Origin of the sequence: Tenacibaculum holothuriorum (genome assembly GCF_002120225.1) — a bacterium.
Lineage (GTDB): Bacteria > Bacteroidota > Bacteroidia > Flavobacteriales > Flavobacteriaceae > Polaribacter > Polaribacter holothuriorum.
The window spans coordinates 57,672-115,342 of sequence record NZ_LAPZ01000014.1 but is presented as its reverse complement, the minus strand read 5'-3'; the positions used below and the strand labels follow the sequence as shown (position 1 = coordinate 115,342).

54 protein-coding genes (1 of these 54 only partly in view) are annotated in these 57,671 nt (G+C 31.4%); 34 read left to right on the top strand and 20 right to left on the bottom strand.

Translation table 11 applies throughout. From position 1 onward, the window contains the following. Window positions 1–45 precede the first annotated feature (45 nt). The 4 genes from WH52_RS13130 to WH52_RS13115 are packed head-to-tail and all read right to left on the bottom strand — an operon-like array spanning window position 46 to window position 3,059. Window positions 46–528, bottom strand: a complete 483-nt coding sequence (locus tag WH52_RS13130; protein ID WP_086031416.1) for a hypothetical protein — start codon at window positions 526–528, stop codon at window positions 46–48. Between the two features lie 13 nt (window positions 529–541). Continuing rightward, the gene (locus WH52_RS13125) at window positions 542–1,570 is read right to left on the bottom strand and encodes a glycosyltransferase family 9 protein (protein WP_233131568.1); all 1,029 of its coding nucleotides are present in this window, start codon (window positions 1,568–1,570) and stop codon (window positions 542–544) included. A 13-nt stretch (window positions 1,571–1,583) separates the two neighbouring features. Beyond that, window positions 1,584–2,192, bottom strand: a complete 609-nt coding sequence (locus WH52_RS13120; RefSeq protein WP_086031414.1) for a DUF4254 domain-containing protein — start codon at window positions 2,190–2,192, stop codon at window positions 1,584–1,586. 51 nt (window positions 2,193–2,243) lie between these two features. Further along, window positions 2,244–3,059 (bottom strand): hypothetical protein, encoded by an 816-nt coding sequence (locus WH52_RS13115; RefSeq protein ID WP_086031413.1) that lies wholly within the window; start codon window positions 3,057–3,059, stop codon window positions 2,244–2,246. Window positions 3,060–3,159: 100 nt separating this feature from the next. On the opposite strand from WH52_RS13115, the gene WH52_RS13110 reads away from it, so the two are divergent. From WH52_RS13110 to mscL, 3 genes are read left to right on the top strand one after another with little or no spacing between them, the layout of a single operon-like run. Then, window positions 3,160–3,774 (top strand): thymidine kinase, encoded by a 615-nt coding sequence (locus tag WH52_RS13110; RefSeq protein ID WP_086031412.1) that lies wholly within the window; start codon window positions 3,160–3,162, stop codon window positions 3,772–3,774. Beyond that, entirely contained in the window at window positions 3,767–4,867 is a 1,101-nt protein-coding gene (gene alr / locus WH52_RS13105) for an alanine racemase (RefSeq protein WP_086031411.1), read from the top strand. Before WH52_RS13110 ends, alr begins: the two co-directional genes overlap by 8 nt. 53 nt (window positions 4,868–4,920) lie before the next feature. After that, the gene (mscL, locus tag WH52_RS13100) at window positions 4,921–5,322 is read left to right on the top strand and encodes a large-conductance mechanosensitive channel protein MscL (protein WP_198938443.1); all 402 of its coding nucleotides are present in this window, start codon (window positions 4,921–4,923) and stop codon (window positions 5,320–5,322) included. 55 nt (window positions 5,323–5,377) lie between these two features. On the opposite strand, the gene WH52_RS13095 is transcribed toward mscL, so the two are convergent. Continuing rightward, window positions 5,378–6,382 carry a hypothetical protein gene (locus tag WH52_RS13095; RefSeq protein ID WP_086031409.1) on the bottom strand — a complete coding sequence of 335 codons (1,005 nt, stop codon included), beginning with the start codon at window positions 6,380–6,382 and terminating at the stop codon, window positions 5,378–5,380. Window positions 6,383–6,623: 241 nt separating this feature from the next. Beyond that, window positions 6,624–7,214 (bottom strand): carboxymuconolactone decarboxylase family protein, encoded by a 591-nt coding sequence (locus WH52_RS13090; protein ID WP_086031408.1) that lies wholly within the window; start codon window positions 7,212–7,214, stop codon window positions 6,624–6,626. A 118-nt stretch (window positions 7,215–7,332) separates the two neighbouring features. On the opposite strand from WH52_RS13090, the gene WH52_RS13085 reads away from it, so the two are divergent. Genes WH52_RS13085 through WH52_RS13075 form a run of 3 tightly spaced genes read left to right on the top strand, consistent with a single transcriptional unit; the run spans window position 7,333 to window position 9,849 of the window. Next, the gene (locus tag WH52_RS13085; protein ID WP_086031407.1) at window positions 7,333–7,758 is read left to right on the top strand and encodes an OsmC family protein; all 426 of its coding nucleotides are present in this window, start codon (window positions 7,333–7,335) and stop codon (window positions 7,756–7,758) included. A 3-nt stretch (window positions 7,759–7,761) separates the two neighbouring features. Beyond that, window positions 7,762–9,447 carry a single-stranded-DNA-specific exonuclease RecJ gene (recJ, locus tag WH52_RS13080; protein ID WP_086031406.1) on the top strand — a complete coding sequence of 562 codons (1,686 nt, stop codon included), beginning with the start codon at window positions 7,762–7,764 and terminating at the stop codon, window positions 9,445–9,447. Between the two features lie 57 nt (window positions 9,448–9,504). Then, window positions 9,505–9,849 (top strand): hypothetical protein, encoded by a 345-nt coding sequence (locus WH52_RS13075; RefSeq protein WP_086031405.1) that lies wholly within the window; start codon window positions 9,505–9,507, stop codon window positions 9,847–9,849. Window positions 9,850–9,882: 33 nt separating this feature from the next. Here WH52_RS13075 and WH52_RS13070 read toward each other — a convergent pair whose 3' ends face one another. Continuing rightward, window positions 9,883–10,926, bottom strand: coding sequence for an endonuclease/exonuclease/phosphatase family protein (locus tag WH52_RS13070; protein WP_086031404.1), 1,044 nt, complete (start codon window positions 10,924–10,926; stop codon window positions 9,883–9,885). Window positions 10,927–11,112: 186 nt separating this feature from the next. On the opposite strand from WH52_RS13070, the gene WH52_RS13065 reads away from it, so the two are divergent. The 4 genes from WH52_RS13065 (at window position 11,113) to WH52_RS13050 (ending at window position 18,634) form a co-directional block, all read left to right on the top strand. After that, on the top strand, window positions 11,113–13,866 hold the full coding sequence (locus tag WH52_RS13065) for a TonB-dependent receptor (protein ID WP_086031403.1): 2,754 nt from the start codon (window positions 11,113–11,115) through the stop codon (window positions 13,864–13,866). A 22-nt stretch (window positions 13,867–13,888) separates the two neighbouring features. Continuing rightward, window positions 13,889–15,328, top strand: coding sequence for a DUF5689 domain-containing protein (locus WH52_RS13060; protein ID WP_086031402.1), 1,440 nt, complete (start codon window positions 13,889–13,891; stop codon window positions 15,326–15,328). An 83-nt stretch (window positions 15,329–15,411) separates the two neighbouring features. Beyond that, window positions 15,412–16,296: a metallophosphoesterase gene (locus WH52_RS13055; RefSeq protein WP_086031401.1), complete on the top strand. Its 885-nt coding sequence runs from the start codon at window positions 15,412–15,414 to the stop codon at window positions 16,294–16,296. An 85-nt stretch (window positions 16,297–16,381) separates the two neighbouring features. After that, window positions 16,382–18,634, top strand: a complete 2,253-nt coding sequence (locus tag WH52_RS13050) for an inorganic phosphate transporter (protein WP_086031400.1) — start codon at window positions 16,382–16,384, stop codon at window positions 18,632–18,634. Window positions 18,635–18,712: 78 nt separating this feature from the next. Here WH52_RS13050 and WH52_RS13045 read toward each other — a convergent pair whose 3' ends face one another. After that, on the bottom strand, window positions 18,713–19,459 hold the full coding sequence (locus tag WH52_RS13045) for a uroporphyrinogen-III synthase (RefSeq protein ID WP_086031399.1): 747 nt from the start codon (window positions 19,457–19,459) through the stop codon (window positions 18,713–18,715). Window positions 19,460–19,470: 11 nt separating this feature from the next. Beyond that, entirely contained in the window at window positions 19,471–20,139 is a 669-nt protein-coding gene (locus WH52_RS13040) for a DUF4271 domain-containing protein (RefSeq protein ID WP_086031398.1), read from the bottom strand. 53 nt (window positions 20,140–20,192) lie between these two features. Here WH52_RS13040 and WH52_RS13035 point away from each other — a divergent pair, with 53 nt between their 5' ends. From WH52_RS13035 to WH52_RS13025, 3 genes are read left to right on the top strand one after another with little or no spacing between them, the layout of a single operon-like run. Next, window positions 20,193–20,915: a polyprenol monophosphomannose synthase gene (locus tag WH52_RS13035; protein ID WP_086031397.1), complete on the top strand. Its 723-nt coding sequence runs from the start codon at window positions 20,193–20,195 to the stop codon at window positions 20,913–20,915. After that, on the top strand, window positions 20,915–22,249 hold the full coding sequence (locus WH52_RS13030) for a dihydroorotase (protein ID WP_198938441.1): 1,335 nt from the start codon (window positions 20,915–20,917) through the stop codon (window positions 22,247–22,249). The genes WH52_RS13035 and WH52_RS13030 overlap by 1 nt, the downstream gene beginning before the upstream one ends. Continuing rightward, window positions 22,250–22,693 carry a DUF4296 domain-containing protein gene (locus WH52_RS13025; protein ID WP_086031395.1) on the top strand — a complete coding sequence of 148 codons (444 nt, stop codon included), beginning with the start codon at window positions 22,250–22,252 and terminating at the stop codon, window positions 22,691–22,693. Here WH52_RS13025 and WH52_RS13020 read toward each other — a convergent pair. Continuing rightward, on the bottom strand, window positions 22,686–23,690 hold the full coding sequence (locus WH52_RS13020) for an NAD-dependent epimerase/dehydratase family protein (RefSeq protein ID WP_086031394.1): 1,005 nt from the start codon (window positions 23,688–23,690) through the stop codon (window positions 22,686–22,688). The genes WH52_RS13025 and WH52_RS13020 overlap by 8 nt on opposite strands. Before the next feature lie 63 nt (window positions 23,691–23,753). Between WH52_RS13020 and tyrS the strand changes: the two genes are divergently transcribed. Next, window positions 23,754–25,046: a tyrosine--tRNA ligase gene (gene tyrS / locus WH52_RS13015; protein WP_086031393.1), complete on the top strand. Its 1,293-nt coding sequence runs from the start codon at window positions 23,754–23,756 to the stop codon at window positions 25,044–25,046. On the opposite strand, the gene WH52_RS14830 is transcribed toward tyrS, so the two are convergent. Beyond that, on the bottom strand, window positions 25,047–25,235 hold the full coding sequence (locus WH52_RS14830) for a hypothetical protein (protein ID WP_143592172.1): 189 nt from the start codon (window positions 25,233–25,235) through the stop codon (window positions 25,047–25,049). A gap of 124 nt (window positions 25,236–25,359) precedes the next feature. Between WH52_RS14830 and WH52_RS14825 the strand changes: the two genes are divergently transcribed. From WH52_RS14825 to WH52_RS12950, 13 genes are all read left to right on the top strand, one after another. Next, window positions 25,360–25,725: a hypothetical protein gene (locus WH52_RS14825; protein WP_143592171.1), complete on the top strand. Its 366-nt coding sequence runs from the start codon at window positions 25,360–25,362 to the stop codon at window positions 25,723–25,725. A gap of 91 nt (window positions 25,726–25,816) precedes the next feature. After that, window positions 25,817–26,860 carry a transporter family protein gene (locus tag WH52_RS13005; RefSeq protein ID WP_086031391.1) on the top strand — a complete coding sequence of 348 codons (1,044 nt, stop codon included), beginning with the start codon at window positions 25,817–25,819 and terminating at the stop codon, window positions 26,858–26,860. An 85-nt stretch (window positions 26,861–26,945) separates the two neighbouring features. Further along, window positions 26,946–27,488: a DUF2911 domain-containing protein gene (locus WH52_RS13000; RefSeq protein WP_086031426.1), complete on the top strand. Its 543-nt coding sequence runs from the start codon at window positions 26,946–26,948 to the stop codon at window positions 27,486–27,488. Window positions 27,489–27,573: 85 nt separating this feature from the next. Beyond that, window positions 27,574–28,509 (top strand): ketopantoate reductase family protein, encoded by a 936-nt coding sequence (locus tag WH52_RS12995; protein WP_086031390.1) that lies wholly within the window; start codon window positions 27,574–27,576, stop codon window positions 28,507–28,509. A gap of 142 nt (window positions 28,510–28,651) precedes the next feature. Continuing rightward, window positions 28,652–31,465 carry a leucine--tRNA ligase gene (gene leuS / locus WH52_RS12990; RefSeq protein WP_086031389.1) on the top strand — a complete coding sequence of 938 codons (2,814 nt, stop codon included), beginning with the start codon at window positions 28,652–28,654 and terminating at the stop codon, window positions 31,463–31,465. A gap of 103 nt (window positions 31,466–31,568) precedes the next feature. Further along, entirely contained in the window at window positions 31,569–32,525 is a 957-nt protein-coding gene (locus tag WH52_RS12985) for a hypothetical protein (protein WP_086031388.1), read from the top strand. Between the two features lie 52 nt (window positions 32,526–32,577). Then, a complete protein-coding gene (locus WH52_RS12980; RefSeq protein WP_233131567.1) occupies window positions 32,578–33,783 on the top strand; it encodes a GNAT family N-acetyltransferase in 1,206 nt (401 codons plus the stop codon). A 1-nt stretch (window position 33,784) separates the two neighbouring features. Beyond that, window positions 33,785–34,651: an acyl-CoA thioesterase gene (locus tag WH52_RS12975; RefSeq protein WP_086031387.1), complete on the top strand. Its 867-nt coding sequence runs from the start codon at window positions 33,785–33,787 to the stop codon at window positions 34,649–34,651. Window positions 34,652–34,773: 122 nt separating this feature from the next. Further along, window positions 34,774–35,454, top strand: coding sequence for a TIGR04282 family arsenosugar biosynthesis glycosyltransferase (locus WH52_RS12970; RefSeq protein ID WP_086031386.1), 681 nt, complete (start codon window positions 34,774–34,776; stop codon window positions 35,452–35,454). Window positions 35,455–35,534: 80 nt separating this feature from the next. Further along, window positions 35,535–38,648, top strand: coding sequence for a TonB-dependent receptor (locus WH52_RS12965; RefSeq protein WP_158091379.1), 3,114 nt, complete (start codon window positions 35,535–35,537; stop codon window positions 38,646–38,648). A gap of 68 nt (window positions 38,649–38,716) precedes the next feature. Next, window positions 38,717–39,589: a YDG/SRA domain-containing protein gene (locus tag WH52_RS12960; protein WP_086031384.1), complete on the top strand. Its 873-nt coding sequence runs from the start codon at window positions 38,717–38,719 to the stop codon at window positions 39,587–39,589. After that, the gene (locus WH52_RS12955) at window positions 39,586–40,470 is read left to right on the top strand and encodes a sterol desaturase family protein (RefSeq protein WP_086031383.1); all 885 of its coding nucleotides are present in this window, start codon (window positions 39,586–39,588) and stop codon (window positions 40,468–40,470) included. Before WH52_RS12960 ends, WH52_RS12955 begins: the two co-directional genes overlap by 4 nt. 41 nt (window positions 40,471–40,511) lie before the next feature. Further along, window positions 40,512–42,602 (top strand): S46 family peptidase, encoded by a 2,091-nt coding sequence (locus WH52_RS12950; protein ID WP_086031382.1) that lies wholly within the window; start codon window positions 40,512–40,514, stop codon window positions 42,600–42,602. A gap of 36 nt (window positions 42,603–42,638) precedes the next feature. Here the strand turns inward: WH52_RS12950 and WH52_RS12945 are convergent, their stop codons facing one another. Genes WH52_RS12945 through WH52_RS12930 form a run of 4 tightly spaced genes read right to left on the bottom strand, consistent with a single transcriptional unit; the run spans window position 42,639 to window position 46,504 of the window. Further along, the gene (locus WH52_RS12945; RefSeq protein ID WP_086031381.1) at window positions 42,639–43,898 is read right to left on the bottom strand and encodes a BamA/TamA family outer membrane protein; all 1,260 of its coding nucleotides are present in this window, start codon (window positions 43,896–43,898) and stop codon (window positions 42,639–42,641) included. Continuing rightward, window positions 43,895–44,629: a hypothetical protein gene (locus WH52_RS12940; RefSeq protein WP_143592169.1), complete on the bottom strand. Its 735-nt coding sequence runs from the start codon at window positions 44,627–44,629 to the stop codon at window positions 43,895–43,897. Before WH52_RS12940 ends, WH52_RS12945 begins: the two co-directional genes overlap by 4 nt. Further along, on the bottom strand, window positions 44,619–45,614 hold the full coding sequence (locus WH52_RS12935; protein ID WP_086031379.1) for a glycoside hydrolase family 113: 996 nt from the start codon (window positions 45,612–45,614) through the stop codon (window positions 44,619–44,621). The genes WH52_RS12940 and WH52_RS12935 overlap by 11 nt, the downstream gene beginning before the upstream one ends. Before the next feature lie 20 nt (window positions 45,615–45,634). Then, complete coding sequence (locus WH52_RS12930) at window positions 45,635–46,504, bottom strand: transporter (RefSeq protein ID WP_086031378.1); 870 nt, start codon at window positions 46,502–46,504, stop codon at window positions 45,635–45,637. Between the two features lie 142 nt (window positions 46,505–46,646). Here WH52_RS12930 and WH52_RS12925 point away from each other — a divergent pair, with 142 nt between their 5' ends. From WH52_RS12925 to WH52_RS12895, 7 genes are read left to right on the top strand one after another with little or no spacing between them, the layout of a single operon-like run. After that, complete coding sequence (locus WH52_RS12925; protein WP_086031377.1) at window positions 46,647–47,987, top strand: NAD(P)/FAD-dependent oxidoreductase; 1,341 nt, start codon at window positions 46,647–46,649, stop codon at window positions 47,985–47,987. A 7-nt stretch (window positions 47,988–47,994) separates the two neighbouring features. Then, window positions 47,995–49,617, top strand: a complete 1,623-nt coding sequence (locus WH52_RS12920) for a 4Fe-4S binding protein (RefSeq protein WP_086031376.1) — start codon at window positions 47,995–47,997, stop codon at window positions 49,615–49,617. Window positions 49,618–49,675: 58 nt separating this feature from the next. Then, on the top strand, window positions 49,676–50,149 hold the full coding sequence (locus WH52_RS12915; protein ID WP_086031375.1) for a toxin-antitoxin system YwqK family antitoxin: 474 nt from the start codon (window positions 49,676–49,678) through the stop codon (window positions 50,147–50,149). Beyond that, on the top strand, window positions 50,149–50,841 hold the full coding sequence (locus WH52_RS12910; RefSeq protein WP_086031374.1) for a glycosyltransferase family 2 protein: 693 nt from the start codon (window positions 50,149–50,151) through the stop codon (window positions 50,839–50,841). Before WH52_RS12915 ends, WH52_RS12910 begins: the two co-directional genes overlap by 1 nt. Beyond that, entirely contained in the window at window positions 50,841–52,331 is a 1,491-nt protein-coding gene (locus WH52_RS12905; RefSeq protein ID WP_086031373.1) for a cellulose synthase family protein, read from the top strand. The genes WH52_RS12910 and WH52_RS12905 overlap by 1 nt, the downstream gene beginning before the upstream one ends. Then, window positions 52,331–53,677: a mannosyltransferase gene (locus WH52_RS12900; protein WP_086031372.1), complete on the top strand. Its 1,347-nt coding sequence runs from the start codon at window positions 52,331–52,333 to the stop codon at window positions 53,675–53,677. Before WH52_RS12905 ends, WH52_RS12900 begins: the two co-directional genes overlap by 1 nt. Before the next feature lie 59 nt (window positions 53,678–53,736). After that, window positions 53,737–54,555: an HAD family hydrolase gene (locus tag WH52_RS12895; RefSeq protein WP_086031371.1), complete on the top strand. Its 819-nt coding sequence runs from the start codon at window positions 53,737–53,739 to the stop codon at window positions 54,553–54,555. Between the two features lie 212 nt (window positions 54,556–54,767). On the opposite strand, the gene WH52_RS12890 is transcribed toward WH52_RS12895, so the two are convergent. The 5 genes from WH52_RS12890 to gcvH all read right to left on the bottom strand — a co-directional run. Continuing rightward, window positions 54,768–55,355, bottom strand: coding sequence for an acyltransferase (locus tag WH52_RS12890; RefSeq protein WP_086031370.1), 588 nt, complete (start codon window positions 55,353–55,355; stop codon window positions 54,768–54,770). Window positions 55,356–55,401: 46 nt separating this feature from the next. After that, a complete protein-coding gene (locus WH52_RS12885; RefSeq protein WP_086031369.1) occupies window positions 55,402–56,151 on the bottom strand; it encodes an energy transducer TonB in 750 nt (249 codons plus the stop codon). A 104-nt stretch (window positions 56,152–56,255) separates the two neighbouring features. Further along, a complete protein-coding gene (locus WH52_RS12880; RefSeq protein WP_086031368.1) occupies window positions 56,256–56,978 on the bottom strand; it encodes an energy transducer TonB in 723 nt (240 codons plus the stop codon). A gap of 63 nt (window positions 56,979–57,041) precedes the next feature. Next, window positions 57,042–57,416 carry a VanZ family protein gene (locus WH52_RS12875; RefSeq protein ID WP_233131566.1) on the bottom strand — a complete coding sequence of 125 codons (375 nt, stop codon included), beginning with the start codon at window positions 57,414–57,416 and terminating at the stop codon, window positions 57,042–57,044. Then, window positions 57,382–57,671: the 3' portion of a glycine cleavage system protein GcvH gene (gene gcvH / locus WH52_RS12870; RefSeq protein WP_086031367.1), read on the bottom strand. It continues 91 nt past the right edge of the window; 290 of the gene's 381 nt are visible here — the last part of the coding sequence; the start codon falls outside the window, past its right edge — the gene reads right to left on this strand; the stop codon is at window positions 57,382–57,384. Before gcvH ends, WH52_RS12875 begins: the two co-directional genes overlap by 35 nt.

Sequence of the window (57,671 nt, the reverse complement as noted above, 5' to 3'; positions counted from 1 at the left end):
GAATACTAGTTAAAATTAAAATTTTATTTACAAGCCTCTTTAACATTAAAACTGTAAAGCTAAACCTAGTCCGTTTCCTTTTAACTTTAACTGAATTGATGGATTAAAACTAGACGCAGATGTTTGTAATCCGTTATTATATAACTCAACTGCTCTTTTAGATTTTTTGTTAAATCCGTTAGAAATTGGAATTGCTATCCCAACTAATCCTGCCCCAATAGCTGCTAATTCCCATTTAGCATCTCCACCACCAATAGCAGTTCCTATTGGCCAACCTATTAAAGCTCCACCAGCAACTCCTAAAACCGTTGCCCAAGTTTTATTAGACTTTGCAGATTGAATAATTTTATATGCTTCTTGATTATTCTTCATTAAGTCAGCAACTTGAGAAAACGATAAATGCTTGCCATCTTGCTTAAAAGTATAACCTCCAAAGACTTTATTTAATTCAATCTTTTTTGAATTATCTTGTGCAGATAAAGCTAAAGAACCAACAAATAACAATAGAAGTAAAATTGACTTTTTCATTTTTATAAATAGTTTAGGTTAATATTAATCGTACTCTTTTTACGAGATTTTTACTATCAATAGACGCTATGCAATCTAAGTAATTTTCTGGAGATTTATTACCATATACAGAAGTAGGCACTAACGGAAACCTTTCTAAGTCAGGCAATATCTGATTTTCTTTAGGTTGGTTATACGGCACAAAGCCCAAACACGGATGTGTTACACCCCAAACAGTAATTACCGGCACCCCGTACATTGCTGCTAGATGACCATTCCCAGAATCCATAGCTATCATCGTATCTAAGTTAGAAATTATTTCTAATTCTTTTACAAACGATATTTTACCAACCATAGAAATTACATTTTCATAATCAGCTGCTATTTCTTCCAAAATTGCTTTCTCTTTTCCCCCTCCACCAAACAACAAAACAGTAGTTTGCTCAACTACAGAAAGTTCTTTTAATAATTCTTTTGTTTTTTCTACTGAAAAAGATTTCCCTTTAAATGCTGCAAAAGGAGCAAAACCAACAAGTTTTTTGTCCTTAAACACTTCTCTAAACTCATTAGTAATTTCAGCCTTTTCTTTAAAACCAGTTCCTAACTCAATTTTAAAACCTAGCTTACGAAACACCTTTGCGTAACGCTCATGCATAGACGGAAGTTGATGTAGTTTCTTAACTTTTAATGTAGTTAACTGCTTTTTTTCGCTTCTTCCTTTATCAAGTTGAACACATCGCACTCCGCTTAATCGAAATAAACCTACAAGTACCTTAGATCGAAGCACATTGTGCAAATCAGCAACTGCATCAAACGATTGTTTAGACAATTCCTTATACAACTTCACAAGCCCAAAAAATCCTTTATGCCCCCCTTTTAAATCAGGAATTACAACACGAACATTGGGAATATCTTCAAAAAAAGGCTTAAAAAAACCTCTAGTTAACACTGTGATTTTAACTAGAGGATTTTGTTCTACTAACGATTTTATAATCGGAGCAGACATAGCAACGTCTCCCATTGCAGAGAGACGTATTACTAAAATATGTTTTGGTGAATCCAACCGAACTTATATTTTATTTTTTTGAACGTAATACCGGATTCAATTCATCGTCATTGTACATTTTCATCTGTTTATACACTTTCATGTACTTATCGCCATTAGCAATATCATTTAATAATGTATCAATTGCTGTAGATAAATCTACTCTTTGTTCTAATAAAACATCTAGTTTTTTCTGACAAGAAGCTTTGTGCTCATCACTTGCGTCTTTACGTGTAGCTTCTTCATTCATGTGGTAAATCTTTAATGCCAAAATCGACAAACGATCTACTCCCCAAGCAGGACTTTCTGTATTTATTGTAGCTTTTTCCTTAGCTACAACCTCTTTATATTTATCAAGAAAATAGCTATCTATATACTCAACCATATCAGTTCTATCTTGATTAGATGCATCTATTTTCCTTTTTAAATCTAAAGCAGCAACAGGCTCTATATTCGGATCTCTAATTATATCTTCATAATGCCACTGCACAGTATCTATCCAGCATTTTCTATACAGTAAAAAAGCTAGTAAGTCTTCTTCTTTATCATATTTATTATTGAACTCTTGATACACATCATCTTTTACATGATAATCGTTTATAACTTCTTCAAATATTTTATTTGCTTTTTCTGTAAACATCTCTCTAAATTTTAAGACCTCAAAGATACATATAACATCATAAATATGAAGTTATGCAAATTTCCTTTCAATAATTTCTAACAATCGTGCTTCGTATTCTTCTTTTTCAGACCAATCATAATCTGGTTTAACCATTTTATTGATAAACTTTTTCGCTTCTTTTTCTGTTTTAAACGTATTTAACTGGGATATTACTCTATTAAAATCTGCTTGATCTCCATCAAACAAATGTTTTACAAAAGCAATTCGATCATTCAATCCTATTTGAATTGAACTTTGTAAATGGTCGTTCAATGTTTTTTTAGGCTCCGCTTTTTCAAACAGATTTGCCATAACATCTACTGGTAATGTATCTTGAAGCTCTTCTTCTAAGGTAGCAGTTTTCTTTTCTCCCACATCTTTAACATCGTTCTTTACATCATCATCTCCAAATAACATTTCTTGTATCTCGTCAAATGGTTGTTCAATAATTTCCTCAACCATCTTCATTGCAATCTTCTCTTCAACGATATCTTCAATTACATCTTCTGCTATTTCTTCAGCAACCGTATCTATCTCTTCTTTATTATCTTCTTCTAAATGATGAACTATTTTCTCCTCCTCAGCGATCGGAGTTTCAACCTTGTTAACTACTACTTCTTCCTCTATTTTTTTATCAAAAGCTAAAGCTACATCTTGCAACAATTCCTCTTTTGTTTTTGTAGGGTGTGGAGTATTATTAATATACTCTTCTACATAAGCTAACACCGATAGTTTTTCATAAACCTCGTAAGCTTTTTGCTTCAACGCAAACACTTCATCTTTATTTTTCATCTTTAAAATGCTGTGTGCTAAACTGGTTAAATCTGATGCTAATTTTTTGTGCATAAGTTCTTGTTGCTTTTTAATTTTTGCTGATAAATTTTAATAATTTTGTTTCTTGTTCGAAAGTAAATAAAAATTCATAAACAGAGCTTAAAATTACAAAATGTTTCTTGAAAATACAGTAAATCATACAGAGCAATTTGGGTGGATAGAAGTAATTTGCGGCTCAATGTTCTCGGGGAAAACAGAAGAATTAATTAGACGCTTAAAACGAGCACAATTTGCAAAACAAAGAGTAGAGATTTTTAAACCTGCAGTAGATGTTAGATACGATGAAGAAGAAGTAGTTTCTCATAACGATAATCGCATTAGATCTACACCTGTACCTGCATCTTCAAACATTCGCCTTTTAGCTAACGATGTAGATGTTGTAGGAATTGATGAAGCGCAGTTTTTTGATGATGAAATCGTTGCTGTTTGTAACGATTTAGCAAATAGGGGAATTCGCGTTATTGTCGCTGGTTTAGATATGGATTTTAAAGGAAATCCGTTTGGACCAATGCCTGCACTTATGGCTACTGCAGAATATGTTACTAAAGTACATGCAGTTTGTACTAGAACAGGAAACCTTGCTCATTATAGTTATAGAAAAGCACAAAGTGACGATTTAGTATTCTTAGGAGAAACTCAAGAATACGAACCTCTTAGTAGAGCTGCTTACTACAAAGCAATGAAAGACCAACAAATTATTAACGAAGAAGAAGCTAGCAATGAATAATCACGTTACCGTTCTTGAAATTGATGCAAATGCAGTTTTACACAACTTAGACTATTTTAAACAAAAACTACAACCTGAAACCAAAACTTTAGTTGTAGTAAAAGCTTTTGGCTACGGAAGTGAATCAGTAGAAATAGCAAAAATCGTTCAAGATAAGGTAGACTATTTTGCAGTTGCTTACTCTAACGAAGGAATTGTTTTGAGAGAAGCTGGAATTAAAACACCAATTCTTGTTCTTCATCCGCAAATTCAGAATTTAAAGGATATTGTAAAACACCGTTTAGAACCTAACTTATACAACTTCAAAATTTTTGATGCTTTTATAAAATTAGCAGACGAAGCTCCTTTAATGAACTACCCTGTTCATATTAAATTTAATACAGGATTAAATCGCTTAGGATTCTGGCACACCGATGTTCCTAATATTATCTCAACCTTAAAGAGTTCAAACAATATTGTTGTAAAATCTATTTTTTCACACTTAGCAGCTAGTGAAGATTTTAACGAGCAAGAATTCACAGTAGGTCAAATAAATAATTTCGCTTACATAGTTAAGCAGATATACGAACATCTAGGTTATGAACCAATGATTCATATCTTAAACACATCTGGCATTATAAATTACCCCCAAGCTCAATTCGACATGGTTCGTTTAGGTATTGGCTTGTATGGTTTTGGAAACCATCCTGATGTAACCGCTCAACTTAAAAACACGCATAGTTTAAAATCAATTATATCTCAAATCCATTTAATACAACCTGGAGAAACCGTAGGATACAACAGAGCTTTTGTTGCAAGTTCACCTACTAGAAGTGCAACTATTCCTATTGGACATGCCGATGGAATTTCAAGAAGACTTGGTAATAAAGAAGGATTTGTAATCATCAACAACCAACCAGCTCCTATTATTGGAAATGTATGTATGGATATGATTATGGTTGATGTTACGAAAATTGAATGTAAAGAAGGAGACGAAGTTATAATATTCAACCACCAACAACATATTGAATATATAGCTCACAAGTGCGAAACTATTCCATATGAAACAATTACCGCTATTTCGCAACGAGTAAAAAGATTGGTTAAATCGTAATTTTTTGTTACTTTTCAACTTCATTTAACTATTAAAAATCAAAAAACATGGGAATGCTCAAAGAGTTTAAAGACTTTGCAATGAAAGGCAATTTAGTTGACATTGCAGTAGGTTTTGTTATGGGTGCTGCTTTTAACAAAGTAGTTGCTTCATTTACTGGAGGAATTGTTTCTCCTTTAATCGGATTATTATTTAATGCTGATTTTAAAGATTTGAAATACATTATAAAAGAAGGTGTTGCAGATGATGCTGGTAAAGTAACAGGAGAAGTTGCTGTTATGTATGGTGAATTCTTAACCAACGTTATCGATTTTATTATTGTTGCATTTGTTATGTTTATGATAGTAAAAGGTGTTAATGCAATGAAGAAAAAAGAAGAACCAGCTCCAGAAGCACCAAAAGGACCTTCTCAAGAAGAATTACTTGCAGAAATCAGAGATTTATTGAAGAAGTAATTTTTTTATAATATTCATAAAACCAAAAACCTCGACGATTGTCGAGGTTTTTTCATTACCATATCACAGACACTATTTCTTTATCATCTTTTATTTGTTTTTCTAAAATAGCTATTTTTTCATACATCGAACTAAAGAACAAACTTCTTGCTACCTCTACATTTCCTGAAATTTTACTAGAAAAATGAATCACTTTTTCAAAATACCTTTCTATTTCATTGCATACACTAGCATCTTCAATTTCCACATGCGACAATCCATCATAAAGCATTAAGGCTTTCTTTTTATTTTCAGAACTTAAATACACCATATTATTTAAAGTAAGTAGCTTATTATGATACAAGCTATAGCTATTTTTATCATTACCATTCCATAAACCATTTACAGCTTTAAATTCAATTTGCTTCATCATTTCCTTAATCTCAGCACACATTAAAAGAGCCTCATCTCTATTAACAATATTGATTTTGTAGAAATAATATAATTGATTTAAACAATTATGAATAGTAGCATCACTCCAAACTTCTTCAATATTTATAATCTTAAATACATCTTTAAATTCTTTTGAAGCTTTAAGAACATCATGCTCAATATTAAAGGATGATAAATTACTCAACAAAGAACTAGATCCATTTGTAGACATTCTTAAATATAAAAAAACACGAAATTTAGAATACAGTGAATTAAAAGGAATATGATAAATAGGTATCTGCTTAGCTCCTATTATTATTCTACTATCTGTATACTTTGAAAAGTTTAAAATACTTTTAGCTTCAGTTTTATAAAAGTTAATTAACCCTTCTTTAGATTTTAAGAAACTTTTCTTTTCTACGTAAAAAGAATTGTTTACAGATAGTTCATAAAGGTTATTAATAGATATATTATACTGTTTAGCAAGTAATAAAGCTTCATCAAAAGATAAATTTGTTTTACCTTTTAATCTACGGTAAGCAGCATCATTACTAATATCTAAAGCATCTGCTATTGCTTCAACTAACAATACATTTTTAGGAAGTTCTTTTTGAATCTCTTCAAAAAGCTTAAAACTGGTCTTCTCCATAAATCATTTTACAAATTAAATTGCCTCAAAAAGTGCAATTATCTTTTACAAGTTTGCATTTTTCACAACAGGTATATGCACAGAAACAATTTTCTTTGTACATACCTATTACGGTGATGACTTATGGGGGGAACCTTTCGTGTTCAAAAAAAGTGAAAGGTTTTTACAGAAAGCCTTTTCTAATTAGAAAAGGCTTTCTTTTTACTAATATAAGTTTTAAATTCTAGATTTCAAAGAAGAATTAAACATGTTTTCCTTTATTCCATCCATGTTTACCAAGGTATTGCTCTCCAGATTCTACTGCTCCATCTTCAATACTTGTTCCCATTGAATCGTTCCATCTATTTAAATAACCAAATAAAGAAATAACTCCTAACATTTCAACAATTTCTCCTTCATTCCAATGTTCATACAACCTTTTTTTAATCTCTTCATCAACCATATTAGGAACCATAGATGCTGCTAATGAAAAATCTAACGCAGCTCTTTCTCCCTCTGAAAAAGCAGGATGTGTTTTATACTCCCAAATATTATCTAATTTTTCTTGCTCTGCTCCATAACGTTCAGCAGCTCTAATAGCATGTGCCTGACAATAACGGCAACCTGTAGCATTACTACTCACCCAAGCAATCATTCTTTTTAAAGCAGATGTTACCCTACCATGATTAGCCATTACAGCTTTGTTTAAATTGATAAATGCTTTTGATATTTCTGGACGACGCTGCATTGTTAAAACAGAATTAGGACAAAACCCTAATGTTTCATTATAAAAATCGGCTAATCTTCTTGTTTCTTCATCATGATTAGGATCTAATGGCGTTACTAATGGCATAGTTTTATTTTTATATTTTTAATACTAATTTTTTACTGTAAGTTTGTGTAATGAACCGGCTTTATAAGTCGACTTTAACAACAAACAACTTACGCAAGAAACAAAAAAATATTTACATATGGCTTCTCATAAAATAACAACTAGTTGGAAAGAAAACATGCTATTTGAATCTGACAATCCTAGTGGACACACTGTTTTAATGGATACTTCTGAAGAAAACGGAGGAACAAACAAAGGTTTAGGCCCAAAAGCAATGATGCTTTCTGGTTTAGCAGGTTGCTCTGGTTTAGATTTAGTTTCTCTATTAAATAAAATGAGAGTGTCTTTTGACGACTACAAAATGGAAGTTGAAGGAGAGTTAACAGAAGAACATCCTAAAACATATCATACTGTAACATTAGATTATCATTTTTACGGAACTGATTTAGACGAAAAGAAAATTACTAAAGCCGTAAACTTATCTATTGAAAAATACTGTGGTGTTATGGAAATGTTCCGTCAATTTGCCAAAGTAAACACCAATATTCATTTTCATAACAAGTAAAAAATGCGTTGGACTTTAAAAGAACAACCCAATACCGAAACAACATTATCATTAGCCAAAGCTTTAAACATAGACAAAACTTTGGCTATACTTTTAGTTCAACGAGGTATTACTACTTTTAATGAAGCTAAAAAATATTTTCGCCCTTCGTTAAACGATTTACACGATCCATATTTGATGAAAGATATGGAACTCGCTGTAAAACGAATAGAAACCGCTATTACCAACAACGAAAACATCCTTGTTTATGGTGATTATGATGTTGATGGAACCACAGCAGTTTCTTTAATGGCTTCTTACTTAAGAACTATTCACCCAAACATTGCAACCTATATTCCAGATAGATACGATGAAGGTTATGGGGTTTCTTACAAAGGAATTGATTTTGCACATGACAATGACTTTACACTTATTATAGCTTTAGATTGTGGCATCAAAGCAATAGAAAAGGTAGCCTACGCAAAAGAAAAAGGAGTTGATTTTATTATTTGCGATCATCACAAACCAGGAAAAGAAATTCCGAAAGCTGTAGCTATTCTTAATCCCAAAAGAGTTGATTGCGATTATCCTTACAAAGAACTTTGCGGTTGTGGAGTTGGTTTTAAACTAATTCAATCTTTGGGTTTAAAATACAATCAAACTATTGAAGATTTGGCTGAATATTTAGACCTAGTTGCTACTGCCATTGCTGCAGATATTGTTCCTATTACTGGTGAAAACAGAATTCTTACCTATTACGGTTTAGAGGTAATTAACTCTAATCCTCGAAACGGAATTAAAGCCCTTATAAACAAACTTAACAAGAAACAACTTACAGTTACAGATGTTGTCTTTACTATTGCTCCAAGAATTAATGCTGCAGGCAGAATTAAACATGGTAATTATGCCGTAGAATTATTAACTGAATTTGATTTTGATACAGCAATTGAAGTTGCAAACAATATCGAACAATTTAATTCCGACAGAAAAGTTCTTGACAAATCAATAACCGAAGAAGCTTTACAACAAATCAAAAACAACAAAGAAGAAGATAATTACACAACCATCGTTTATGATGAAAATTGGCATAAAGGGGTTATTGGTATTGTTGCTTCTCGCTTAATTGAAACTTACTACAGACCTACTTTAGTTTTCACAAAAAGCGGTGATAAACTAGCTGCTTCTGCAAGATCTGTAAAAGGGTTTGATGTTTATAATGCTTTAGAGCAATGTTCAGATTTTATTGAACAATTTGGAGGCCATAAATATGCAGCTGGACTTACACTTACCAAAGAAAACTACCTTCCTTTTAAACAAAAATTTGAAGAAGTAGTAAAATCAACCATAGACAAAGAGTTACTTATTCCAGAAATCTCCATTGATGCAGAGTTAAACTTAATGAATATCACTCCTAAGTTTTATAGAATTCTAAAACAAATGGAGCCTTTTGGGCCTCAAAACATGAAACCCGTTTTTAAAGCTACAGACGTCAGAGATAATGGTTTCGGAAAACAAGTTGGCACAGATAAATCTCATTTAAAACTCAATATTATTTATGGCTCTGACCGTAAAACATATAATGCAATAGGTTTTGGACTTGGAGACAAGCTACATTCAATTCAAAATGAATTCAATATTGCTTATTCTTTAGATGAGAATACATGGAACGGTTATACATCACTTCAATTAGTATTAAAAGACATTCAATAAGATTTTATTTAGACTTAATCTAAATAAATTATATATTTGTCCATATTTACATAAATTATGGATAGTATCACTCGAATATATGATAACATCATCGGAATTTCATTTCGATGGACACATACTAAAACCGATTTAACTCAAATTATATTTAGAGACACTGGTTTTCATTTATTAGAAGATGAAATTGAAGAGTTTTTAGAAAAAATAGAAGATTCTAAAAACCAAAAAAAATGTGCTACTTGTAGTAAAGGAAAAGACTGTAAATCTATTTTATTACAAACTCCATCTAACAAAGTAAGCATGGCAGTTTCTTTAGTTGAATTAGGTCAAATTGAAGACTTATTAAAAGGAACACTTTTTCAACTAAGAATGAACAATTACTTAGAAGACTTATGTAAAAATTAAAAGGTTAGCAAATTTGCTAACCTTTTAATTTTATTAATTCTTTTCTTTAATTAAGTACATATATACTGGATAATGATCACTATATCCGCCAGTAAATCTCCCGTTACTAAAACTTCTAAAAGGATACCCTTTATAACGCCCTTTCTTTTGAGTTAAGAAACGCTTATTAAAAATACCTGATTTAAACATTTTATAATCAGAGAAATCCTTCCCTCCTTTATCTAATAATGGAGATGTAATTAATATTTGATCGAATAAATTAATATTATCTCTATACCCTAATGTATTAAAACCTCTACGGAACATGTCTTCATAAGGATTATAAATTTCTCCTTTATCAACATTCTTTTTCTTAGTTTTAGTTTTAAGCACCTTTTTAAAACTAGAATTGATTGGGTCATCATTAAAGTCTCCCATAATTATCACCTTAGCGTTTGGATCATTCTCCTTAATTTTTTCAATAATTTGCCCAACTTTATAAGCTGCTTTTTCTCTTAAAGGTCTGCTCTTAGCTTCACCTCCTCTTCTTGAAGGCCAGTGGTTAACAATAATATGTACTAACTCATCATCTAAATATCCAGACACTAACAAAATATCACGAGTATAAACTTTTCTATTTTTATCATAAATATTCGGGTTAAAAGCCTCATAATGAACAGGCTTAAAATACCTTTTTTGATATAATAATGCTACATCAATTCCTCTTTTATCTGGAGAATCAAAATGGATAATTCCATAATGCTTCTTTTTCAATTTTTCAGTTTTGATTAAATCTTCTAAAACTTTTTTATTTTCTATCTCAGCAACACCTAATATAGCCGGACTCGTTTTAGCTTTCTCAGAACCCAATTGAGAAATAACATCACTCAATTTCTCTAATTTTTTCTGATATACTTCCTCTCTATTTCCTTCCATTTCCATAATTGGACTTTTTTCATCATCTTTTTCTGGATCATTAATAGGATCAAAAAGGTTTTCTAAATTATAAAAAGCTACAGTTCTTATTTTATATTTCTTTTGAGCGTATCCTGTTGATACAATAAAAGATAAAACTAAAAGGTATACTAATTTTCTCATTAAATAAATTTTACGCGGCAAAAATAAAACAAATTTCAAGCCAAAACTTATTAAAGAGAATAAAAAGCAAACAATAATGTTAATTTAACATTGACCGAGTTAATTTTTTCTTAATTTTGCGTGCATTTTTCACAAAGCTTTTTTTGTGAAAACTTAACAAATTAAATATTTTATAAACAAACATTTATGAGAAATTTTACGGTAGCAATGTTGTTTACTATTTTAGGTTTCATTAACCTAAATGCGCAAAACATTGTAAAAGGAATCGTAATAAATGGCGATTCTGAACAACCACTTCAAGGAGTTTCTGTAAAAGTAAACAACAGCAACATTAGTACTATTTCTGATGCTGGTGGTGCATTTACTTTACAAGGTCTAACTGACGGACGACAAATTATTGTGGTTTCTTTAAACGGGTACGAAACCCAAAACTTCCCAGTTCAATTATCTGGAAAAACAGTAGACTTAGGTACTATAATGATGTTCGAAGACGTTTCAGAAGATCAAGATTTAAGTACCATTACAATTACTGATGATGAATTGAATGACGACACAAGTGCAGCAGATAATATATCTGGGCTTTTACAAGCATCTAGAGACATCTATTCTAGAACAGCTGCTTTTGAATGGAGTGGATCTTTTTATAGAATTAAAGGTTTAGATTCTGAAAATGGTAAAGTTTTAATTAACGGTATCGAAATGAATAAACTATACAACGGTCGTCCTCAATGGAGCAACTGGGGTGGTTTAAACGACGTATTACGTAACCAAGAATTTAGCAATGGACTAACTCCTTCTAACTATACATTTGGTGGTGTTTTAGGTTCTACTAATATTAGTACTCGTGCCTCTGCCTATAGAAAAGGAGGAAGAATTTCTTATGCTAGCTCAAACAGAAGTTACTCACACCGTTTAATGGCTACTTATGCTACTGGTTTAATGAAAAACGGTTGGGCATTAACTGCCTCTGGAAGTAGAAGAGCTGGAAATGAAGGATATGTAGACGGAACATTTTATGATGCTAACTCTATTTTCTTAGCTATCGAAAAACAATTAAGTAACAAACACGCTTTAAACTTAACTGTAATCGCTGCTGAAAACGAAAGAGGTAAATCTGCTCCTCATACTCAAGAAGTATATGACTTAAAAGGTATTAGATATAATGAATACTGGGGTTATCAAAACGGAAAAATGAGAAACTCTAGAGTTAGAAGAATTTATGAACCAATAGTTATGTTAAATCATTATTGGAATATTTCTGACAACACTTCATTAAACACAAATGTTTCTTACCAATTTGGAGAAATAGGAAACAGTAGAATAGATTTTAACGCTGGTAACAACCCAAGTCCTACATACTACCAAAACTTACCAAGTTACGAAGTAGATCGTGGAAACTTAGGTCTTGCTTATGAAAAGCAACAAGCCTTCATAAATAACGGACAATTAAATTGGAATGCTTTATACGACGCAAACATTACCAATGCAAATGCAGGTTTAAATAATGCTTACGTTTTATATGAAGATAGAAATGATGATAAACAATTTACTATTAACACTATCTTAAATTCAGAGTTAAACGACAATATTACCCTTAACGGTAAATTACAATATTCTAAATTTAACTCAGACAACTTCGCTAATATTTTAGATTTATTAGGAGGTAATGGATATTTAGACATCAACAGATTTTCAAATGTTGATGATCCAGGAAGACAAAATGATTTATTAAATCCAAACAGAGTTGTTACAGTAGGCGATAAATTTAGATATAACTATGAATTAGAATCAGAAATTTATGGCGGATTCGCACAAGCTCAATTCAAATATAATAAAGTTGATTTTTATGTAGCTGGAGACGTTTCTAGAACAACTCACCAAAGAAATGGTTTATACCAGAACGGAAGATTTGTAGACAATTCTTTAGGAAAATCTGAAAAATTAAACTTCACAAACTTTGGTGTTAAAGCCGGAGCTACATATAAAATATCTGGTCGTCATTTATTAGATTTTAACGGTGCTTATTTAACCAAAGCACCTACAATTAGAAACACTTTTTCTAACCCTAGAGAAAGTAATGCTGTAGTTATTGGTTTAACTGATGAAAAGATTTTATCTACAGATGCTAGCTATATATTCAGAAGCCCATTATTACAAGCAAAAGTTACGGGTTACTATACCAAAGTACAAGATGCTACCGATATAGGTTTCTTCTTCTTACAATCTTCAACAGCTGAAGCATTTATTCAAGAAGTAGTTACAGGCATAGATAAAAAACATTTTGGTGCAGAAATTGGTTTAGAATATCAAGTAACTCCAACAATAAAGTTAAAAGGTGCTGCAAATATTGGTCAATATACATACGACAACAATCCAAATGTATATTTAGCTACTGAAAACACTCAAGACGCTCAACAACAAGGATTTGTTAATGGTGTTTTAGACTTAGGAAAATCTAACTTAAAAGATTACCGATTAGCTTCTGGACCACAAAAAGCATATTCTTTTGGTTTTGAATATAGAGACCCAGATTATTGGTGGGTAGGTGCTACGGCAAACTATTTAGACGAAACATTTATAGATGTTGGTCCAATTACAAGAACTAGTGCATTTTTTAAAGATTCTGATGGATTACCATTCAATAACTACGACCCAGCTGTTGCAAGAGAATTATTACAACAAGAAGAGTTTGATAGCTATTTAACAGTAAATGTTGTTGGAGGTAAATCTTGGAAAATTGGAGATTATTACGTAGGTTTATTTGCAAGTGTAACAAACTTATTCGATAAAGAGTTTAAAACAGGAGGTTTTGAACAAACCAGAAGAGGAGACTTTAACAGTTTATCTGCAGAAGCACAAAGAGAAACACCTCTTTTTGGTTCTAAATATTGGTACGGAAGAGGTACTTCTTATTTCTTAAATGTTTATTTCAGATTTTAATTAAAAACAAAAACTTATTACAATGAAAATTATAAATAAATTCAATATCATATTAGCTGCGGTTGTAGCTAGTATCGTATTTACTTCATGTGTAGACAATAACGATTACACAGTTCCAACAATTATTGGAGATGAAGAAAACACAAGTTTAAACGCAATTTTAGATAGCATTGCAACTAAAGATACTTGGAACCTAATTAGTATTGCAGATGTAAAAGCTAAATACAACTCTGGAGATGCTCCTGTAAAAATTGAAACTAATGACGTGGTAAAAGGTTACGTTGTTTCTTCAGATCAATCTGGTAACTTTTATAGAGAATTTTATATTCAAGATGCTCCAGAGAATCCTACTGCAGGACTTAAAGTAATTGTTAATTTAACCAACAATTACTCTAAATTTAACTTTGGTAGAGAAGTATACATATCATTAAAAGATTTATATTTAGGAGAAACTAACTCTCGTGATGGAATAACTACAGTTGCTGGTAGAGTTAAAACTTCTGACACAAATGAGGTAGATGTTATTTCAGAAAACCAAATGGTTAATCATATTTTTAGAGCAGCTACTACTGCAACTATTGTTCCTAAAACTATCTCTTTATCAGAATTAAGCAGTACACCAGTAGGAACGTATGTAAGAGTTAACAATGCTTTCTTTAGCGACGCTTTAGTAGGAGAACCAATTGTAGATCCAAATGAAGATTTCGATACTCAAAGAACTGTAATGAGTTGTAGTGGATTCGATTTTTCTGAAGGAATCATTGAAACAAGTTCATTCGCTTCTTTTGCTTCATCTAAATTACCTGCTGATGGTGGTTACATCGAGGCTGTAGTAAGTAAAGATTTTAGAGGAGATAATGCAGTATTAGTTTTAAATAGCTTTAGCGATATTGTTTTCAATGAAACTAAGTGTCAACCATTAAATATTGATGATTTTGAGGCTGTTTTTAATGAAGATTTTCAAGTTATCACAAGAGACAATACTAGCTTAAGTGTATTACCAAATTGGGTTAATTTTGCACAAGAAGGTGGTGAAGTATGGTTAGGACAAGAGCACAGAGGGAATGGTTATGTAGAATTTAGTGGATTCAGAACTGGAGATGATTCCAATATAGGTTGGTTAATTACTCCTGGTATCGATATGGATGCTCAAACTAACGAGTTTTTAAACTTTAAAGCTGCTCAACATCACGTTGACAACTCTAGTGAAAACACATTAGAAGTTTTAGTTTCTACAGATTTTGACGGTACTAATGTAGCTGCAGCTACTTGGACTAAAGTTAGCGCTAGTTTACCAACCCAAGACTCTAGCTGGTATCAATTCCAAGATTCAGGCTTAATTGATATCTCAGAATATACAGGTACTTTATATGTAGCCTTTAAATCAGTAGCTTCAGGAAACAACACAAGTTTAGACGGAGCTTACATGATTGACGATGTTCAAATTTTAGCTAAAAAATAATTAGCCATTAAATAATTACAAAAAACCCAAGTTTTAAAACTTGGGTTTTTTTATGCATATTTATGCCGTAAAACAAACAGTACATGTCATCAGATAATCGAATTTCGAGAGCTTTTAAAAATGCTAAAAAACTTCCTTTAAGTAAGGAATCTAAATATGTATTGTTCTCCGATTGTCATAGAGGAGACAATAGTTTTGCTGATGACTTTGCGCATAACAGAAAAATATATCATTATGCATTAAGTCAGTACCTCCAAAAAGGTTTTACATATATTGAATTAGGAGATGGTGATGAATTATGGGAAAATAAATTCAAAAACATCTTTAACGCTAACAAATACATTTATCTCTTATTAAAAGAGTTTCATGATGATAATCGACTGCATTTTATCTGGGGAAATCATGACATGGATTATAAAAACCCAAAAAACATTAAGAAAAATCTCAATTATTATCATGACACTGTTGATGGAAAAGATAAAGAGTTAATGATTAATGTATCATTTTCTGAAGCTATTCGATTAGAACAAGAAGATGGAAAATCCGTTTTTTTATTGCACGGTCATCAAGCCGATTGGTTTAACTACAACTTCTGGAGACTTAGTAAATTTTTAGTTCAAGTACTATGGAGACCACTACAAATTATAGGTATTAAAGACCCCACGAGTCCTGCTCAAAACTTTAAAGAACTCATAAAAGTTGAAAAAAGATTGGAAGATTGGATTAAGAAAAACAACAACCAAATGATTGTTACTGGTCATACACACAGACCTCGTTTCCCTTCTCATAACGAACTTCCACATTTTAACGATGGTAGTTGTGTTCACCCTAGATGTATTACAGGTTTAGAAATTGAAAACAATGAAATCACCCTCATAAAATGGCATGTTTTAACCAATGAAAATGGGATAATGCAAATTTCCAGAACCATTCTTGAAGGACCTGAAAATCTTGATAAATACATTTAACAAAACCCTGTATTAATAACGTTAAAATAACATTATTCATCAAGGTTCTTTTTGTAAATTTGTCGGGTTAATTTAAAATCAACAAATGGGAGATCCGTTTATTTTAATGCTAGTAGCTTTAGCAGCTTTAGCAATTTTAGATTTAGTCGTTGGAGTAAGTAACGACGCTGTAAACTTTTTAAATTCAGCAATAGGTTCTAAAGCCATTCCTATTAAAACTATTATGATTATTGCTAGTGTTGGAGTATTCTTCGGAGCTGTTACTTCTAGTGGTATGATGGAAGTTGCCAGAAAAGGAATCTTCAATCCGAATATGTTTATGTTTGAAGAAATCATGTACATCTTCATGGCAGTAATGATTACCGATATACTCCTACTCGATGTCTTTAATTCCTTAGGAATGCCTACATCAACCACAGTATCTATTGTTTTTGAATTATTAGGATCTGCTGTAGCCATTGCATTGATAAAGATTTCGGCAAGTGACACACAAACCATTACTGACTTATCGAACTACATAAATACTGAGAAAGCTTCAGAAATTATCTTTGGTATTGTAATATCCGTCGTTGTTGCCTTTACTGTCGGTGCTATAGTTCAATATTTTTCTAGACTTATTTATTCTTTTGATTTTGAAAAAAGACCAGCATATATTAATGCTTTGTTTGGCGGTTTTGCAATTACCGCTATTACCTATTTCATTATTATTAAAGGATTAAAAGGAACTCCTTTCTACGGAAATTTAAAAGATATTTTAGAAGGAAACACTTCAGCTATTATAGCAGGAAGCTTTGTTTTATGGAGTTCTATTTCTTATACTTTAATAAAGTTTTTCAAAGCCAATATATTAGTAATAATTATTGCAGTCGGTACGTTTTCTTTAGCCATGGCATTTGCTGGTAACGATCTAGTAAACTTTATTGGAGTACCAATTGCTGCCTTAAATTCTTACGATGCGTGGCAAGCTTCGGGTATAGCAGCAAATGAGTTTACAATGGGAGTTTTAGCTAACAAAGTTCCATCTAACACATGGTTACTATTATTGGCTGGTTTAATTATGGTTATTACTTTATGGACATCTAAAAAAGCAAGAGCTGTAATTGAAACTGGTATTAATCTATCTCGTCAAGGAGAAGGACAAGAAAAATTTCAACCTAATAACATATCGAGAGTTGTTGTACGTATGGCAATGTTTGCTAATCAAGGTTTCAACTTATTAATACCACAAAAAACTCAAGTATATTTAAATTCTAAGTTTGAAAAACCAGTAATTAAATTACCTAAAGACAAAACATACGAACTACCTGCTTTTGATTTAGTAAGAGCCTCTGTAAACTTAATTATGGCTAGTGTTTTAATTTCTATTGCTACCTCAATGAAACTACCACTATCTACAACTTATGTAACTTTTATGGTTGCAATGGGTACCTCTTTAGCCGATAGAGCTTGGGGTAGAGAAAGTGCTGTATATAGAGTAGCTGGAGTTATTAATGTTGTTGGAGGTTGGTTTTTAACCGCTATTGTTGCCTTTACAGCAGCTGGTATTGTAGCCTATTTAATAAGCTGGGACAAAGCAATGATTCCTGTTTTATTATTAGTAGTAATTGGAATGCTAGTAAGAACTAGCATCATGTACTCTAAAAAAGCAAAAGAAGAAAAGAAACAATTGTTTGTTGAGCGTGCTGAGTTAATTTCTATCAACGGAGTTATTGATGAAAGCTCTGATCATATTGCTGGAGTTGCACACAGAATTAACAAATTATACTCAAGTGTTGTAAACGATTTAGCTACACACGATTTAATAAAATTGAGAAAAACCGATAAGCACGTAACAAAGCTTAATGATGAAATCGATAGTTTAAAAGATGGTGTTTTCTACTTTATAAAATCTTTAGACGACACTTCTGTGCAAGCAAGTAGATTCTATATTTTAATTTTAGGCTATTTACAAGATGTAGCACAATCTATTAGCTACATTTCTCGTGCTACATACAAACACGTAAACAACAACCACAAAAACCTAAAAAAAGGACAAATAAAAGATTTAAAACATATAGACAATACCCTTTCTAAATTACTTGGAGACATTGGTAATACTTTTGAAGATAAGTCTTTTGATAATTTATCTCAAATTATCGAAGAGAAGAAAGAATTATTATCTGATGTTTCAGCTTCTATAGAAAAACAAGTAGATCGTATTAGAACAGATGAAACGAGTCCTAAAAACACAACATTGTATTTTAGTATTTTAATAGAAACACAAGATTTAGTTTCTGGGTTAATGAGTTTACTAGAAACTTATGAAGAATTTTATGTAAGTACTAAAAATGTACGATAATAAGAATAAGTAATATATCCAAAACAAAAAGCTCCGAAATTTAATTTCGGAGCTTTTTGTTTTAGTTTAACAGAAATATTATTTCTTGTTAACTTCTTTAATATATTTTTCTAAAGCCATTGTCATTGATGGAGTTTCTGGTGTTGGAGCAGCAATATCTACTCTTAAACCTCTATCTTCAACAGCTTTAATAGTTGTATTACCAAATACTGCAATACGTGTATTATTTTGTTTAAACTCAGGGAAGTTTTTAAATAAACTATCAATTCCTGAAGGACTAAAGAAAACTAATACATCATAGAATACATCTTCTAAATCCGATAAATCACTAACGACTGTTCTGTATAAATCAGCACGTTTCCAATCTACACCTAACTTATCTAATTCTGCAGGAATTAATGGCTTTAATTTATCTGAACTTGGTAATAAAAACTTTTCATCTTTGTGCTTTTTAATTAACTTAGTTAATTCAGGAAAAGTACGATTACCAACATAAATTTTACGCTTTCTGTATACTACATATTTTTGTAAGTAAAAAGCAACTGCTTCAGATTGACAGAAATACTTCATATCATCTGGCACTGTAAAACGCATTTCTTCAGCAATTCTAAAGAAATGATCTACTGCATTTCTACTTGTTAAAATAATAGCAGTGTAATTGTTTAAATCTACTTTTTGAGTTCTAACTTCTTTTACAGGGATTCCTTCTACATGAATAAAGGAACGGAAGTCGACTTTTACTTTGTGCTTATCAGCCAAATCAAAGTATGGGGAAGTTTCACTTTTAGGAGCTGGTTGAGATACTAAAATAGTTTTCACTTTCATAAACTTTCTCTTTAAGTAGTTGTTATTTTATAGAGTATTAATAGCGGAGCTATTTCAAGTGTGCAAAAGTACAAAATAAAATAAAACAACTTGCTTACTACCAGCTTTTTGTTATTATAAATTAATAAAAAGCCTCTTATAGCAAACAAAAGCAGAAAACTAATCAGTAAAAAATAGTTGTTTCTAAACGCATAAATATAAAAAATTAACACAGGAAACATCCATAATGAAACTGTATACAAATATCCTCTTTTAGAGAACATAAAATAATTAAGAACATCAATAACTCCAGTAGCGTTTATAACCAAAAAGTCTATTATAAATCTAATAAGCACATAAACTATAATACCAATAAAAAACACTCCAAATTCAAAAAAATCTCTTTCAAAAGCAAAAGGATTTAAAGCAAAAAAGCAAAACAACGACAAAATTATTAAGCTAAATAAAAACATTACACCGTTAAAAGGAGTAAAAAATGAAGCATTCTCTTCAGCTCTCTTTTGAAAAAACCCTGGACTAAAAAAAGCAATACTATACCCTAATAACCTTGATGGCTTTATAACTTTCATTACAGCCAACAAAACCACAGAAATTAAAATTAAAACTGTAATCCAACTATTAGTAAAATCTAATCTATCTAAGGCTTGCAATACTTTAAAATTTGCATTCGTAATTAACACAAATTTAGTAATAATTTAGTGTATCTTTGCTCAACAAAGTTGAAAATAACAGTATGTCCGACGCATTAGTTATCATACCTACTTATAACGAAAAAGAGAATATCGAAGCTATTATAAAAGCAGTTTTTAGTCAAAAAAAAGCTTTCCATATTCTTATTGTTGACGACAATTCTCCCGATGGAACTGCAAGTATTGTAAAAAAATTACAATCCCAATATTCCGATTCTTTATTTTTAGAACAACGAAAAGGAAAGAATGGTATAGGCACCGCTTACATTCACGGATTTAAATGGGCGATTAAAAACGGATATGATTATGTTATTGAAATGGATGCTGATTTTTCTCACGATCCAGCTGATTTAATCAGATTATATAACACTTGTACTAATGATGAAGCCGATATTTCTGTAGGTTCAAGATATGTGAACAACAAAGTAAATGTTGTTAATTGGGACATTAAACGAGTTTTGCTATCGTATTTTGCATCTCGTTATGTTCGATTTATAACAAAAATTCCTGTACATGATACTACCGCAGGATTTGTATGTTACAAACGAAAAGTTTTAGAGACAATTCAACTAGATAAAATTAAATTTGTAGGATATGCTTTTCAAATTGAAATGAAATTTAAAGCATGGAAACACAAATTCAACATAAAAGAAGTTCCAATAATTTTTACCGATAGAGTTTTAGGAGAATCTAAATTAAGTCCTGGGATAATAAAAGAAGCTGTTTTCGGTGTAATAAAAATGCGTTTAAGCGGTTTACCTAAGTAATTATGAAGTACCTTATTAAAAATGCTCAAATAGTAAACGAAGGAAAAACCTTTGTAAGTGATCTTTTAATCGAGAATGAGATTATTTCAAAAATTTCAGAAAACATTACTGATACAGATACTGAAATAATTGATGCAACAGGAAAAATTTTAATTCCTGGTATGATTGATGATCAAGTGCATTTTCGCGAACCAGGATTAACTCACAAAGCAAACATTGCTACAGAAAGTAAAGCAGCTATTGCAGGAGGTATTACTTCTTTTATTGAAATGCCCAATACAGTTCCGCAAGCAACAACACAAAAATTATTAGAAGAGAAGTTTGAAATTGCTAGTAAAACCTCCTATGCAAACTATTCTTTTATGTTTGGTGGCACTAACGATAACTTAGAAGAATTACTAAAAACCGATTCAAAGAATGTAGCTGGAATTAAATTATTCTTAGGTTCATCGACAGGAAATATGTTGGTTGACAATGAAGAGGTTTTAAAGAAGATATTCTCATCAACCAAAATGCTTATTTCTGTGCATTGTGAAGATGAGCAAACCATTAGAAAAAATACTCAAAAATATAAAGATCAATTTGGCGATGATATTCCTATTAAGTATCATCCAATTATTAGAAGTGAAGAAGCGTGTTATTTATCATCTTCTAAAGCTATTGAATTAGCAAAAGAAACAGGAGCTCGCTTACATGTTTTTCATCTTTCTACTGAAAAAGAAACTCATTTATTTAGAAATGATATTCCGTTAGAAGAAAAACAAATCACTGCCGAAGTTTGTGTACATCATTTATGGTTTACTGATAAAGATTACGAACAAAAAGGGACACATATAAAATGGAATCCTGCAGTAAAAACACAAAAAGACAGAGATGGTTTATGGAAAGCTTTGTTAGATGATAGAATTGATATTATTGCAACAGATCACGCTCCTCATACTTTAGATGAAAAAGCAAATGTGTATACAAAAGCTCCAAGTGGCGGACCGTTAGTTCAACATGCTGTTATTGCTCTTTTAGAAAAAGTAAAAGAAGGAGTAGTTTCAATAGAAAAAGTGGTTGAGAAAGCATGCCATAATCCTGCAAAAATTTTCAAAATTGAAAATCGAGGATATATCAAAGAAGGTTACTTTGCTGATTTAGTTTTAATCGACCCAAAAGATTCTTGGACGGTTAATAAAGATAATGTTTTATACAAATGTGGTTGGTCTCCATTTGAAGGCGAAGAATTTTCTAACAAAATCACCCATACTTTTGTAAATGGAAACTTAATGTATAATAACGGAGATTTTAACGAAGAAATTAAAGGAAAACGTTTAGTTTTTAATAGATAAATGAAGAAGCAAGTCACATATCTTTTAGCATTAATTCTCACTTTTGTTTCATGCACTAGTAATACAATTTATGAGAAACCTAAAGACCTTATACCAAAGGATTCTATGATTTCTTTATTAACCGATATGTACATAGCAGTTTCAGCAAAAAACATTAAAGATTCTTTAGACAAGAAAAGAAGTAATTATACCTTATACATTTACGAAAAGTATAAAATTGATTCAACTCGTTTTATTAATAGTAATACTTATTACACTTCTGAAATAGATGAGTATACAAAAATGATTAAAGAAGTGAAAAATAAAATTGAGGAACTAGAAAGAGAATCATCTGAAATAATAAGGAAAATGGACTCTTTAATCAAAGTAAACAAAAAACGTAAACCTCCTTTAAATAACTTAGACCTTAATACAAGTAAAAAAAATAGTTTTATTGTTAATTAGTTGTAAATTTTTCACAAAGATTGTTAACTAGACTACCAATTTTTCTAAAATTAAACTGCAAGCTCTCTTCAATTTTCTTAGAAGAATATGTAGAAATAGTATGAGAAGATTTTGCAGAGTTTTTAGTCAACAAAGGAATTTTTCCTGTTAATTTAGTCTGTATCCAATCTAATCTCCAAAACAGCTCTGTTATTAATTTTCCTATTTTTATGGATGGTCGTTTTTTATCAAAAGCATCTGCTATCGCAAATAACACTTCCTTAAAGGATTTGTTTTCAGAAACTAAAATAAAACGCTCATTTTTTATTGAAGAGTTCATTAACTCTATCATAGCTTTTACTACATCTTCCACTCCAACAAAGCCAGTAACTCCTTCAGTATAAAACTTAAATCCGTTATAAACTTGAGTAAATAATTTACCAGAACCTTCATTCCAAAAACCACCTCCTAAAATTACCCCTGGATTTACGATAACAACATCTAATCCTTCTTGACTTCCTCTCCAAACTTCCATTTCTGCACCATACTTCGTTATAGAATATCCATGGTTTTCAGTAGTATCATTCCATTCATTTTCTTCGGTAATCACACCTACATTAATAGCCTCACCTACTGCAGCAATAGAACTTACAAAACAAAACTTTTTAATTCCGTAGGCTATACTAAGGTTTACCATATTGGCAGTACCTTCAATATTTACCTGACGCATTCTTACATAATCTTTCGGATCAAACGAAACCAATGCAGCAGCATGATATACATGAGTTATCCCAACAAAAACCTCATCTAACTTTGGAACATCAGTTATATCTCCTTTAACCCATTCTATTTTCTGAAAATATTCATCGACATTATCTGTAAAAAAAGAAAATACATTTTTTACTGCTTCAAGCTTTTTTTCTGTTCGATAAATTGCTCTTACTCTGTGATGAGTTTGCGTTAATTCATACAACAAATGTGAACCCACTAAACCTGTTCCGCCTGTAACTAAAATCATACAGCGAATTTAGTTTTTTTTGACTGATAAACTTATCTTTGTCTGCTGATAAATTAACAGACAATGAAGAATTTTATTGAAGAATTACAATGGAGAGGAATGTTACACGATAGCATGCCTGGAACAGAAGAACATCTTTTAGAAGAAATGCGTAGTGCATATGTAGGTTTTGATCCTACTGCCGATTCATTACACATTGGTAACCTAGTTCCTATTATGTTATTAGCACATTATCAACGTTGTGGTCATAGACCTATTGCTCTTGTTGGTGGTGCAACAGGAATGATTGGTGATCCTTCTGGTAAATCTTCTGAACGTAATTTATTAGATGAAAAAACCTTACGCCATAATCAAGAATGTGTAAAGAAACAATTAGGTCATTTTTTAGATTTTGAATCTAAAGCTCCTAACGCTGCTCTTTTAGTGAACAACTACGATTGGATGAAAGAGTTTTCTTTCTTAGAGTTTATTCGCGATGTTGGTAAACACATTACCGTAAATTACATGATGGCAAAAGATTCTGTAAAAAATCGTATTGGTTCAGAATCTAAAGAAGGAATGTCGTTTACAGAATTCACTTATCAAATGGTACAAGGATATGATTTCTTACACTTGTATCGTGAAAGTTCAGCAACATTACAAATGGGAGGTTCTGATCAATGGGGAAATATTACTACAGGAACAGAATTAATTAGAAGAATTGGTGGTGGAAAAGGATATGCGATTACTTGTCCGTTAATCACAAAATCTGATGGCTCTAAATTTGGTAAGTCAGAAGGAGGAAATGTTTGGCTAGATGCAAAAAGAACTTCTCCGTATAAATTCTATCAATATTGGTTAAACACTTCTGATGAAGATGCTGAAAAGTATATTAAAATCTTTACGTTCTTAGACAAAGAAACTATTGATGCTTTAGTAGAAGAGCATAAAGAAGCACCACATGTTCGTGTATTACAAAAACGTTTAGGAGAAGAGGTTACTGTATTAGTTCACGGAAGAGAAGAATATGAAAAAGCTATTGCTGCTTCTAATATTTTATTCGGAAAATCGACTTCGGAAGATTTAAAATCATTAGATGAACAAACATTTTTAGATGTATTCGATGGAGTACCGCAAGCAGAAGTAACACAACAAGACATTACTGAAGGATTGGATATGATTGGTGCTTTAGCAGCTAAAACAAATTTCTTAAAATCGAATGGAGATGCACGAAGAGCTTTAAAAGAAAACTCAATCTCAGTAAACAAACAAAAGGTAAAGGAAGATTATACAATTAGTCAAGACGACTTAATTGCTAACAAATACGTATTATTACAAAGAGGTAAAAAGAACTACTTTTTAATAAAAGTTGCTTAATTAAGAAGCAATTTTTACATCAAAAGTTAAAGGGCATCGCTTACAGTTGATGCCTTTCTTTTTATACTTATTACAGCATTTATTCTTAGGCTTTATACAATTACTTGTACAAGCTGTTGAACAAACTGAGGCTTCTTTTATAGAAACCACCTCTTTAACCTTCTTATTTTCAGTATAAAAAACTATCATCTTCAAAAAATCCGATGCAAATATAGTGTTTTATTTAGAATAAATTAAAATTAATTTTCATCCTATAAATATTGGGTATCAAATCTTTGGGTAGTATCTTTGTAATCCCAATAAAACAGGAGCTTTGCTAAAAAAATTAGCCATATACTTTTTTGTATTTCTATACGGTGTAGCCATGTTACGCCCAATAGCTCCTTTTGTAGAATATGCCATTAATTACGATTACATAGCTAAAGTTTTATGTATTAACAAAGACAAACCAGAAATGAACTGTAAGGGGAAATGTCAGTTAATGAAAAAACTAGAACAGCAACAAGAAGACGATTTTAAATCACTTCGAATTGCTATGGAAGAATATCCTATCGGATTCGTACAATTAATACAGGTAGAAACGCCTACTCTTATAGAATATCAAAAAAATAGCTTTTCGTATAAGCAATCATATACATATCAATATTCACCTTCAGTATTTCACCCTCCTACTGTTTAAATTTTACATACAGAATTAACACAAATTTTGAGCTAATCTTAAGATTAGCTCTATGTACTACTATGTAAAATTTTAAATAAAAACACTACTGATGAATTCAATTAAAATCATCTTTATAGGAATACTTGTATTCTTATCACAGACAATAAACGCACAAGAAAAAGAACACCACACAAACGAATGGAAATCTAACAGACCCGATGGTCATGCACCAATAAGTGTAATGGGAGATCATTACCACCACAAAGGAGAAGTTATGTTTTCTTACAGATTCATGTATATGAACATGAAAGGTCTTTTACAAGGAGATAATGCTATTTCAAATTTAGCTACTCATCAAAAAGGATATATGGTTACGCCACTTTCAATGCCAATGAAAATGCATATGTTGGGTGCTATGTATGCTCCATCAGATAAGATAACCTTAATAGCAATGGTAAACTACATTCAAAACGATATGGCCCTACAAATGCGTATGCCTAACGGAATGACAAGAGCTTTCTCTACATCATCATCTGGTTTAGGAGATATAAAGTTAGGAATGCTATATAAATTCATTAATAAAAATAAGGAATCGTTACACGCAAATGTGGGAATCTCTATTCCAACAGGTGAATTAAACGCAAAAGATGTAACACCAATGTCAGCACCAAATAAAATTCAATTGCCATACCCAATGCAAATAGGTAGTGGAACCTACGATGCAGATTTAGGATTAACCTATTTAGGTCAAGCAGAAACATTTTCTTGGGGAAGTCAATTAAAAGGAACCTATCGTTTTGGAAAGAATAGCTATGATTATTCTTTAGGAAATCGTTACAGTTTAAATTCTTGGTTTGCAGTAAAAACACATCAATGGTTAAGTTTCTCTGCTCGTTTGGAAGGATTGATAGTGAGTCCTATTAATGGAAAAAATCCAAATTTAAATCCAATGATGGTTACTACTGCAAATACCGAAAACTCTGGAGGGAAGTTTATCAATGGAGGTTTAGGTTTTAGTGTATATGCTTTTAAAGGTTCTCTAAAAAACCTACGATTTGGTTTTGAATTTAGCACACCACTTTACCAAAACCTTAATGGGATTCAACTTAAAAACAAGGAAACAATTACAGCTGGGTTACAGTATTCTTTATAGTTTTCACATAATTTTAATATTTATTCTTGTAAGGTTATCTAATTTCATTGACCAAGGAATAATAAATAATTCAAAACACGAAATCATGAAAAAATCAATTTTAACAATAGTATTTTTTGCATTCGCTTTAATATTCTCTTCTGAAGCTACTGCTCAAGAATTTGCTGAATTAGACAAAAGTCCAATGGATGCTGCTACGTACCCTTCTAGCTACCGTAATTCAGACAAATTAGTAAAAGTAGTATACAGTCGTCCTCAGTTAAAAAAGAGATCTTTATCTAAATTAGCTCCTAATGGAAAAGTATGGAGAACGGGAGCAAATGAAGCTGCAGAAATTACTTTTTATAAAGACGTTACTTTTGGCGATAAAAAGGTAAAAGCAGGTACGTATTCTTTATTTACGATCCCTGGAGATAAAGAATGGACTGTAATTATTAGTTCAGCTTTAAACGTATGGGGTTCGTATTTCTATAAAGAAAATGAAGATGTTGCTAGAGTTACTGCTCCAGTAACAAAATCTAAAAAGTCAATCGAAGAATTTTCTGTTGCTTTTGATGGAGAAGACAACAATGCAACCATGTATTTAGGATGGGGAAATGTTATCGTGTCTGTGCCTATTAAAGGATAATTCAAAAAAAACATAACCTTAAAAACCTGATAGTAATAATCTATCAGGTTTTTTATTTTATTTAATTTTACAAAAAACAAAACCTATGAATATTGTAGTTTACGGAACAGGAGGCGTTGGAGGATATTTTGGAATTCGCTTAGCGCAGTCGGGGCAAAATGTAACTTTTATTGCAAGAGGGAAACACCTTGAGGCTATTCAAAAAAATGGTTTGCAATTAAAAAGTATCAAAGGAGACTTCACCTTAAAAAATGTAAATGCCACCGATGATGTTTCTACAGTCTCAAATCCAGATTTGATTTTAATTGCAACTAAAACGTGGCAATTAGAAGAAGTGGCAAACAAAATTCAACCTATATTAAATGACAATACAGTTGTTATTTCATTATTGAATGGAGCAGACAATGCAGAAAAGCTTGCCAATATTCTTGGGGAGAAACATGTGTTAGGTGGTTTGTGTAAAATTGTTAGTAAAATAGAAGAATACGGAGTTATCAATCATATGGCAATTGAACCATATATTGCCTTTGGCGAATTAAATAATAGCCAATCAACGAGGATAAAAGAAATCAAAGATGCTTTTGATAAAGCTGAAATCTTCAATCAAGTTCCAGACAATATACAAGTGGCCATTTGGTCTAAGTTTTTATTTATCACCACCATTAGTGCCCTTGGCGGACTTACAAAAGCTACTTTAGGAGAAATGAGAACGCAGCCAGAAGTCAGAAATCTGATGTTACAAACAGCAGAAGAAATTGTAGCTGTTGCAAATGCTAAAGGAATTCCTTTAAATAAAGAAAATATTCAAAAAGTGTTTCATTTTATAGACAAACTTCCTTACGAAACAACGGCTTCCTTACAGCGAGACATCATGGAAGGACGTCCTTCTGAATTAGATGCCCAAGTAGGAACTATTCATAAAATGGGTCAAGAACTAAACATCTCTACGCCTATCAATTCGTTTATTTATCACTCCCTAATAATTGCTGAAAAAAGAAACAGAAAAGAATCTTTAAGCTAATTAAAATCAGGTTTTCTTCTTCCAAACAAGAATTGTAAATTTGCAGCTTCAAAATCACGTCATTGCGAACAACGTGAAGTAATCTCATAAAAAGATTACCACGTTATTTCATTCCTCGTAATGACAGGAATAAATTTAAAGAATGCAATACAATCATCAAGAAATAGAAAAAAAGTGGCAAGAGTATTGGGCAAAGAACCAAACTTTTAAGGCCAGTAATAATTCTGATAAGCCTAAATACTATGTGTTAGATATGTTTCCTTATCCATCTGGAGCAGGATTACATGTTGGACATCCATTAGGATATATCGCAAGTGATATTTATGCGCGTTACAAGCGTCATAAAGGGTTTAATGTATTGCATCCACAAGGATATGATAGCTTCGGATTACCAGCTGAACAATATGCGATTCAAACTGGACAGCATCCAGCAATCACTACCGAAACAAATATTAAAACATATAGAGGACAGTTAGATAAAATCGGATTCTCATTCGATTGGTCTCGTGAAGTTCGTACTTCAAATCCAGAATATTATAAATGGACACAATGGATCTTTATCCAGTTGTTCAATTCTTGGTATAATAAAGATACAGACAAAGCAGAGGATGTAAGTACACTTGTAGGGATGTTTGAAGCAGAAGGAAATGCTAATGTAAATGCTGTAGCCGATGAAGATATCAAACAATTTTCTGCAGATGAGTGGAAGAACTTTAGCTCAAAAGAGCAACAAGAGATATTATTACAATATCGTTTAACTTATTTATCAGATACTGAGGTAAACTGGTGTCCAGCTTTAGGAACTGTATTAGCCAATGATGAAATTGTAAACGGAGTTTCAGAACGTGGAGGACATCCAGTAGTACGTAAAAAAATGACCCAATGGTCTATGCGTATTTCTGCATATGCACAACGTTTATTAGATGGATTAAATGGAATTGATTGGCCACAGCCTTTAAAAGATATTCAAACCAACTGGATTGGTAGAAGTCAAGGAGCCATGGTTACTTTTGATGTAGATGGACATGATGCAAATATTGAAGTATTTACTACAAGGCCTGATACTATTTTTGGGGTGTCTTTTATGACCTTAGCACCAGAACATGATTTAGTAGCTAAAATTACTACTGATGCACAACGTGAAGCGGTAGAGGCATATGTGGAAGCTACAGCAAAACGTTCAGAGCGTGATAGAATGGCTGATGTAAAAACCATTTCAGGAGTGTTTACAGGAGCGTATGCATTACATCCATTTACAGGAAAGCAAGTACCAATTTGGATTGGAGATTATGTATTAGCAAGCTACGGAACAGGAGCTGTAATGGCAGTACCATGTGGAGATCAACGTGATTATGATTTTGCAAAGCATTTCGGATTGGAAATTCCAAATATTTTTGAAGGAGTAGACATTTCAGAACAAGCAAATGATACCAAAGAAGGAATTAAGTTAGCAAACTCTGATTTCTTAGATGGATTGAATTATAAAAAAGGAATGAAAACCGTAATCTATGAAATGGAAAAACGCGGTTTTGGTTTCGGAAAAATAAACTATCGTTTACGTGATGCAGTATTTAGCCGTCAACGTTATTGGGGAGAACCATTCCCAGTATATTACAAAGACGGAATGCCACAAATGATAGCAAATGAACATTTACCTATCGAATTACCAGAGGTAGAAAAGTATTTACCAACAGAAGATGGTAAACCACCATTAGGAAATTCAACAGAATGGGCTTGGTCTACAGAGACAAATTCAGTTGTTTCGAATGATCAAATTAATAATGAAACTGTATTTCCATTAGAGCTAAATACCATGCCAGGTTGGGCAGGAAGTTCTTGGTATTTTAACCGTTATATGGATGCTACAAATGATGGAGAATTTGTAAGCAAGGAAGCAGTTGAGTACTGGAAAGAAGTAGATTTATATATTGGAGGTTCTGAGCACGCAACAGGACATTTATTATATGCACGTTTTTGGCAAAAATTCTTATTTGATAGAGGATTCTTACCAGTTGATGAATTTGCAAAAAAATTAATCAACCAAGGAATGATCTTAGGAACTTCTGCAATTGTATACAGAGTTTCTGGAACAAATAAATATGTTTCATTAGGATTAAAAGATCAATATCAAACAGAAGAATTACGTGTAGATGTAAAGTTAATTAACTCTTCAGATGAATTAGATTTAGATGGTTTAAAGAATTGGCAACCTCAATTTGCGGATGCAGAGTTTGAGTTAGAAGAGGGTAAATATATCGTTGGAAGAGAGGTTGAGAAAATGTCTAAGCGTTGGTTTAATGTGGTAAATCCAGATGATATTTGTGAAGAATACGGAGCTGATAGTTTACGTTTGTTTGAGATGTTCTTAGGACCTTTAGAGCAATTTAAGCCATGGAAAACATCAGGTATTTCTGGAGTGTACTCTTTCTTAAAGAAACTATGGAAGTTATTCCACAACGGAGAAAATTTTGAAGTTTCAGAAGGAGAAGCTACAAAAGACAACTTAAAAACTTTACACAAAACCATTAAGAAAGTAGAAGAAGATATTGAGAATTTCTCATTCAACACATCGGTTTCTACCTTTATGATTGCTGTAAATGAGCTAACAGCTCAAAAGTGTAATAACAAAGTTATTTTAGAACAATTATTAGTATTAATTTCTCCTTATGCGCCTCACATCGCTGAAGAATTATGGAATAAGTTAGGTCACGAAGAATCAATTTCTACAGCAGCTTTCCCAGTATTTGATGAAAAACACTTGGTAGAAAGTTCTAAGAATTACCCAGTTTCTTTCAATGGTAAGATGCGTTTTACACTTGAATTACCATTAGACATGAGTAAAGAAGATATCGAAAAAACGGTAATGGCTCATGAGAAAACACAACAACAATTACAAGGAAGAGAGCCTAAAAAGGTAATTATTGTTCCTGGTAAGATTATCAATATTGTAGGATAAAAAACAATCCTATTTAAATAGAACTCCTTTGTTAATTTTTACAAAGGAGTTTTTTTTATTATTAACTTTTTCTCAAATTTGTGATTCACCCTCCAAAAAACCTATGAACAAAATCAACGTAAATAGCTCTTGGCTATTCTTTTTAATTCCTGTAGGAGTAGTTGTCTTTATTGTAATTCCAGAATTAAAAGACTCTTATACTGTCTTTCAAAATCAAGAAATTAAACATCAACAAAATATTGCTCAATTAGACTCATTAAAATTGCTTGAAAACCCAACGACAAGAATTAAAAATAAAATTAAACGCTTAGAAATTTCTGTTCCAATATCAGAAAGAGGAATTGAAAGACAACGTTACACATATTATAAAACTGGTGGAATGTTAGCAGTTTTAGCCTTTATGTTCACAGGAATGTTCGGTTCTAGTTATTTAGCTAAACTAAAAAAAACATCTCCGAAAAATAAAGTTATTGAATTTAATTATGGAGATCCAAATCACGATGTTATTGGAAGAGAAATATCTTGGAGTGCGGTAGAAAATTCAGGAAGCAACTTTTTAAGTGAACGTTTAAAAAAAACAGCTTTAGGATATAAAATAGCATCTAGCGGAGCTATGAAATTTATATCATGGAGTTTTTTCTTAATGGGACTCAACTATGTTGCATGGAGCTTTATAGAGCATTATAAATTTAGTAACAAACCTCTTGATTTTATGCAAGGTGGTAAACTGTTTTTTACTTCAGGAGGAGTGTTTATGCTTGTTGGTTTTTTCTTCTTTTTATCGAAAGGTACCAAAGTGTTTTTCCATAATCGAAAAAGAAAAATGGTTATTGGTGAAAAAATTCTACCTTTTCAACAAGCTTATGCCTTACAGGTATTAGAGAAGTTTATTGAAGGAAATTCTTCAGGAAGTTATTTTTGTTACGAACTAAACCTAATTACCAAAGAAGGAGATCGTTATAATTTACTAAATCATGGAGACAAGCAATATTTGTTAAGTGATATGGTAAAGATTAGCAAATTCTTAAACGTTCCTGTATGGAATAAAGGAGTTGTGTAGCTTAATATTTCCTAAACTTTTAGTAATTTACCCTCAAACTATACTTAGCTAAGTGAATATTTTATCTTGTACTACACATTCGAATAATTATCAGCTTTATACTTCTATAAAAGAGGTTCCAAAAGAAGTTTGGACTACATTACAATGTGAAGATAGTATTTATCTAAGTCCAGACTATTTAGAAGCTCTAGAAAACCATAATCCAAATATTACTTTTGCGTATTTGGTATTACTCGACGAAGCTAATACACCAACTGCATTTACTACCATACAAATTGTAGATTTTTACTTAGAAAGCGTTCAAAACGACATGCAATCTATTGTAGATTGGGTAAAATGTATGGGAAGAAAATTACGAATCATTTCACCAGAAACACCTTTTAAAGTACTTACTAGCGGTAATATTTTTGTAAGTGGCGAACACGGAATTTTCATCAAACAAGACCAAGACAAACAGCAAATTATTAAAGATGTTGCCAAAGCATTGGTAGCATATTCAAACTCACATTACAAAGGCAGTATTGATGCTTATATGCTAAAAGATTTTTTAACCGAATCTTTGTATATAACTGATGAATTAAAAGACGATCACTTCAATTCTTTTCAAGTAGAACCCAACATGATATTATCTCTTGATAAAAGCTGGAACACTTTTGACGATTATTTAGCTGCCATGAGAACCAAGTTTAGGGTTAAGGCTAAAAAAGCCATGAAACAAAGTGATAGTTTACGAATAGAAGATATTTCTATTGAAATGTTAGATGAGTTGTTACCACAAATGACAACTCTATACAAAACCGTAACTAATAAAGCTGGATTTAACTTAGGAGATTTTGATTTAGAAACCTATAAATGTTTAAAACAAAATTTAGAAGATCAATATTTATTAAAAGGTTACTGGTTAGAAAATAAGTTAGTAGGTTTTATGTCGGGTATTATTAACCAAGATACTTTAGACGCACATTTTGTTGGTATAGATTACAAGTTCAATAAATCGTATGCAATTTATCAACGAATGTTGTACGATTACATTATTTTAGGAATAGAGCAAAACGTAAATTATATCAACTTCGGAAGAACTGCAAGCGAAATTAAAAGTTCGGTAGGCGCAGTTCCTCAAGACTTAACCATCTATTTACGTCATAAAAAAACAATCCCAAATAAAATTTTAAGCCTATTTTTAAATAAGATTAAACCAACTGCGTTTAAACAAAAACTACCTTTTAAAGAGGTTATACAAGTACTAAAAACAAATTAAAATGAAAGACACTCAAGAGTTATTAAACATTTTAACTTTAGAAGATATAGGAAATAACAATTTCAATGGTGATAGCAGAGATATTGGGAGTCCAAACGTATTTGGAGGTCAGGTATTAGCACAATCATTAAATGCAGCATATAGAACAGTTCCTAAAGAACGAATTTTACATTCGTTACATTCTTATTTCTTAGAAGCTGGTAATTTAGAACTTCCCATTACATATAATGTGCAGTCTATTAGAGATGGAGGTAGTTTTTCTACCCGAAGAGTTACAGCACATCAAGGTGAAAAAACAATTTTCATTTTAGCCTGTTCTTTTCATAAAAGAGAAGATGGTCATGAACACCAAATGCCTATAAAAAAAGATATAAAACAACCAGAAGAATTATTGAGCTGGACAGATATGCTAGATCAATTCGGAACTTTTTTACCAAAGAAAATGAAAGCTTTTTTGAGTATTGAACGTCCTATTGATTTTAAACCTGTTCAAATTGTAAATCCGTTGGATGCAAAAGATTTACCTCCTGTAGTAGATGTTTGGTTCAAGTTAAAAGGAGACTCTTCTAACCTTGAATTAGCAATTAAACAACAAATATTAACCTATATTTCAGATTATAATATTCTTACTGCTTGTTTAAACCCAAATGCAAGTGTAGCTAATTTTGGAAATACACAAATGGCAAGTTTAGATCATTCGATGTGGTTTTATCGTGATTTTGATTTTAATGATTGGATGTTATTTTCTGTAGAAAGTCCAAATACTTATGGAGCAAGAGGGTTTGCCTGCGGAAATATATATACCAGAGATGGAAAGTTAGTAGCTTCAGTTGCTCAAGAAGGCTTAATGCGACCAATGAAAAGATAAAACTATCTAAATCAAATATAAAAACTCAAAACACCTTTTTAGGTGTTTTTTTTATGAAAAACTGTAATGACATCAGCCTTTTCTCGACTTTAAAATCTTTACAAAACTGTGTTTTTATTTAAATGACTGATTACCAAAAACAAACTACTATTCTATTATTTGCCAATTCTGCTGAAGAAGAAGCAAATAATAAAACGTTTGTTCATAGTAAAGAGGTTTTTGATACACTGAATACAAAAACACAGCGATTAGCTGAAAAAACAGGTTTAAGAGTTCTTCTATCTACAGAAAAAGAACAAATAGGAACTACTTTTGGTGAACGATTTGCAAATGCAATTCAATCAGCATTTAATCAAGGTTTTAGTCAAGTAATAACTATTGGAAATGACAGCCCTGATTTAAAAAGCTCACACCTAAAAAATGCTTTAGAAAATTTAATTTTAGGAAAAGCTACTTTAGGTCCTTCTTACGACGGTGGAACTTATTTAATTGCCTTTCAAAAAGAACAATTTTCAAAACAAGCATTCGCTAATTTACCTTGGCAAACATCAAAAGTTTTTAGTTCTTTAAAAGCTTATTTTGAACATCAACAAATCGAAGTAAGTCAACTCAATTACTTATCGGATATTGATGTTTACAATGATCTTTTAACTTTTGTTAATCGTATAAAAAACACCTACCAGTTTTTACGAGATTTAATAACTACCTTAATTCAAAATGCGTTTGATCTTCTTCATATAACTTTTAAACCTCAACAATACACCTATAACTTTTTTAATAAAGGCTCTCCAATTAGACTCTAATCGATTAAACATTTAAATCTTTCTTCATCAAGATTTATTATACATGAACATTTATCAATTAAAGTCAATACATAATTCACGTGAAAACTACAATTAATGTAATTATACTGCTACTTTTTGCAGTTAGTATTTATGCTCAAGAAACAACTGGTAATTTAGAAGGGAAAATAGTTGACAACATAAAACAAGCTATTCCTTTTGCAACCGTAATAATTAAAGATACTGAAACCAATTTTACCTATGGCACCACCTCTCAAGAAAGTGGTCATTATGTAATTGCTAATATTCCTCCAGGAAACCAATACACTGTAGAGGTTAGTTTTGTTGGATTTCATACCTATAAGGTAAATAATGTAACTATTAATTTAGGAAAAACATCTTTGTTAGACATTGTATTAAAAGAAGAAAGTACTTCTTTAGAAGAGGTCGTAATTACTGGAACTTCTTCTAGAAAAAATGGGACGGTAATTAGTTCTCAAAAACTACTAAAAACACCTACAATTAGCAGAAGTGTTCAAGATTTAACAAGAAATTTACCAGAGGCCAACTTAAACTCTTTTGGAGGAGCAAGTAATCGCTTTAACAACTTTAATATTGATGGTATTGCAAGTAATGACGTAGTTGGTTTCCAAGAACCTGCCAGCGGAGCCGCTGGTTCATCTGCAAACGGAACACCAGGGAGTTTATCTCGCAGTCAACCTATTAGTTTTGGAGCCATTAAAGAGCTTTCTGTAAAAACCTCTCCTTTTGACGTAAGCGTAGGAAATTTTACTGGAGCAAATATCAATGTGGTTACAAAAAATGGTACAAACACCACTAAAACGGAAATCTATGGATATGGTAATAATCAAGCATTGGTAGGTTCTTATGCAAACGGAATTAAACAAGATGTTGATAGTTTTTATGATATTCAATTAGGAGCAGGTATAGGCGGAGCATTAAAGAAAGATAAGTTATTCTACTATTTCAATATAGAACAAGCCTTGAGTAAAACCCCATTAATTGGTGCACCAGGAACAAATGCCTCTAATATTAGTCAACAAACTGTAATTGATATTGCTAACAAACTTCAAAATGACTACAATTATGATCCAGGTGCTTATGAAAACAGTGGTATAAAAACAGCTTCTACTAAAGTATTTGCTCGTTTAGATTATAATATTTCAAACAAACACAAACTCACCTTTAGAAACAATTTTGTAAAAAGTTTCGCCGACAATTTAGAGTGGAATCAGGCAGTTTTTAACTTTGGTAACCAAGGGTATCGACACAATAGTATTTTAAATAGTACTACTATTGAACTAAACTCAACCTTATCAGAAAATACTTCTAATATCTTAACCATTGGTTATAATAAAGTTAAAGAAGATAGAAGCTATGATGGTAGAGTATTTCCTCATATTGAAATTACTGATACTTCTAATAGAATTTTTGCTGGGACCTATAGAGAAGCTTCCATATACAATACCAACCTAAACACTTTTCAATTAACAGATAAGTTTACCTTTTACAAAAACAACCATACTATTACAGCCGGATTATTATTACAATATAACGATATAGATTACGGTTTTTTAACTGCTTGGAATGGACGTTGGGCATATAAATCAGTAGATGATTTTTTAAATGATAGACCTTCTCGAATTCGTGGTGTGTATCACGTAACAAACAACTCTTTTGATTTTGTAAACAATCGCCCATCAGCTACTATTGATGTGTTAACCTCAGCTGCATATATCCAAGACAAAATTCGTTTAAACGATAAACTAACTGTAAATGTAGGATTGCGTTTAGATAATCAATTGTTATTAGATGAACTACCTTTAAGTCCATTAGTAAAAAGTACTCCTGAATTTAGCGAGTTTACCAATAAGATTAGTGCAAAACCTCATGTAAATCCAAGACTTAATTTTAAGTATGTATTGGATGAGGATAGAAAATATACAATTGAAGGAGGAAGTGGTTTATTTACTGGGCGTATTCCCTATTTATGGTTTGCTTATGCTGAATATATTTCTGGAACAGATTATTTTAATGTAGATATTAGACCAGGAGGAAATACAGTACAATTAGTTGAAAACTTAGGATCTTTAGCTAGCCAACAACCAGGTTTAACTGAAATCAATTTAATTGACAATGACTTTGAGCTACCCAGAGAATGGAAAACACGTTTGAGTTTTGAAGCAAAGCTTCCCGAAAATTTCCGATTTACAACACAGGCGACCTATACCGAAGTTTTAAAAGGAATTTATTTCCAATCAATCAATCGTCGTTTAGAGTTTAGCAATTATTCCGGGGCAGATACGCGTCAGTTTTATAATGGAACTCGCATAAACAATAATTTCACCAATGTTTTCTTACTGCGAAATACAAATAAGGGATATCGATATAATCTAACTTTCGGATTGTACAAAGAAGATAAAAACTACAACGGTTTTATTGGATATACTTATGGAAAAAGTAAAGACATTTCAAGTACTGTAAGAAACTCATCGGCAGCTAACTTTGAATGGAATCAAGCTGTTAACTCTCACAGTCCTGATGTCTCTTTTTCAAATTTCGATTTACGTCACAAGTTAGTTTCCTCACATGGATATAACTTCAACTTTAAAAATAAGCATCAACTACAAACTTCTTTATTATACACCGGAACCTCAGGTAGCCCTTATTCTATCGTATATCAAGGAGATGTAAACAGAGATGGTTCTTCTAGAAACGATTTGGTATATATTCCTGCAAATCAAAATGAAATTCAATTGCAAGATATTACAGACGGAACAGGAAACGTACTTGTTTCTTCTCAAGAGCAATGGGATCGATTGAATAGTTTTATTAATAACAATGACTATTTAAGAAACAATAGAGGTTCTTATGCAGAAAGAAATGGAGCAAGAACTCCCTGGAACCATCAATTAGATGCAAAGTTTTTATATAATATTCCTTTTAAAAACAAGCACAACTTACAAGTTAGTTTAGATATATTTAATGTGCTCAACTTAATAAACAATGATTGGGGACGTTTAGTGTATGTACCAAATGTGGTGAATTCTAGCTTTAATTTATTAGAATTTAAAGGAGTAGAAAACAACCAACCTGTATATCAATTTACCATTGACGAAAATGCAAAACCTTGGGTAACCGACGCTATTAATTCACGCTGGAAAGCGCAATTAGGATTAAAATATCAGTTTTAGTTTTTTGTAACCCCTGTAACAATTTAAAAACGTTTATTTCAGTAACTTTGAAGTAAACGTTTTTTGCTATGGAAAGAATTTTTGGAGAAATCGAAGGAATTAAAGAAGGACATATTTTTTCTAACCGAATGGAGGTTTCTTTAGCTAAAGTTCATAGACCTACTCAAGCTGGAATTAGTGGAAGTCAAAATGAAGGAGCTGATTCCATTGTTATTTCAGGAGGATATGAAGATGATAAGGACTTTGGAGACATTATAATTTACACTGGACATGGAGGTAGAAGTAATGAAACAGGTAAACAAGTTGCCGATCAGCAATTAAAAAGACAAAATTTAGCATTAGCCAAGAGTTGTTTAGAAGGATTACCTGTAAGAGTAATTAGAGGGAAGCACAAAGGATCTATTTATAGTCCAAATGAAGGCTATAGATATGATGGTCTTTTCTTAATTGAGGAATACTGGAGAAAAAAAGGAAAAAGTGGTTTTTATGTTTGGTTGTTTAGACTGAGAAAAATTAAAAACCTCAAACTTATTGTTGAGGAATCAGAGGAAGAATATAAAAGTAAAAGAGTGCCAACTCAAATTCAGAGGATAATCAGAAACACCAACTTAAGTAGAAAAATAAAAGAAATGTATAGGTACAAATGTCAGGTATGTGATATCCAAATCGAAACTTCATCAGGATATTATGCTGAAGCATCACATATTAAGCCATTAGGTACTCCTCATAATGGGCCTGATTCATTGGACAACCTTTTATGTTTATGTCCAAATCATCATGTAATGTTTGATTTTGGAGGATTTTCAATAATGGAAAACTTTGAAATATTGGGAATAGATGCTAAACTTACTATTCACAAAGACCATACGATAAACCCTAAGTATACAAAATATCATTTTGAACACTTTTATAGCGAACAAAATAGAACAGATTTAAAATGAACAAATACCTTGATATTATAAAAAGCTCTTATTCCGATTATTGGAATTATTTAAAACAATCTGTTTTATTAGAATTGAATTGGGAGAATTATTTTTATGGTTTAATTATAATTTCTTTGGTTGTTTGGGTTTTAGAAATGCTATTTCCTTGGCGTAAAAATCAATCGCTTTTTCGAAAAGATTTTTGGTTAGACACTTTTTATATGTTCTTCAATTTCTTTCTACTTAATTTGATTGTTTTTATAGCACTTTCAAATACAGCTGCTCAAGTTTTTAACGATATTCTTGGAATTGTAGGTTTGTCGATTACCAATTTTCAAGTATTCGACATCAATACTTTTCCTTATTGGGCTAGATTACTTGTCTTTTTTACCGTTATTGATTTTGTGCAATGGTTTACCCATACGTTATTACACAAATACGAGTTTTTATGGAACTTCCACAAAGTACATCACTCTGTAAAACAAATGGGATTTGCAGCACATTTACGTTACCATTGGATGGAACCCGTAGTGTATAATTCTATGAAATATATTCCGCTGGCAATTATGGGCGGATTTACAGCACAAGATGTAGCTATTGTTCATTTTTTCAATATTACCATCGGTCATCTAAACCATGCAAATATTAATTGGGATTATGGTTGGTTAAAGTATATTTTAAACAACCCAAGAATGCATATTTGGCATCATGCTAAAGAATTGCCAAAAGAAAGACGTAAAGGTGTTAACTTCGGCATTACTTTAAGTATTTGGGATTATATTTTTAAAACCAATTACATTCCTTACAACGGAAGGGACATTGAAATTGGTTTTGAAGGAGATGAGCATTTCCCAAAAGACTTTATTGGTCAAGAAATATATCCTCTTAACAAAAAATAATTTAGAGAATTGTACCTTTATCCGATAAATTATAAAATCAGATGAAGTATATAAAAATTCTATTCTTATTTCTTTTTGTTCAAGTATTTGCTCAGCAAGGTGGAATGTGGATTCCTTCACTTTTAGAAGGCATGAATGAACAAGAAATGAAATCGTTAGGTAGTAAACTTACTGCTAAAGACATTTACGATGTAAACAATTCAAGTTTAAAAGATGCTATTGGTCATTTTAATGGAGGTTGTACTAGTGAGGTAATTTCTCCTAAAGGATTAATTTTAACCAATCACCATTGTGGTTTCGGACAAATTCAATCACATTCTTCTTTAGAAAATGATTATTTAAAAGATGGTTTTTGGGCTATGACTCAAAAAGAAGAACTTCCCAATAAAGGTTTGTATGTAGAATTTATTGTACGCATTGACGATATTACCAAGCAAGCTTTAGCTGGAGTTAATGATGCTATGACTGAGCGTGAAAAGCAATCTGCCATTGATAAAAACATCAACCAACTTACTAAAACAGCAAAGAAAGAAGATTGGCAACTTGCAAAAGTGCGTCCTTTTTATAAAGGAAATCAGTATTTCTTATTTGTTACTGAAAAGTTTGAAGATGTACGTTTAGTTGGAGCTCCTCCAAGCAGTATTGGTAAATTTGGTAGTGATACCGATAACTGGGTGTTTCCGCGTCATACAGGAGATTTTTCTTTATTCAGAATTTATGCTGATAAAAACAATCGTCCTGCAAAATATAGCAAAGACAATGTTCCTTATACTCCTAAACACTTTTTACCAGTGTCTTTAGATGGTGTAGAAGAAGGTGATTTTACCATGGTATTTGGTTTCCCTGGTCGTACCAATGAGTATTTACCAGCAGCAGCCATTAAACATATAACCCAAGAGTTTAATCCAAGTAATATTGCCATTAGAGAAGCAGCATTAAAAGAAATTGATGCACAAATGAAAGCTAGTGATGCCATTAGAATTAAATACGCATCTAAACAAGCACGTATTGCCAATGCTTGGAAAAAATGGATTGGTGAAAACTTAGGAATTCAGAAAAGTAATGCTATTGAAAAGCGCAAAGCTTTTGAAGCAACTTTTGAAAAGGCTTTAAAAGAAAAAGGTTTAGAAAGTAAGTATGGTAACATCTTACCTGAGTTCGAGACACTATATAAAGATTTCGCCAACATTAATATTAAAAGAAGAAACTTTATTGAAGTATTCTTGGTTACAAATGAGTTAATGCAAATGGCATTTAGAGCTTATCAATTAGAGCAAACGGCTTTAAATAAACCAGAAGACTTTGAAAAAGCAAAAGCATCTTATATTGGTCGTTTAAAAGGAATTCATAAGAATTATGATGTTAATGTAGATAAAGGAGTTTTTAATAATGTAATGCCTCTATATACTAAAAACGTTGATGCTTCTATTTATAACAAAACTAGTTTAACTGATTTAGACAAAGCTCTAAAATTATTAGAAGGAAATGCTAAACAAGTAGTTGAAAACTTAAATAAAGATGCTGCTTACCAATACGCTAAACCAATGGTTTCGGAATTTTATTCTAAGATCAATCCAGAATTCCAACAAAAGAATCAAGCAATAGCAGCTTTACAGAAAAAATATATGAAAGCTTTAATGGAAGCGTTGCCAAATGCTCGCTATTTCCCTGATGCGAATAGTACTTTACGGGTTACGTATGGACAGGTTAGAGGATATGCTCCAAGAGATGCGGTATACTATAATCCTGTGAGTTATTTAGACGGAGTCATTGAAAAGTATGTTCCTGGAGACTATGAGTTTGATGTTCCTAAAAAGCTTCGCGATTTATACGATGCTAAAGATTATGGGCAATATGCTGATAAAAACGGAAAAGTACCGGTGTGTTTCTTAGGAACCAACCATACTACTGGAGGAAACTCAGGAAGTCCTGCTATTGATGCTGAAGGAAATTTAGTTGGATTAAACTTCGACCGTGTATGGGAAGGAACGATGAGTGATATTAATTACGATCCAGAAATTTGTAGAAACATCATGGTAGATCTTCGTTATGTATTATTTATCGTAGATAAATATGCTGGAGCAAAGCATTTAATTGATGAAATGAAATTGGTACATCCAAAGAAAAAATAATACTAAAAAGGCGAGGTAAATTCCTCGCCTTTTTTATTAGAAATATTGTCCTATTCCAAACACAAAACCTTTAGATGCATTTTTGGTTAAACCATAACCATAATCAATTCTAAAAATTGCATTGAATATTTTTTTATTGATAAAACGTAGCCCAACTCCCGAATATACACGCACATTATCACTATCTAAAAAGTCGCTTAAACTTCCTCCAGGGTTTCTCCATGTACCAAAATCATTAAAAACATTACCTTGTATTGCCAACCAGTTATTTTCGTACAATGTGTGTCTATATTCAGTATTCCAAACAATACTTCCTGTACCTCTATCTACTAAAATTCCAACCCCTCTAAGATTTACATTATTATCCAATGCAAAAGGAGCAAAAGGCGTATTATTATTAGAAGATAAACCTACACGTAATCGGTTTGCCCAATTTCCTTTTTCTCCTAATCGTTTGTAATAAAAAAAGTCGTTCCAAAAAATTAAAAAATCATCTTGATATTGATTTTCTGAAGTTACAAACTGTCCATAAAACTGACTCTTAAAGCCGCTTATATATTGATAATAATAATCTAGATTATCATATGAATATACAAACTTTAATAATCGTTTACTCACATTTAAAGACCTTGGGACATTAGGAGATGTACTTCCGCTTAAATAATCATACTTTTCTTTAAAAAAATTAACTCCAAATTGTAATTGATGTTTGAAATTAATTTGATACAAACCGAGTACTTCGTATGATATATTTTGATATCTATAATTTGCTGTTTGGTCATCAAAATAAAGTGGTTCTTCACTTACCCAATTTTGATGATGTAATGCAATTCCCCATTTACCAGAAAACAAAGTTGGAGCACGAAAATTAATTCCATAAGAATCAAATCCGTTATTTTGATAAAAACCTCCAAAAGCAATATTTCTTCCTAAAAAATTGAAGTCATTGAGTCCTATTTTATACGCAAATCTTCTGTTTGTAGTTGTCCAAAAATTCAATTCAGGAATTATCGTAAAGTTCTCTTCTATATTTACAAATACATTGTATTTATTCTCATGTGAATGAAATACTTGAAAATATGCATGAGAAATTGCAGGTAATCGTTTTAGTCTAATGATATCTTCTGCTAACAATACCGAATCTAATTTCTTACCTTTTTTAGATTCTAATATTTTTTTTAGCTCATAAATCTTTGTTTTTTTGGCCCCTCTAATAGTGATTTCTTCAATATTCTTTTCTTGTGAAAAAAGATTGAAAATGATAAAATAACATAAAACAGAAACAACTAATCTCATTCGACTTTGAAGCTTTTTTGAATTACTAAATTTACCCAATTATCTTCACTTACTCCCATCATTGTAAAATGATATTCATTATTAGCGATTAAGTTTGGCGGCTCATTTCTAGTTACATTTAGCACAACATTTGAAGTATTATAATATTGAAAACACTTTTCGTACGTATAAGTTCCTGATAAAAGATTGTTTGAAGCATCCGTTAAAACCTGAAAATAAATAGCATTTTCTTTTACTGTTCCATCTTCCCAATAAAATTTTGAAGATAAAGAACTGTTCGAATCTATAGTAACATTATCGGTCCATTCAGTTGGTTTATTTTGATGTTTTAATAAAATAGGATTTGATTTATGAAACTTACCATTAGACATGTAAGTGACTATACACCAAGTTTCTTTGTTATTATCTCTTACAAATCTTCCTAAATATCCATTAAAAACATCTTCTTTTGGTAAATCTATCGGCTTATATAGTGAAAAGTTATTTTTATCAACCTGTGTGTTTTCTGTTTCGAAATATTGAATATTAGTAGCCGTTGGAATAGGGTAATAAAAAACATAAGCTATTTGATTATTATCTTTTTTACTAGCTGCACAAGCAATTACTTCGTCTTGTTGTAAATGGGAATTTACTTGAATTAAATCTTGTAATGTATGTATAGTAGGGTCATCAGAAGAACAAGCTCCCAATACCAAAAATACGATTATATAACACCAAGATTTAAAGTCCATAATTTTGTTTTATTGTTTCTTCAGCAGGTTTATTTTGAGGTGTAAAACGATTGTTTTTCATCCCTCCTACTTTTTCATAATTATGAAACCACTTCCAAACAAAACCACCAGCAAACCAATCTTCTTTCCAAAACTGATTGTAAAGAGCTTGTAGTCCATTTTTTTGATTTTCATGATTTATTTGCCCTTCTACTCTATTGGAGTCCCATGGTTCTTTTCCAGTAAAATGAACACTTCTATATCCGTATTCTGTAAATAAAATTGGTTTTTGATATTGTTGCTGAACCTTTTCTATTTCTGTTTTATGAGGCAACCAGCCTTTTTCAAACTCTTCTAAAGTAGGTTGTTGTTTTGTACTTAATGGAAAATAGGCATCAACCCCAATATAGTCGAGAAGATTCCAAAAAGGAACTCGTTTAAACTCATCCCAATTGGCAGCATAGGTCAGTTTTCCTGAATATACCTTTCGAATTTTTCCTATTAATTGCTTCCAATATTCTGGTCTGTGTAGAATGAACTTTTCCAACTCAGTACCAATACAAAATATTTCTGCTTTTAATTCTTCTGAAGTTTTAGCAAAACTTACAATAAATTTCTCGTATGAAGTTTCTAATTGCTTCCAGTCTTCTTCAGACTTCATTTCAATTTTACCAGTATACGTTCCGTTCCAAACCCAAATTTGAGGTTTTACCATTACCTTTATTTTTTCCTTACGAAACTCGCTACTGTATTGTTTTAATCCTTCATTAGTTTCTCCAAACCATTGCCTTTTTGCATTGTATTGAACTTCGGGAGAAGAAATACTTCTAATAAAACCAAAAGGCATCAACGCCACGTAGTTCGCTGATACCTTTTTTACGGGTTGGATATGTTTATTGTTTATTGCCTCAGAAGAAGCTACAAAACTAACTCCGTTTATTTTTTGAGTTTGACTAGAGCATGAGAAGCACACTAAACTTAGTAAAAGAAGTTTAAATATTTTCATACTCTAAATTAGTTATAATTTTAAAATAATGCTCTTAACCCTAAATTAAAACTTTGTCCTAACCCATTATTATTACCTCTAACAAAGTTACTATACAGTGCTTCTAAATTTAAAACCCTAGTAATTTGATATTTTCCTCCAAAACCTAACGCTGTATAATCTTGTGTAAAATCTCCAAATCGTTGTGCGTGCTGAACAAAACCTAACACCGTAGATTTACTACTTGGGAAATAACTTAAAAAAGCCCCAGGTACTAATAAAAATGTATTGTTAGCAAAACTTGTTTCTTCTCCAAAACTATATTCTGTGTTTAACTCGGTAAATAATTGCCATTTTCCTCCAGAAAAAGTGTAATCATAAAAGAATCTATTCTGAAAAATCCAACTACTTTGATCTAAGAATATTCTATTCTCTGTTTCGTTTTTCACTAATGGAATATGAACTGCTGTTTGAACAGAAAAATTACCAATATTTTCTAGTGGTTGCCACTTAATTGCTGGTGCAATCGAAGTAATTCCTTTTCTATCTGTATTTGTATCTTCTAAACTAAACACCGATAAAGCCTGTCTACCTCCAATAGTGTTAGAACGAAATTCAATAATAGCACCAATATTTATTCTATTATTTTCAGAAACTCCAGTAAAAGCCTCAACTGTAGATGTAAAGAAATTTTCTCTTAGTTTATTTTGAGTATTTCCATTACTATCTGCAAATTTAGTTTCAGTATATAAATTATTGAAAAACTTAATATCCCACTGACCTTTATTTAATAATTTGGAAGGAGTATATGTTTGAATATTTGATTGTTCTTCTTCATTTTCTTGAGAAAAACCATTACTAAAGCTTAATGATAAAGCAATTACTAAAATACTGGCTAATTTATTTTTCATTGGTTATTTTTTAACAAATTAGTACATGAGTCGTTACTAATCTACAACTCTTACAATCACATTTTATTTATACTCATTCTAAATTTAAAACCTTTATTAAGTTCTTAACTTTAACAACGACCTAATTTGCAAATCAACTTATATGGAACACGTTGTTATAATTGGTAATGGAATTTCTGGTGTTACTGCCGCAAGACACATCAGAAAATTATCTGATAAGAAAATTACCATTGTTTCTGGAGAAACTGACTATTTCTTTTCACGAACTGCTCTTATGTATATTTATATGGGGCACATGAAATTTGAACACACACAACCTTACGAACCTTGGTTTTGGAAGAAAAATAGGATTGAACTTAAAAAAGGATATGTTTCTGAAATAAATATCGATACTAAAGAACTACTATTTGTTGAAGGAGATACATTGTCTTACGACAAATTGATTATAGCTACAGGTTCTAAACCCAACAAATTTGGTTGGCCAGGGCAAGATTTAGATGGAGTTATGGGAATGTACCACAAAAAAGATTTAGAGAATCTTGAAAAGTATGCTCCAGATAATAAAACGTGTAAAAGAGCTGTAATTGTTGGTGGTGGATTAATTGGTATCGAATTAGCAGAAATGCTTCATAGTAGAAATATTCCTGTTACATTTTTAGTAAGAGAACAAAGTTTTTGGAATGGTGTTTTACCAGCACAAGAATCAGCTATGATTAATCGTGAGATTATAGAAAATCATATAGATTTGCGATTAGGTGTAAACTTAAAAGAAATAAAAGCCGATGCTAACGGTAAAGCAAAATCGGTAGTAATTGCTGAAACAGGAGAAGAAATTGAATGCGATGTAGTTGGATTAACCGCTGGAGTTTCACCTAACATTGGTTTTATAAAAGATTCTGATATAGAAACTGGTAGAGGTGTAAAAGTAAATCGATTTTTAGAAACCAATATCAAAGACGTTTATGCTATTGGCGATTGTGCAGAACAGTACGAAGCTATCGGTCAACGTAGGCCTATTGAAGCTGTTTGGTACACAGGAAGAATGATGGGAGAAACAGTTGCACAAACCATTTGTGGTAACCGAATTGAATACAAACCAGGACATTGGTTTAACTCAGCAAAATTTATTGATATAGAATATCAAACGTATGGATGGGTTTGGGCACAACCTAAAGAAAACGAAGCTCGTTTTTATTGGGAACACGAAAGCGGAAAGAAGTGTATTCATATAAATTATGATAAAAATTCAAGAGAATTTATTGGTATAAATACTTTCGGAATTAGAATGCGTCACGAGTTTTTTGATAGAGCTTTAACTCAAAAACAATCTGTAGATTATGTTTTAGAACATTTAGCTGATGCCAATTTCGATCCAGAATTTTATAAGCTTCATGAACCAGAAATTGTTTCAAAATTCAATAAAGAAAATAATACCAATATTCAATTAAAAAAGAAAAGCTGGAAGCGAATCTTTAGCGCATAAATAGTATATGAAAGCAATAAAACAAACAGGGCTAATCATTTTTTTAATTGCCTTATCCATATTTACAGGAAGCATTTTTCTTGGTTCGTTTAGTTTAACTTCAAGCGAATTAGATGCTTTTATAAAAGAGAAAAACTATAAAAGTGAAATCATAAAAGAAGAACTTACCAAAGCTGTAGTTACTTCTGAATCACTTAACATTTTCGAATTCTCAAGTCGTGTTCGTGGTGCGTATAAAGCTTCAAACGATCATTACGATGCTTTAATTGCTAAATACGATGCAGAAAAAAACTGGGATGCAAAAGGACAACAATATCAATATAAAATCTACGGAAAACCTCATACCCTAAGTTTTGAATTAGCAAAAAAAGCGGGTAAAGGATTCGTTAAAGAAAACCAAGGATTGTTATGGTGGTTAACATTTGGTTTGGGTATTTTAGGAGCGTTATTGTTCATTCTACCTAACTACAAGTTATTAGGACCTGCAGGTATAAAAAACAACGGAGTTTATTTAGAATCTGCCACGAATAAAGGACTCATAGCTTGGTTAGTTTTAATCTATTTAGTTGTATTCTATCTACTACTATACTTTATGCCAGATTATGTAGTAAACTGGACATACATTTTAGACCCAATTAGTAAAGCATTAAATGGTGGAGCTGCCTCTCAATGGTTTGTATATGGTTTCTTGTACTGTGTTATCATGGTAGTAATGGCGACAAGAATGTACATTAAATACAGACATAACAAATATCAAATTATAAGAACAACTTCGGTATTATTCTTCCAAATTGTATTTGCATTCTTAATTCCTGAAATTATGACCAGCTTAAACATGCCTGGGTACGATTTTAAAAATGCATTCCCGTTAGATTATGATTTCTTTTTTGAATGGAATTTAGACAGTTTACGAAATAGTGGAGCCATTGGGTTGTTTATTTTAGTTTGGGGAATTGTTCTTACCTTAATAATTGTACCTGTAATGGTGTACTTCTTCGGAAAAAGATGGTACTGTTCTTGGGTTTGTGGTTGTGGTGGATTAGCAGAAACTTTAGGAGACCCATACAGACAACATTCTAACAAAAGTTTAAACGCATGGAAATTAGAGCGCTGGTTAATCCATTCAGTTTTGGTATTTTCTTTAGTAATGACTTTAGTTACTTTATACTGTTATTTTACAGGAACTCAATCATTTTTAGGAATCAATTCTCAATGGATTAAAGACACTTACAGTTTCTTAATTGGTGCTTGGTTTGCTGGAGTTATTGGTACAGGATTTTATCCAATTTTTGGAAACCGTGTTTGGTGTCGTTTCGGATGTCCGTTAGCAGCTTACTTAGGTTTAGTACAACGTTTTAAATCTCGTTTTAGAATTACTACTAATGGAGGTCAATGTATTTCTTGTGGAAACTGTTCTACGTATTGTGAGCAAGGAATTGATGTTAGAGCTTATGCTCAAAAAGGAGAAAACATTGTTCGTTCTAGTTGTGTTGGTTGTGGAATTTGTTCAGCAGTATGTCCACGTGGAGTTTTAAAATTAGAAAATGGTCCAGAAAAAGGACGTATAAATCCGACAGAGGTTTTATTAGGAAACGATGTAGACTTGATGAAATTAGTAAATGAAAAGTAAGAAGCCCATCCCTACCCCTTCCCTTTGGGAAGGGAATTTTGTGACTCTGCGACTTTACATGATATTAATTTTCGTAATATCATTAGGGTTTTCTACTTCACTTTTTTCACAAAAAAAATATCATAAATCTTATTTTTCAAACGGAAATCTAAAAGAAGAAGGTTGGCTAAAAAACGATCAAAAAGTTAACTATTGGAAGTTTTATCATGAAAACGGACTTGTTAAAAAAGAAGGGCATTATAAAAACAATCTTCCTACAAAATATTGGTACTTTTACCGCAACGATGCATCAAAAGAAAAAGAAGGGCATTTTGTAAAAGGTAAACAAAACAAATGGTGGTTGTATTATGACAATGACGGAAATGTAAACCACAAATGCCAATTAAAAGACAATCAAAAAAATGGGTATTGCTTGCTGTACAAGAAGCAAAAACTCATCAAAGCCGTTAAGTTTAAAAACGGAAAAAAGATAAACGAATGGACAGATTTTTCCTCTTTTAGAAAGGAAAATAGTTTGAAGGATTTAAGATAATGAAGCCAATTATTAAGGTTATTATACCTGCTTATAATGAAGAAGACTCAATAGCAAATGTTATTAACGACATCCCGTCTATTGTAAATGAAGTAATCGTTGTTAGTAACAATTCTACCGACAACACGGAAGAAAATGCAAAAAATGCAGGAGCAACTGTTTTAAAAGAAAACAGAAGAGGTTATGGATATGCTTGTTTAAAAGGAATGGATTATGTAGCTAAACAAGAAACCAAACCAGATATTATTGTATTCTTAGATGGAGATTATTCTGATTATCCTGAACAATTAACTGAAATTGTAAATCCGATTATAAATGATAATCTAGATTTTGTAATTGGAGCACGTGTACAACGACTACGTGAACAAGGTTCTATGACTCCGCAACAAATTTTCGGAAATTGGTTAGCTACCTTTTTAATGAAATTATTTTTTGGAGCTAAGTTTACCGATTTAGGTCCGTTTAGAGCTATTAAATATGATAAATTATTAGCTTTAAATATGGAAGATAAAACTTATGGTTGGACTGTTGAAATGCAATTAAAAGCATTAAAACAAAAGTTATCATATGTAGAAATTCCTGTAAAATACAGAAACAGAATTGGAGTTTCAAAAGTTTCAGGAACCGTAAAAGGTAGTATATTAGCGGGCGTTAAAATTTTAGGTTGGATCTTTAAATACAGTTTTAAATAATGGTTTTAGAATACATTATCATCACCATTTATTCAGTATCATTAATATTAATTTTCATGTATGCTTTAGCACAGTTAAACCTACTGTTTAACTACTTAAAAGCTCGTAAAATAAAAGATGATTCTCCTAAATTCGATTTAACGAATCCAGATGAAGTTCCTTATGTAACGATTCAACTTCCTGTATTTAATGAACTTTATGTTATGGAGCGATTGTTAAACAACATCGCCAAAATAAAATACCCAAGAGAAAAGTTAGAAATTCAAGTTTTAGACGATTCTACCGACGAATCTGTTATAGCCACAGCAAAACATATTGAAGAACTTCAAAAAACAGGCTTAGATATTCAACATATAAGACGTGAAAATAGAGTTGGTTTTAAGGCTGGTGCTTTAAAAGAAGGATTAAAAATTGCCAAAGGTGAATTTATTGCCATTTTCGATGCCGACTTTTTACCGCAAGAAGATTGGTTAGAAAGAACAGTTCCTTACTTTAAAAACTCAGAAATTGGAGTTGTTCAAACTCGTTGGGGACACATTAATAGAAATTATTCAACCTTAACTAAAATTCAAGCTTTTGCTTTAGATGCCCATTTTACTTTAGAGCAAGTAGGACGAAATAGCCAAGGTCATTTCATTAACTTTAACGGTACTGCGGGTATTTGGCGTAAAGAATGTATTTACGATGCTGGTAACTGGGAAGGAGATACTTTAACTGAAGATTTAGATTTAAGCTACAGAGCACAATTAAAAAAGTGGAAGTTTAAGTACTTAGAAAATGTAGTAACTCCTGCTGAATTGCCTGTAATTATTAGTGCTGCTCGTTCTCAACAATTTCGTTGGAATAAAGGTGGAGCTGAGAACTTTCAAAAAATGTTAAAACGAATTATTTCAAGTAAAAACATTTCGTTTAAAACAAAAGTACACGGAGTTTTACACCTATTGAACAGCTCTATGTTTACCTGTATTTTCTTAGTTGCTATTTTAAGTATCCCAATGCTGTATATTAAGAACGAATACACTCATTTAAAAATGTACTTTTTGGTAATGAGTTTTTTCGTGATTAGTACGCTTATTTTCTTTGTTTGCTATTGGTTTATGTACAAACGAACTTACGGAGGTGGCTTTTTAAATTTCCTAAAATATATTGGAGCATTTTTCTCTTTTTTCTCTATTGCCATGGGCTTCTCTTTACACAATACAATTGCTGTTTTAGAAGGTCATATTGGTAAAAAAAGTGAATTTGTTCGTACACCAAAATTCAATATAAAATCGCTTACAGATAGTTGGAAAAACAACAAATACATTAAAAAGAAACCTTCTTTAAATGTTATTATTGAAGGACTTTTAGCCTTGTATTTTGCTTTCGGAATGTACAGTGCTTTTATTGTTGGAGATCAAGGTGGAGATTTTGGTTTATTCCCATTTCACTTCATGTTATTTATTGGTTTTGGATACGTGTTTTATAAATCAATATTCTCAAAAGCTTAATGGCCTTTTTGAAAAAATACAGCAATCTACTTTTAGTTTTTGTTAGTATTTTATTGTACTTTTTTATTGGTTATTTCTTAGTACGCACAAACTTTAGTCAACTGGTTTTTTTATGGTTTTCTATATTTACATGTGCCTATTTTCTATGGAAAAACAATCAAGATAACTTTAGTTTTTTAGCAGGAATATCTTTACTGTTTAGATTAGTTTTTCTGTTCTCTATTCCGAATTTATCACAAGACTTTTATCGTTTTATCTGGGACGGAAGAATGATTTTTGAAGGATTCAATCCATACTTATCTTTACCTGAAACATTTATTGAACAACGAAACTATCCAGTAAATCAAGCAGTCGAATTATATAACGGAATGGGTGAAATGAATGGTAGTCATTATACCAATTATCCGCCTATAAATCAATTATGTTTTTTAATCGCTGCTCTATTTGCTAATAAGAGTATTTTAGGAAGTGTTGTTGTAATGAGAACTCTAATTATTCTTGCAGACATTGGTATTCTTTACTTTGGAAAAAAACTATTAGAAAAATTACAATTACCCGTACAGAACATTTTCTTATACATTCTAAATCCGTTTGTGATTATTGAATTAACTGGGAATTTACATTTTGAACCTGTAATGTTGTTTTTCTTAGTATGGTCTTTGTATCTACTACATCAACGAAAATGGATTTTTGCTGCTATTTTATTAGCGTGTTCTGTTTCTGTAAAATTAATTCCGTTGCTGTTTTTACCACTGTTTTTTCAGTGGTTTGTTAAACGAGATAAAAAACTCTTCTTAAAAGTTTTTTTACAACTAACTAGCTTTTACATAATTGTTCTCAGTACAGTCATCTTATTATTTCTTCCTTTCTTTTCTTCTACATTAATTGACAATTATTCCAACTCAGTTGGTTTATGGTTTAGAAACTTTGAGTTTAATGCTAGTTTTTACTACTTAGCAAGAGAAATAGGCTATTTATTTAGAGGATATAACGAAATAGCAGTTATCGGAAAAGTAATGCCTGTATTGACTATTATTTTTCTTTTAATACTTACATTTTTTAGAAAGAATATTCTTTTCAAGAATTTAATAACAGCCATGTTATTCGGATTATCTTTTTATTATTTTACAACCACCACCATGCATCCTTGGTACATTGCAACCTTATTAATATTAGCTGTTTTTACTAAATATAGATTTCCGGTTATTTGGAGTGTGGTAATTATTTTAAGCTACCAAGCTTATGCAAACACTCCTTGGAAAGAAAACTTATGGTTTGTAGCTTTAGAATATTTAATTGTGTATTGTTTTCTAGGATATGAACTTCTTCAACCTAAAAAAGATTAACATTCGTTTAATCCATAATCTTTTAGTAAGCTTATTTTTGTTTCTTAAATATATCTTTTATGGATTTTTCTAAAGTAAAAATGGTAGTGACAGATATGGATGGAACTTTATTAGATTCTAACCATAATGTGAGCGATGAGTTTTGGAATCTTTTTCCAAAGTTAAAAGCAAATAATATACATTTTGTTGCCGCTAGTGGGCGTCAATATCATAGCATGGTTCATAAGCTTCAAGCTATAAAAGATGACATTCATATTATTGCTGAAAACGGAGGAATAACTCAGTTTAGAGATCAACTTTTAGACACAGAATCCTTAGATTTTAAATATGTTAAAGAGATACTTCCTGTTTTAAGAAAAGTAGAAAATGTTTTAATCGTTCTATGCGCTAAAGACAAAGCATATATTGATACTAAAAATGAAGAATTTATTGCTTTCTTTAAACAGTATTACACACAATATGAAATTGTTGAAGACTTAACAAAACTAGAAAATGTAGAAGTTTTTAAAATTGCAGTAAGGCATATGGAAAGCTCAGAAACATATATTCTTCCTTTTATTAAAGAATTACATAATCATAAGGATATTTTATTGAAAATATCTGGACAACATTGGCTAGACATTTCTAGTATAAAAACTAACAAAGGAAATGCGTTAGAAAAACTACAAAAAAGGCTAGGAGTTACTATAGAAGGGACCATGGCTTTTGGTGATTATAATAATGACTTAGAAATGCTTCAAAAAGCATATTTTAGTTTTGCTATGGAAAACGCACATCCTAATGTAAAAGAAACAGCACGTTTTTCTACTAAAACAAACGATGAAAATGGCGTTGAATATATTTTAGAAAAGGTAATTAAAGCTAAAGAAAACAGTTAATTATTCATATAACGTAACTCTTGTTATATGCATGAAAATATTGAATTTTTCCTAAAAGAAAAGATATAAAAAAACCCACTCAAAAAATTGAGTGGGAAAAATTGCTATGAAAAAGAAAAAGAAAGTGGTTTTTCAACCACGACTCAAATATAAACATATTTTTCTTTTTCAACAAAAAGATTAAGAAAATATTATGAAAAGTTAAAATTTCACTATTCACTAACCTTCTTAACTATGCCTTCTTCAAATTTATAAACTTGTTTGCTCTCTTTACAAATGGCTTTTCCTACTTCATCAAACTCCAATCTATGTCCGTATTCACTAACCCAACCTATTTGTTTAGACGGGTTTCCTACAACTAAGGCATAAGGAAGTACTTCTTTAGTCACCACCGCTCCAGCTCCAACAAAAGCATATGCACCTATATCATTACCACATACAATAGTTGCATTAGCCCCAATACTAGCTCCTTTTTTAACTAGAGTTTGTTTGTATTCGTTTTTACGTTGAATAGCACTTCTTGGGTTGATAACATTCGTAAAAACCATAGATGGTCCTAAAAACACATCGTCTTCACACAAGACTCCAGTATATATGGAAACATTGTTTTGTACTTTAACATTATTACCTAAAACTACTTGGGGAGAAATAACCACATTTTGACCAATATTACAGTTTTCTCCAACTTCACAATTAGACATTATATGACTAAAGTGCCATATTTTGGTTCCTTTTTTTATAATACAGCCTTCGTCTATTACAGCTGTTTCGTGTGCAAAATATTCTTTATCTGTACTCATTGAAACAAAAATAAAAAACTCAGTCGTAATTGACTGAGCTTATTCTTTAATTTACCATAAAGGTTATAGGTAATGTATATTTAACTTTTACTGGTTTGTTATTTTGTTTTCCTGGAGTAAACTTCGGAATTTTATTTACTACTCTTTCAGCTTCTTTCTTTAATTTTGGACTTGTAGCACTCACTTTAATATTTACCACTTCTCCTTTTTTATCAATAACAAACTGGGTAAAGATTCTATGCTTTCCTGATCTTAATCCAATTTCTTGCGCTAAATCAGAATTAAAGTTTCGTTGAACATGTTTCATCATTTTCTTTTCGAAACATTGTTTTGTAGCATCCTCAGATAAATTTTCACACCCTTTAAACACAGGCACATTTTGAAGGTTCACGAACAGTTTAGGTTCATCATCATCTTCAATAATATCTCCTTCTGGAATTTCGTCGATTACATCTATATCAATTACATCTTCGTCATCTTTATCGATTACTGTTTCTACCGTTTCTTTATCGTCATCCCTTTTATCTATTTCAGAAAAATTGGAAACTGGTTTTCTTTTTTTAGGCTTGGGCTTTGTTCTTTTCTCTACTTCTTTTATAAAAATCTTTGGTTTATCATCTAAGTTATAAATAGTTTCATTTGCTTTAGAAATATCTGTAATTTTAATTGCAACAACTTCAGACTTATGCTCAAGTGTAATTAGCACGATGAATAAGGTAATTACTAAGCCTAGTTGCATAAAGATGTTAGAAAATTTTTCTAGCTGTTTTCTTGGTGACTTTTTTTGCTGTTTCATAGTATTAAATTTTAAATGTTAATGCTTTGTTAAAATCAAGAAACGTGCCAATAAAAAAAGCATCGATAAATCGATGCTTTTAAAAATTTATATAAAGTTAAAAACTATTCTACATTAAATGTAATTGGTAGTGTATAACCTACTCTTACAGCTTTTCCTCTTTGTCTACCTGGTTTCATCTTAGGTAATTTTTTAGCAATACGCATTGCTTCTTTCTTTAATCTTGGGTGAGGTGCTCTTGCATTAATTTGCGTAATAGAACCGTCTTTATCAATCTTAAATTGTAAATAAATTCTTTTTCTACCAGGAGCTAATCCTAACTCATTTGCTAATTCAGCATCAAAATAACGTTGAACGTGCTTTTGCATTTTTTTATTTAAACATGCTTTCTTTTGGGCTTTAGTTCCTTTACATCCTGGGAATACTGGCACTTCTTCAATAATAGCAAAAGGTACATCTTCTACTACTTCTTCCTCTTCTTCTACTTCTTCTACCTCATCAACTTCTACAGCTTCAGATTCATCAGTTTCAGTAGATTCAATTACAGTTTCTTCTACCTCTTTCTCATCTTCTACTACTTCGATTTTTTCTGGTGCTGGTGGTGGTGGAGTTTTAGGTTTTGGTGGCTCTGGTTGTTGTTGAAACTCGATAGTTTCTTCTTCAATATTCGAAGCCATATCAGCCGATCCTAAATCACCATACTCTTTATCGTATGTTTTGTTTTCAATTGCAATGTATGTTACAAACAATGCTAAAACCAAACCTAGTTGCATAAACAACTTGCTGTAATTTTCTAAGTTTGATTTTGGATTTTTCTTAATTTCCATCCTAAGAGTTTTTAATAGGTTGCTAATTTAACTAATTTATTTCAACTTTTACAAGCTAAAATGTTATATGGACTCACTTTTTTTGTTAAAAAAGCAAAAAATTAAGTAAGCCAATAAAATTCCAGTAGAATTTGCAAGAATATCGTAATAGTCTCCAGTTCTATAAGTGGTTATCGTAGCTTGTAATACCTCAATAATTATACCATAAAAAAGACAGCTTATTATTATAAGTATCTTATTCTTATGGTGTATAAAGGCAAATAACCATGTAATGGTTAAAACAAAATAAGCTATAGCGTGTTCAATTTTATCTAAATGTGAAATATTAATAGGCTGTTTACCTATTTTTATTAGACTTAAACAAGCTATAGCTAATGTTATTGTTAAGGCAAATAGTATTCTACTAACCTTCGATGATCTCTTTATAAGCTTCAGCACTTAATAAACCTTCTATTTGAGAATCATCAGAAATTTTAACTTTAATCATCCAACCTTCTCCATAAGGATCAGTGTTTACTAATTCTGGTTCATCTTCTAACGTTTCATTAAACTCAATTACTTCTCCTGTTAAAGGCATAAATAAATCTGATACTGTTTTTACAGCTTCTACCGAACCAAATACTTCTTCGATTTCTACTGTATCATCTAACGTATCTACATCTACATAAACGATGTCTCCTAATTCTCCTTGAG

What these genes read in the sequence shown, in the direction of transcription:
- WH52_RS13130 (WP_086031416.1), bottom strand. Translation starts at nt 528, where the DNA reads ATGAAAAAGTCAATTTTACTTCTATTGTTATTTGTTGGTTCTTTAGCT.
- WH52_RS13120 (WP_086031414.1), bottom strand. Translation starts at nt 2,192, where the DNA reads ATGTTTACAGAAAAAGCAAATAAAATATTTGAAGAAGTTATAAACGAT.
- WH52_RS13115 (WP_086031413.1), bottom strand. Translation starts at nt 3,059, where the DNA reads ATGCACAAAAAATTAGCATCAGATTTAACCAGTTTAGCACACAGCATT.
- WH52_RS13110 (WP_086031412.1), top strand. Translation starts at nt 3,160, where the DNA reads ATGTTTCTTGAAAATACAGTAAATCATACAGAGCAATTTGGGTGGATA.
- alr (WP_086031411.1), top strand. Translation starts at nt 3,767, where the DNA reads ATGAATAATCACGTTACCGTTCTTGAAATTGATGCAAATGCAGTTTTA.
- mscL (WP_198938443.1), top strand. Translation starts at nt 4,921, where the DNA reads ATGCTCAAAGAGTTTAAAGACTTTGCAATGAAAGGCAATTTAGTTGAC.
- WH52_RS13095 (WP_086031409.1), bottom strand. Translation starts at nt 6,382, where the DNA reads ATGGAGAAGACCAGTTTTAAGCTTTTTGAAGAGATTCAAAAAGAACTT.
- WH52_RS13090 (WP_086031408.1), bottom strand. Translation starts at nt 7,214, where the DNA reads ATGCCATTAGTAACGCCATTAGATCCTAATCATGATGAAGAAACAAGA.
- WH52_RS13085 (WP_086031407.1), top strand. Translation starts at nt 7,333, where the DNA reads ATGGCTTCTCATAAAATAACAACTAGTTGGAAAGAAAACATGCTATTT.
- recJ (WP_086031406.1), top strand. Translation starts at nt 7,762, where the DNA reads ATGCGTTGGACTTTAAAAGAACAACCCAATACCGAAACAACATTATCA.
- WH52_RS13075 (WP_086031405.1), top strand. Translation starts at nt 9,505, where the DNA reads ATGGATAGTATCACTCGAATATATGATAACATCATCGGAATTTCATTT.
- WH52_RS13070 (WP_086031404.1), bottom strand. Translation starts at nt 10,926, where the DNA reads ATGAGAAAATTAGTATACCTTTTAGTTTTATCTTTTATTGTATCAACA.
- WH52_RS13065 (WP_086031403.1), top strand. Translation starts at nt 11,113, where the DNA reads ATGAGAAATTTTACGGTAGCAATGTTGTTTACTATTTTAGGTTTCATT.
- WH52_RS13060 (WP_086031402.1), top strand. Translation starts at nt 13,889, where the DNA reads ATGAAAATTATAAATAAATTCAATATCATATTAGCTGCGGTTGTAGCT.
- WH52_RS13055 (WP_086031401.1), top strand. Translation starts at nt 15,412, where the DNA reads ATGTCATCAGATAATCGAATTTCGAGAGCTTTTAAAAATGCTAAAAAA.
- WH52_RS13050 (WP_086031400.1), top strand. Translation starts at nt 16,382, where the DNA reads ATGGGAGATCCGTTTATTTTAATGCTAGTAGCTTTAGCAGCTTTAGCA.
- WH52_RS13045 (WP_086031399.1), bottom strand. Translation starts at nt 19,459, where the DNA reads ATGAAAGTGAAAACTATTTTAGTATCTCAACCAGCTCCTAAAAGTGAA.
- WH52_RS13035 (WP_086031397.1), top strand. Translation starts at nt 20,193, where the DNA reads ATGTCCGACGCATTAGTTATCATACCTACTTATAACGAAAAAGAGAAT.
- WH52_RS13025 (WP_086031395.1), top strand. Translation starts at nt 22,250, where the DNA reads ATGAAGAAGCAAGTCACATATCTTTTAGCATTAATTCTCACTTTTGTT.
- WH52_RS13020 (WP_086031394.1), bottom strand. Translation starts at nt 23,690, where the DNA reads ATGATTTTAGTTACAGGCGGAACAGGTTTAGTGGGTTCACATTTGTTG.
- tyrS (WP_086031393.1), top strand. Translation starts at nt 23,754, where the DNA reads ATGAAGAATTTTATTGAAGAATTACAATGGAGAGGAATGTTACACGAT.
- WH52_RS14830 (WP_143592172.1), bottom strand. Translation starts at nt 25,235, where the DNA reads ATGATAGTTTTTTATACTGAAAATAAGAAGGTTAAAGAGGTGGTTTCT.
- WH52_RS13005 (WP_086031391.1), top strand. Translation starts at nt 25,817, where the DNA reads ATGAATTCAATTAAAATCATCTTTATAGGAATACTTGTATTCTTATCA.
- WH52_RS13000 (WP_086031426.1), top strand. Translation starts at nt 26,946, where the DNA reads ATGAAAAAATCAATTTTAACAATAGTATTTTTTGCATTCGCTTTAATA.
- WH52_RS12995 (WP_086031390.1), top strand. Translation starts at nt 27,574, where the DNA reads ATGAATATTGTAGTTTACGGAACAGGAGGCGTTGGAGGATATTTTGGA.
- leuS (WP_086031389.1), top strand. Translation starts at nt 28,652, where the DNA reads ATGCAATACAATCATCAAGAAATAGAAAAAAAGTGGCAAGAGTATTGG.
- WH52_RS12985 (WP_086031388.1), top strand. Translation starts at nt 31,569, where the DNA reads ATGAACAAAATCAACGTAAATAGCTCTTGGCTATTCTTTTTAATTCCT.
- WH52_RS12975 (WP_086031387.1), top strand. Translation starts at nt 33,785, where the DNA reads ATGAAAGACACTCAAGAGTTATTAAACATTTTAACTTTAGAAGATATA.
- WH52_RS12970 (WP_086031386.1), top strand. Translation starts at nt 34,774, where the DNA reads ATGACTGATTACCAAAAACAAACTACTATTCTATTATTTGCCAATTCT.
- WH52_RS12960 (WP_086031384.1), top strand. Translation starts at nt 38,717, where the DNA reads ATGGAAAGAATTTTTGGAGAAATCGAAGGAATTAAAGAAGGACATATT.
- WH52_RS12955 (WP_086031383.1), top strand. Translation starts at nt 39,586, where the DNA reads ATGAACAAATACCTTGATATTATAAAAAGCTCTTATTCCGATTATTGG.
- WH52_RS12950 (WP_086031382.1), top strand. Translation starts at nt 40,512, where the DNA reads ATGAAGTATATAAAAATTCTATTCTTATTTCTTTTTGTTCAAGTATTT.
- WH52_RS12945 (WP_086031381.1), bottom strand. Translation starts at nt 43,898, where the DNA reads ATGAGATTAGTTGTTTCTGTTTTATGTTATTTTATCATTTTCAATCTT.
- WH52_RS12940 (WP_143592169.1), bottom strand. Translation starts at nt 44,629, where the DNA reads ATGGACTTTAAATCTTGGTGTTATATAATCGTATTTTTGGTATTGGGA.
- WH52_RS12935 (WP_086031379.1), bottom strand. Translation starts at nt 45,614, where the DNA reads ATGAAAATATTTAAACTTCTTTTACTAAGTTTAGTGTGCTTCTCATGC.
- WH52_RS12930 (WP_086031378.1), bottom strand. Translation starts at nt 46,504, where the DNA reads ATGAAAAATAAATTAGCCAGTATTTTAGTAATTGCTTTATCATTAAGC.
- WH52_RS12925 (WP_086031377.1), top strand. Translation starts at nt 46,647, where the DNA reads ATGGAACACGTTGTTATAATTGGTAATGGAATTTCTGGTGTTACTGCC.
- WH52_RS12920 (WP_086031376.1), top strand. Translation starts at nt 47,995, where the DNA reads ATGAAAGCAATAAAACAAACAGGGCTAATCATTTTTTTAATTGCCTTA.
- WH52_RS12915 (WP_086031375.1), top strand. Translation starts at nt 49,676, where the DNA reads ATGATATTAATTTTCGTAATATCATTAGGGTTTTCTACTTCACTTTTT.
- WH52_RS12910 (WP_086031374.1), top strand. Translation starts at nt 50,149, where the DNA reads ATGAAGCCAATTATTAAGGTTATTATACCTGCTTATAATGAAGAAGAC.
- WH52_RS12905 (WP_086031373.1), top strand. Translation starts at nt 50,841, where the DNA reads ATGGTTTTAGAATACATTATCATCACCATTTATTCAGTATCATTAATA.
- WH52_RS12900 (WP_086031372.1), top strand. Translation starts at nt 52,331, where the DNA reads ATGGCCTTTTTGAAAAAATACAGCAATCTACTTTTAGTTTTTGTTAGT.
- WH52_RS12895 (WP_086031371.1), top strand. Translation starts at nt 53,737, where the DNA reads ATGGATTTTTCTAAAGTAAAAATGGTAGTGACAGATATGGATGGAACT.
- WH52_RS12890 (WP_086031370.1), bottom strand. Translation starts at nt 55,355, where the DNA reads ATGAGTACAGATAAAGAATATTTTGCACACGAAACAGCTGTAATAGAC.
- WH52_RS12885 (WP_086031369.1), bottom strand. Translation starts at nt 56,151, where the DNA reads ATGAAACAGCAAAAAAAGTCACCAAGAAAACAGCTAGAAAAATTTTCT.
- WH52_RS12880 (WP_086031368.1), bottom strand. Translation starts at nt 56,978, where the DNA reads ATGGAAATTAAGAAAAATCCAAAATCAAACTTAGAAAATTACAGCAAG.